General features: G+C 60.6%; 48 protein-coding genes and 1 other RNA gene (2 of these 49 cut by a window edge). 21 read left to right on the top strand and 28 right to left on the bottom strand.

Annotation, left to right across the window (positions count from 1 at the left end):
* Positions 1 to 1,359: the 3' portion of a bifunctional 23S rRNA (guanine(2069)-N(7))-methyltransferase RlmK/23S rRNA (guanine(2445)-N(2))-methyltransferase RlmL gene (rlmKL, locus tag ACYZTK_RS06645; RefSeq protein WP_462013711.1), read on the top strand. Its footprint begins 912 nt before the window's first position; 1,359 of the gene's 2,271 nt are visible here — the last part of the coding sequence; its start codon lies beyond the left edge, outside the window; its stop codon occupies positions 1,357 to 1,359.
* Positions 1,360 to 1,509: 150 nt separating this feature from the next.
* Positions 1,510 to 3,900 carry a sensor domain-containing diguanylate cyclase gene (locus tag ACYZTK_RS06640; RefSeq protein WP_462013710.1) on the top strand — a complete coding sequence of 797 codons (2,391 nt, stop codon included), beginning with the start codon at positions 1,510 to 1,512 and terminating at the stop codon, positions 3,898 to 3,900.
* Positions 3,901 to 4,016: 116 nt separating this feature from the next.
* Here the strand turns inward: ACYZTK_RS06640 and dacB are convergent, their stop codons facing one another.
* Positions 4,017 to 5,477, bottom strand: coding sequence for a D-alanyl-D-alanine carboxypeptidase/D-alanyl-D-alanine endopeptidase (gene dacB / locus ACYZTK_RS06635; protein ID WP_462013709.1), 1,461 nt, complete (start codon positions 5,475 to 5,477; stop codon positions 4,017 to 4,019).
* Positions 5,478 to 5,711: 234 nt separating this feature from the next.
* Here dacB and ACYZTK_RS06630 point away from each other — a divergent pair, with 234 nt between their 5' ends.
* On the top strand, positions 5,712 to 6,056 hold the full coding sequence (locus ACYZTK_RS06630) for a YggL family protein (protein ID WP_095165457.1): 345 nt from the start codon (positions 5,712 to 5,714) through the stop codon (positions 6,054 to 6,056).
* A gap of 131 nt (positions 6,057 to 6,187) precedes the next feature.
* On the opposite strand, the gene ACYZTK_RS06625 is transcribed toward ACYZTK_RS06630, so the two are convergent.
* Positions 6,188 to 7,378: a benzoate/H(+) symporter BenE family transporter gene (locus ACYZTK_RS06625; protein ID WP_462013708.1), complete on the bottom strand. Its 1,191-nt coding sequence runs from the start codon at positions 7,376 to 7,378 to the stop codon at positions 6,188 to 6,190.
* Positions 7,379 to 7,729: 351 nt separating this feature from the next.
* Between ACYZTK_RS06625 and ACYZTK_RS06620 the strand changes: the two genes are divergently transcribed.
* Complete coding sequence (locus tag ACYZTK_RS06620) at positions 7,730 to 8,494, top strand: GntR family transcriptional regulator (RefSeq protein ID WP_266016110.1); 765 nt, start codon at positions 7,730 to 7,732, stop codon at positions 8,492 to 8,494.
* Between the two features lie 176 nt (positions 8,495 to 8,670).
* Here the strand turns inward: ACYZTK_RS06620 and guaD are convergent, their stop codons facing one another.
* The 4 genes from guaD to xdhA all read right to left on the bottom strand — a co-directional run bounded on the left by guaD (position 8,671) and on the right by xdhA (position 14,817).
* Positions 8,671 to 9,975 (bottom strand): guanine deaminase, encoded by a 1,305-nt coding sequence (guaD, locus tag ACYZTK_RS06615; RefSeq protein WP_462013707.1) that lies wholly within the window; start codon positions 9,973 to 9,975, stop codon positions 8,671 to 8,673.
* Between the two features lie 9 nt (positions 9,976 to 9,984).
* Positions 9,985 to 10,830, bottom strand: coding sequence for a xanthine dehydrogenase accessory protein XdhC (gene xdhC / locus ACYZTK_RS06610; RefSeq protein ID WP_462013706.1), 846 nt, complete (start codon positions 10,828 to 10,830; stop codon positions 9,985 to 9,987).
* A gap of 140 nt (positions 10,831 to 10,970) precedes the next feature.
* Complete coding sequence (gene xdhB, locus ACYZTK_RS06605) at positions 10,971 to 13,370, bottom strand: xanthine dehydrogenase molybdopterin binding subunit (RefSeq protein WP_462013705.1); 2,400 nt, start codon at positions 13,368 to 13,370, stop codon at positions 10,971 to 10,973.
* Entirely contained in the window at positions 13,363 to 14,817 is a 1,455-nt protein-coding gene (gene xdhA, locus ACYZTK_RS06600) for a xanthine dehydrogenase small subunit (protein ID WP_462013704.1), read from the bottom strand. The genes xdhB and xdhA overlap by 8 nt, the downstream gene beginning before the upstream one ends.
* Positions 14,818 to 15,118: 301 nt before the next feature.
* Between xdhA and ACYZTK_RS06595 the strand changes: the two genes are divergently transcribed.
* The 11 genes from ACYZTK_RS06595 to ACYZTK_RS06545 all read left to right on the top strand — a co-directional run bounded on the left by ACYZTK_RS06595 (position 15,119) and on the right by ACYZTK_RS06545 (position 30,655).
* Positions 15,119 to 15,778, top strand: a complete 660-nt coding sequence (locus ACYZTK_RS06595) for a GntR family transcriptional regulator (protein WP_462013703.1) — start codon at positions 15,119 to 15,121, stop codon at positions 15,776 to 15,778.
* 2 nt (positions 15,779 to 15,780) lie between these two features.
* Positions 15,781 to 19,269 (top strand): chromosome segregation protein SMC, encoded by a 3,489-nt coding sequence (gene smc / locus ACYZTK_RS06590; RefSeq protein WP_462013702.1) that lies wholly within the window; start codon positions 15,781 to 15,783, stop codon positions 19,267 to 19,269.
* 268 nt (positions 19,270 to 19,537) lie between these two features.
* The gene (gene zipA, locus ACYZTK_RS06585; RefSeq protein ID WP_462013701.1) at positions 19,538 to 20,392 is read left to right on the top strand and encodes a cell division protein ZipA; all 855 of its coding nucleotides are present in this window, start codon (positions 19,538 to 19,540) and stop codon (positions 20,390 to 20,392) included.
* Between the two features lie 152 nt (positions 20,393 to 20,544).
* Entirely contained in the window at positions 20,545 to 22,896 is a 2,352-nt protein-coding gene (ligA, locus tag ACYZTK_RS06580; protein ID WP_462013700.1) for an NAD-dependent DNA ligase LigA, read from the top strand.
* A 185-nt stretch (positions 22,897 to 23,081) separates the two neighbouring features.
* Positions 23,082 to 24,248 (top strand): zinc-binding metallopeptidase family protein, encoded by a 1,167-nt coding sequence (locus ACYZTK_RS06575; protein ID WP_462013699.1) that lies wholly within the window; start codon positions 23,082 to 23,084, stop codon positions 24,246 to 24,248.
* A 204-nt stretch (positions 24,249 to 24,452) separates the two neighbouring features.
* Positions 24,453 to 24,549, top strand: an RNA gene (ffs, locus tag ACYZTK_RS06570) — signal recognition particle sRNA small type.
* A 246-nt stretch (positions 24,550 to 24,795) separates the two neighbouring features.
* Positions 24,796 to 26,937 (top strand): DNA polymerase III subunit gamma/tau, encoded by a 2,142-nt coding sequence (dnaX, locus tag ACYZTK_RS06565; RefSeq protein ID WP_462013698.1) that lies wholly within the window; start codon positions 24,796 to 24,798, stop codon positions 26,935 to 26,937.
* Positions 26,938 to 27,004: 67 nt separating this feature from the next.
* A complete protein-coding gene (locus tag ACYZTK_RS06560) occupies positions 27,005 to 27,343 on the top strand; it encodes a YbaB/EbfC family nucleoid-associated protein (protein ID WP_028621409.1) in 339 nt (112 codons plus the stop codon).
* 269 nt (positions 27,344 to 27,612) lie between these two features.
* Positions 27,613 to 28,647 carry an NADP-dependent oxidoreductase gene (locus tag ACYZTK_RS06555; protein WP_462013697.1) on the top strand — a complete coding sequence of 345 codons (1,035 nt, stop codon included), beginning with the start codon at positions 27,613 to 27,615 and terminating at the stop codon, positions 28,645 to 28,647.
* A 65-nt stretch (positions 28,648 to 28,712) separates the two neighbouring features.
* Positions 28,713 to 29,315 carry a recombination mediator RecR gene (gene recR, locus ACYZTK_RS06550; protein WP_462013696.1) on the top strand — a complete coding sequence of 201 codons (603 nt, stop codon included), beginning with the start codon at positions 28,713 to 28,715 and terminating at the stop codon, positions 29,313 to 29,315.
* 191 nt (positions 29,316 to 29,506) lie between these two features.
* A complete protein-coding gene (locus ACYZTK_RS06545; RefSeq protein WP_462013695.1) occupies positions 29,507 to 30,655 on the top strand; it encodes an acyl-CoA dehydrogenase family protein in 1,149 nt (382 codons plus the stop codon).
* 138 nt (positions 30,656 to 30,793) lie between these two features.
* Here ACYZTK_RS06545 and ACYZTK_RS06540 read toward each other — a convergent pair whose 3' ends face one another.
* The 17 genes from ACYZTK_RS06540 to ccoN (ACYZTK_RS06460) form a co-directional block, all read right to left on the bottom strand.
* Positions 30,794 to 31,342, bottom strand: coding sequence for an adenine phosphoribosyltransferase (locus ACYZTK_RS06540; RefSeq protein WP_045060280.1), 549 nt, complete (start codon positions 31,340 to 31,342; stop codon positions 30,794 to 30,796).
* A 79-nt stretch (positions 31,343 to 31,421) separates the two neighbouring features.
* Complete coding sequence (gene fnr, locus ACYZTK_RS06535) at positions 31,422 to 32,156, bottom strand: fumarate/nitrate reduction transcriptional regulator Fnr (RefSeq protein ID WP_462013694.1); 735 nt, start codon at positions 32,154 to 32,156, stop codon at positions 31,422 to 31,424.
* Positions 32,157 to 32,249: 93 nt separating this feature from the next.
* The gene (hemN, locus tag ACYZTK_RS06530) at positions 32,250 to 33,632 is read right to left on the bottom strand and encodes an oxygen-independent coproporphyrinogen III oxidase (RefSeq protein WP_462014865.1); all 1,383 of its coding nucleotides are present in this window, start codon (positions 33,630 to 33,632) and stop codon (positions 32,250 to 32,252) included.
* Positions 33,633 to 33,816: 184 nt separating this feature from the next.
* Complete coding sequence (locus tag ACYZTK_RS06525) at positions 33,817 to 34,500, bottom strand: sulfite exporter TauE/SafE family protein (protein ID WP_462013693.1); 684 nt, start codon at positions 34,498 to 34,500, stop codon at positions 33,817 to 33,819.
* Positions 34,493 to 34,711 carry a cbb3-type cytochrome oxidase assembly protein CcoS gene (gene ccoS, locus ACYZTK_RS06520; RefSeq protein WP_462013692.1) on the bottom strand — a complete coding sequence of 73 codons (219 nt, stop codon included), beginning with the start codon at positions 34,709 to 34,711 and terminating at the stop codon, positions 34,493 to 34,495. The genes ACYZTK_RS06525 and ccoS overlap by 8 nt, the downstream gene beginning before the upstream one ends.
* A 23-nt stretch (positions 34,712 to 34,734) precedes the next feature.
* The gene (locus ACYZTK_RS06515) at positions 34,735 to 37,185 is read right to left on the bottom strand and encodes a heavy metal translocating P-type ATPase (protein ID WP_462013691.1); all 2,451 of its coding nucleotides are present in this window, start codon (positions 37,183 to 37,185) and stop codon (positions 34,735 to 34,737) included.
* Between the two features lie 206 nt (positions 37,186 to 37,391).
* Positions 37,392 to 37,931, bottom strand: a complete 540-nt coding sequence (locus ACYZTK_RS06510; protein ID WP_462013690.1) for a FixH family protein — start codon at positions 37,929 to 37,931, stop codon at positions 37,392 to 37,394.
* A gap of 11 nt (positions 37,932 to 37,942) precedes the next feature.
* The gene (ccoG, locus tag ACYZTK_RS06505) at positions 37,943 to 39,358 is read right to left on the bottom strand and encodes a cytochrome c oxidase accessory protein CcoG (protein ID WP_462013689.1); all 1,416 of its coding nucleotides are present in this window, start codon (positions 39,356 to 39,358) and stop codon (positions 37,943 to 37,945) included.
* 280 nt (positions 39,359 to 39,638) lie between these two features.
* The gene (locus ACYZTK_RS06500) at positions 39,639 to 39,842 is read right to left on the bottom strand and encodes a hypothetical protein (protein ID WP_462013688.1); all 204 of its coding nucleotides are present in this window, start codon (positions 39,840 to 39,842) and stop codon (positions 39,639 to 39,641) included.
* Between the two features lie 199 nt (positions 39,843 to 40,041).
* Positions 40,042 to 41,025, bottom strand: coding sequence for a cytochrome-c oxidase, cbb3-type subunit III (ccoP, locus tag ACYZTK_RS06495; RefSeq protein WP_462013687.1), 984 nt, complete (start codon positions 41,023 to 41,025; stop codon positions 40,042 to 40,044).
* Complete coding sequence (locus ACYZTK_RS06490) at positions 41,022 to 41,207, bottom strand: CcoQ/FixQ family Cbb3-type cytochrome c oxidase assembly chaperone (RefSeq protein WP_003175465.1); 186 nt, start codon at positions 41,205 to 41,207, stop codon at positions 41,022 to 41,024. The genes ccoP (ACYZTK_RS06495) and ACYZTK_RS06490 overlap by 4 nt, the downstream gene beginning before the upstream one ends.
* 5 nt (positions 41,208 to 41,212) lie before the next feature.
* The gene (ccoO, locus tag ACYZTK_RS06485; RefSeq protein WP_462013686.1) at positions 41,213 to 41,821 is read right to left on the bottom strand and encodes a cytochrome-c oxidase, cbb3-type subunit II; all 609 of its coding nucleotides are present in this window, start codon (positions 41,819 to 41,821) and stop codon (positions 41,213 to 41,215) included.
* The gene (ccoN, locus tag ACYZTK_RS06480) at positions 41,821 to 43,263 is read right to left on the bottom strand and encodes a cytochrome-c oxidase, cbb3-type subunit I (RefSeq protein WP_462013685.1); all 1,443 of its coding nucleotides are present in this window, start codon (positions 43,261 to 43,263) and stop codon (positions 41,821 to 41,823) included. The genes ccoO (ACYZTK_RS06485) and ccoN (ACYZTK_RS06480) overlap by 1 nt, the downstream gene beginning before the upstream one ends.
* Positions 43,264 to 43,745: 482 nt before the next feature.
* Complete coding sequence (gene ccoP, locus ACYZTK_RS06475) at positions 43,746 to 44,699, bottom strand: cytochrome-c oxidase, cbb3-type subunit III (RefSeq protein WP_462013684.1); 954 nt, start codon at positions 44,697 to 44,699, stop codon at positions 43,746 to 43,748.
* Complete coding sequence (locus ACYZTK_RS06470) at positions 44,696 to 44,896, bottom strand: cbb3-type cytochrome oxidase subunit 3 (protein WP_462013683.1); 201 nt, start codon at positions 44,894 to 44,896, stop codon at positions 44,696 to 44,698. The genes ccoP (ACYZTK_RS06475) and ACYZTK_RS06470 overlap by 4 nt, the downstream gene beginning before the upstream one ends.
* A 3-nt stretch (positions 44,897 to 44,899) precedes the next feature.
* Positions 44,900 to 45,508 carry a cytochrome-c oxidase, cbb3-type subunit II gene (ccoO, locus tag ACYZTK_RS06465; RefSeq protein WP_462013682.1) on the bottom strand — a complete coding sequence of 203 codons (609 nt, stop codon included), beginning with the start codon at positions 45,506 to 45,508 and terminating at the stop codon, positions 44,900 to 44,902.
* A gap of 10 nt (positions 45,509 to 45,518) precedes the next feature.
* A complete protein-coding gene (gene ccoN, locus ACYZTK_RS06460; RefSeq protein ID WP_462013681.1) occupies positions 45,519 to 46,943 on the bottom strand; it encodes a cytochrome-c oxidase, cbb3-type subunit I in 1,425 nt (474 codons plus the stop codon).
* Positions 46,944 to 47,039: 96 nt separating this feature from the next.
* On the opposite strand from ccoN (ACYZTK_RS06460), the gene ACYZTK_RS06455 reads away from it, so the two are divergent.
* Entirely contained in the window at positions 47,040 to 47,738 is a 699-nt protein-coding gene (locus ACYZTK_RS06455; RefSeq protein WP_462013680.1) for an alpha/beta family hydrolase, read from the top strand.
* A gap of 181 nt (positions 47,739 to 47,919) precedes the next feature.
* Here the strand turns inward: ACYZTK_RS06455 and ACYZTK_RS06450 are convergent, their stop codons facing one another.
* The 3 genes from ACYZTK_RS06450 to ACYZTK_RS06440 form a co-directional block, all read right to left on the bottom strand.
* A complete protein-coding gene (locus ACYZTK_RS06450) occupies positions 47,920 to 48,384 on the bottom strand; it encodes a hypothetical protein (protein ID WP_462013679.1) in 465 nt (154 codons plus the stop codon).
* A 217-nt stretch (positions 48,385 to 48,601) separates the two neighbouring features.
* Complete coding sequence (locus ACYZTK_RS06445) at positions 48,602 to 50,167, bottom strand: methyl-accepting chemotaxis protein (RefSeq protein ID WP_462013678.1); 1,566 nt, start codon at positions 50,165 to 50,167, stop codon at positions 48,602 to 48,604.
* 282 nt (positions 50,168 to 50,449) lie between these two features.
* A complete protein-coding gene (locus ACYZTK_RS06440) occupies positions 50,450 to 50,776 on the bottom strand; it encodes a hypothetical protein (RefSeq protein ID WP_462014864.1) in 327 nt (108 codons plus the stop codon).
* A 734-nt stretch (positions 50,777 to 51,510) separates the two neighbouring features.
* Here ACYZTK_RS06440 and ACYZTK_RS06435 point away from each other — a divergent pair.
* From ACYZTK_RS06435 to ACYZTK_RS06415, 5 genes are read left to right on the top strand one after another with little or no spacing between them, the layout of a single operon-like run.
* A complete protein-coding gene (locus ACYZTK_RS06435) occupies positions 51,511 to 52,011 on the top strand; it encodes a DUF3304 domain-containing protein (RefSeq protein ID WP_462014863.1) in 501 nt (166 codons plus the stop codon).
* On the top strand, positions 51,999 to 53,009 hold the full coding sequence (locus ACYZTK_RS06430; RefSeq protein WP_462013677.1) for a DUF2235 domain-containing protein: 1,011 nt from the start codon (positions 51,999 to 52,001) through the stop codon (positions 53,007 to 53,009). The genes ACYZTK_RS06435 and ACYZTK_RS06430 overlap by 13 nt, the downstream gene beginning before the upstream one ends.
* A 9-nt stretch (positions 53,010 to 53,018) precedes the next feature.
* Complete coding sequence (locus ACYZTK_RS06425; RefSeq protein ID WP_462013676.1) at positions 53,019 to 54,308, top strand: T6SS phospholipase effector Tle1-like catalytic domain-containing protein; 1,290 nt, start codon at positions 53,019 to 53,021, stop codon at positions 54,306 to 54,308.
* A gap of 28 nt (positions 54,309 to 54,336) precedes the next feature.
* Positions 54,337 to 54,858: a DUF3304 domain-containing protein gene (locus tag ACYZTK_RS06420; protein WP_462014862.1), complete on the top strand. Its 522-nt coding sequence runs from the start codon at positions 54,337 to 54,339 to the stop codon at positions 54,856 to 54,858.
* Positions 54,846 to 55,403, top strand: coding sequence for a DUF3304 domain-containing protein (locus ACYZTK_RS06415; RefSeq protein WP_462013675.1), 558 nt, complete (start codon positions 54,846 to 54,848; stop codon positions 55,401 to 55,403). The genes ACYZTK_RS06420 and ACYZTK_RS06415 overlap by 13 nt, the downstream gene beginning before the upstream one ends.
* A gap of 157 nt (positions 55,404 to 55,560) precedes the next feature.
* On the opposite strand, the gene ACYZTK_RS06410 is transcribed toward ACYZTK_RS06415, so the two are convergent.
* On the bottom strand, positions 55,561 to 55,944 hold the full coding sequence (locus tag ACYZTK_RS06410) for a VanZ family protein (protein ID WP_462013674.1): 384 nt from the start codon (positions 55,942 to 55,944) through the stop codon (positions 55,561 to 55,563).
* A protein-coding gene (locus ACYZTK_RS06405; protein ID WP_462013673.1) for a YjbH domain-containing protein crosses the window boundary here: on the bottom strand, positions 55,941 to 57,671 show its 3' portion. The gene runs 369 nt beyond the window's last position; the window shows 1,731 of its 2,100 coding nt (coding positions 370–2,100); its start codon lies off the right edge, out of view; the stop codon is at positions 55,941 to 55,943. The genes ACYZTK_RS06410 and ACYZTK_RS06405 overlap by 4 nt, the downstream gene beginning before the upstream one ends.

Raw genomic sequence — 57,671 nt, 5'->3', positions numbered from 1 at the left:
CCGGATCAGAACCAGAAAGGCCTGGTCATCTGCAACCCGCCGTACGGCGAGCGCCTGGGCGACGAGGCGAGCCTGCTCTACCTCTACCAGAACCTCGGCGAACGCCTGCGCCAGGCCTGCCTGAACTGGGAAGCGGCGGTCTTCACCGGCGCTCCGGACCTGGGCAAGCGCATGGGCATCCGCAGCCACAAGCAGTATTCGTTCTGGAACGGCGCCCTGCCGTGCAAACTGCTGCTGATCAAAGTCACCCCGGACCAGTTCGTCACCGGCGAACGTCGCACCCCGGAACAGCGCCAGGCCGAGCGCGAGCAGGCGCAAGTGCAGGTCGAAGACAACGACGTGGCGCCGGGCAAGTACGAGAAGTACAACAAGAACGGCAACCCGATCAAACCGGCTCCAGTGGTGATCGAGCAACCGCGCTTGAGCGAGGGTGGGCAGATGTTTGCCAACCGCCTGCAGAAAAACCTCAAGGCCCTGGGCAAGTGGGTCAAGCGTGAAGGGATCGACTGCTATCGCGTCTACGATGCCGACATGCCGGAATATTCCATGGCCATCGATCTGTATCAGGATTGGGTGCACGTCCAGGAATACGCCGCGCCGAAGTCCATCGACCCGGAAAAAGCCTCGGCGCGCATGTTCGATGCCCTAGCCGCGATTCCCCAGGCGTTGAACGTCGACAAGAGCCGCGTGGTGGTCAAGCGTCGCGAGCGCCAGAGCGGCACCAAGCAGTACGAGCGCCAGGCTGCGCAAGGCAAGTTCGTCGAGGTCAACGAAGGCGGGGTCAAGCTGCTGGTGAACCTCACCGATTACCTCGACACTGGTCTGTTCCTCGACCACCGGCCGATGCGCATGCGCATTCAGAAAGAGGCAGCCGGCAAGCGCTTCCTCAATCTGTACAGCTATACCGCGACGGCCAGTGTGCATGCGGCCAAGGGCGGCGCGCGCAGCACCACCAGCGTCGACCTGTCGAAAACCTACCTGGACTGGGCGCGACGCAACCTGTCGCTGAACGGTTTCTCCGACAAGAACCGCCTGGAGCAGGGCGATGTGATGGTCTGGCTGGACGCCTGCCGTGACGAGTTCGACCTGATCTTCATCGACCCGCCGACGTTCTCCAACTCCAAGCGCATGGAAGGGATCTTCGACGTGCAGCGCGACCAGGTGCAGTTGATCGACCTGGCCATGGCGCGCCTCGCACCGGGCGGTGTGTTGTACTTCTCCAACAACTTCCGCAAGTTCGAGCTCGAGCCCAACCTGAGCGAGCGCTACGCGGTCGAGGAAATCACCGCCAAGACCATCGACCCGGATTTCGCCCGCAACGGCAAAATCCACCGCGCCTGGAAGATCATGGCGAGTTGATGAGGTAGGGTCCGACAGGTCGGCGCTGGCGAGGGTGAATGTTCCGTCGCCATCGCCAGCAGTCGCGCTAGCTAAGTTAGTGGCTAATAGCTATAACTCAACCCAGGGCCAGTGGGTTTTCCCGGCACTTGGCGTTTTGAGTCTGCCTCTATGTCGCTGCTCGTCGTGCGCCCAAAGATCCTGGGGTTTATCAGTGAACACGTTTCGGCCTGGCTGGTCGCGCTGCTGGTATTGCTCGTCGGCGGCCTTCTGACCGGATTGCTCGCCTGGTCGACCCTGAATCTGCATCACCATCAATTACGGCAACGTTTCCAACTGCTCGCCAGTGAACGTTACAGCCGTATCGAAGAACGTTTCGAAGACCAGGAGCAGCGCCTCGACGGGCTGCGCCGGTTCTTTGCCAATTCCGACGCGGTCTCCCGTGAGGAATTCAACGGTTACGCCAAACCCCTGTTACATCGCACCCAGGCTTACTCGTGGGCACCGCGGATCGTGCGCGCTGCTCGGCCTGCCCTTGAGCAAGCGGCACGCGAAGAGGGGCTGGGCGAATTCGGCGTGCGCGAACTGGATGCCGCCGGGCACCTGCAAGTTGCCGGTGAGCGCGACGAGTATGCCCCGGTTCTGTACACCCAGACCCAAAGCCGGCAGCCCGCGCCGCTGGGTTTTGACCTGCTTGGGCAGCCCCAGCGCCGCGCGACCCTGGAAAGGGCCGATGCCCTCGGCGGCATGGCAGTTTCCCAACCCCTGTACCTGGTCGGCATCGAACCCGCCTATGCGCGCGGGATCCTCCTGGTCGCCCCCGTCAATCGCCAAGCAAACCCTGGGGCGGCGTCCGAAGGCTACGTCATGGCGGTGATCAGCATGCGTCAGCTGTTGGCGGATGGACTGCCGGAGGAGGCCCATGATTTCCTCTCGGTGCGCATTCTCGACCTGTCCACCACCGACGAGCATGAAGTGCTGTACGAGTCGAGCAATACGCCAGCGTCCAGCGAGCTGTTTTCGACTCAACTGATTCGCCTAGCCGACCATGAGTATCAGGTCGAGATGCGACCCAGCGTGGCGTTCTCCCAAGCCAACCACTCTTCCCTGAACAGCCTGGTGGTGCTCGGCGGCATGCTCAGCCTGCTGCTCAGCGCCTTGCTCTACGTGCTGGTCAGCCAGCGCCAACGGGCATTGAAACTGGTGGAACAACGTACCCAGGAGCTGCGCGCCCGCGAGCAGGAACTGCGCGGCACCCACGGCCAGTTGCGCGGAGTGCTGGATGCCGCGACGCAGGTGGCGATCATCGCCATGGACTTGCGCGGGGTCATCACCACCTTCAATGCCGGTGCCGAGTACATGCTCGGTTATGCCAGCGCCGAGGTGGTGGGCTGCATGACCCTGGAAAATCTGCACCTGCCCCGGGAACTGCTGGCCCGCTCGACGGAACTGAGCGCGCGCTATGGCAAGCCGATTCCGACTTGCCAGGCGATGCTGGTCGAGGGCGGCGAGGAGGGTGGCCACGAGGCGCGGGAATGGACGCTGGTGCGCAGCGATGGCAGTCACCTGACGGTGAACATGCTGGCCACTCCGGTGCTCGACGAGCAGGGCCTGTGGGTCGGTCACCTGGCGATCTGCATCGACATCACCGAGCGCAAGCGCGTGCACGAGGCGCTGGCGGCACGTGACCTGCTGTTGAAGAAACTCAGTGCCCATGTGCCTGGTGGCATTTATCAGTTCAAGATGGAATTCGACGGTCGGTTCAGCGTGATCTACGCCAGTGACGGCATCCGCGAGATCTATGAGCTTGAACCCGACGTATTGTTGCTCAACGCCGAGGCGATCTTCACGCGGATTCATCCCCAGGACACCACGCGAGTCCGCGCCTCGATCCGCGCATCGGCCGACACCCTCAGCCCGTGGCGCGAGGAATACCGGGTGCAGCTACCGATTCGCGGGTTGCGCTGGGTACGTGGCGAGGCCACGCCGGAGGAACTGCCGGGTGGTGGAGTGCTGTGGCACGGTTACATTTCCGATATCTCGGACCTCAAGCGCGTGGAAGAAGAGCTGCGGGCGCTGTCGGTGACGGATTCGTTGACGGGGATTCACAACCGTCGCTACTTCCAGGAGCGCCTGACCACCGAGATGGCCCGGGTCGAAAGGGGTGGCGGCGAGCTGGCGGTGATCATGCTCGATGTCGACCACTTCAAACGCATCAATGACCAGCATGGCCACGCGGTGGGAGACCGGGTGCTGCAGGCGGTGTGCGAGCGCATCGGCCATCGGCTGCGGCGCACTGACGTGTTCTGCCGGCTGGGTGGAGAGGAGTTCATGGTGCTGTGCCCGGACATCAGTGGCGAACACGCGCATGTACTGGCGCTGCAGCTATGGCAGGCGCTGCGCAGCTCGGCGATCGACGGGGTGGGGGTAGTCACTGCGAGTTTCGGGATAGCCAGCTGGCGAGTCGGAGAGGGCGCGGATGCGCTGCTGCTGCGGGCGGATTCGGGGGTGTATGCGGCGAAGCTGGCGGGACGGGATCGGGTTGAGGCAGAGATGAATTAGGGTGGATTGGAGAAAAGATCGCAGCCTCGTTTCACTCGACAGCTCCTACAGTTGAAAGCGTTGCCCTGTAGGAGCTGTCGAGTGAAACGAGGCTGCGATCTGTTGATCTTAGAAGATCACAAAACCGAAGCAGTCTCAGGCAATTTCGGCTGGCGATACAGGTCCAGCAGCACCTGGTCCAGCACCGACGATGCCCCAAACGGCGCCTTGTCGTTGAGGATCGCCACCACCGCCCAGGTATTGCCATTGACGTCACGGCTGAAGCCGGAAATCGCCCGCACGGTGTTCAGGGTGCCGGTCTTGACGTGGGCTTCGCCGCGCATCGCAGTGGTCTTCAGGCGTTTGCGCATGGTGCCATCGGTGCCGGCAATCGGCATCGAGCTGATGAACTCGGCAGCGTACGGGCTGCGCCACGCGGCCTGCAGCATTGCCGCCATTTCCCGGGCGCTGACGCGCTCGGCACGGGACAGGCCGGAGCCGTTCTCCATGATCAGGTGCGGCGCGGTGATGCCTTTCTTCGCCAGCCATTGGCGAACCACGCGCTGGGCGGCCTTGGCGTCATCGCCGTCGGCGTCGGTGCGGAACCGCTGGCCGAGGCTCAGGAACAGCTGCTGGGCCATGGTGTTGTTACTGTATTTGTTGATGTCGCGGATGATTTCCGCCAAGTCCGGCGAGTAAGCCCGGGCCAGCAATTTGGCTCCTTTTGGTGTCGGCGCCAGCAGGTCCTTGCCCTGGATGCTGCCACCCAGTTCTTTCCAGATCGCCCGCACGGCGCCGGCGGTGTAGGTTGCGTGGTCAAGCAGCGACAGATACGTCTGAGAGCTGCAACCCTCGCCCAGCTGGCCGCCAACGGTCACGGTCACAGTGCCATCAGCCTGTGGCACAGGGTTGTAGCGCACACCGCCAGTGCATTGCTTGGAATTGATTGCCTTGACCTGATTTTCGATGCGGATCGACGCGATGGGCGGCTCGACCGAGACCAGGACCCGACCACCATCGTTACGGGCAACAAAACGCAGTGCCTTGAGGTTGACCAGCAGCGAATCCGGTTTCACCAGGAACGGCTTGTTCTCGTCATTGCCGTCGTCGTTGAACTCGGGCAGCTGCGGTTGGGTGAAGAAGTTGCGGTCCAGCACCAGGTTGCCGGTGATTTGCGTCACGCCGTTGGCGCGCAGATCGCGCATCAGCAACCAGAGTTTCTCCATGTTGAGCTTCGGATCACCGCCACCCTTGAGGTACAGGTTGCCGTTGAGAATGCCGCCACTGAGGGTGCCATCGGTATAGAACTCGGTTTTCCACTGGTGGTTCGGGCCGAGCATTTCCAGGGCCGCGTAGGTGGTCACCAGTTTCATGGTCGACGCCGGGTTGACCGAGACGTCAGCGTTGAAGATGGTCGCGGTGCCTGGGCCAGTCAGCGGAATCAGCACCAGGGACAGGGCGTTGTCCTGCAACTTGCTGGCCTTCAGGGCTTTTTCGACGTTGGGGGTCAGGGCAGTGTTGATTTGAGCGGCGTTGACAGGAAGGGCCAAGGGCAGAAGGAAGGTGGCCAGCAACAATGGACGCAAAGATTTGATCATGTGAAATAGAACCCTGCAGTCGAGGGGGAAAAAGACGAGGGCATGAAGATAAATTCCCTCAGTGGTCATGAAAGTGACGGCATTATGCCCCAAGGTGTATCAGCTTGTGCCGTGCCTCGGGCACCTAATCCGCTATTTTTTTACCAGCGGTAGGCCGCACTTCCCATAGAGGCGGGCAATCGGCGGCTTAAACTGCTAAAGTGCCGCCCGTTATTACTTATGAGGATTGTTCCAATGGCGACTAACCGTTCCCAGCGTCTGCGCAAAAAACTGTGCGTCGATGAATTTCAAGAGCTGGGTTTCGAACTGAACCTGGATTTCAAAGAAGATTTGGCTGATGAAGCCATTGATGCTTTCCTCGACGCGTTCCTCAAAGAAGCCATGGAAGCCAACGGCCTGGGTTATGTTGGCGGCGACGACTACGGTCTGGTATGCCTGCAGAAGCGTGGCTCGGTGTCCGAAGAGCAACGTGCAGCTGTTGAAGCCTGGCTCAAAGGCCGCAGCGAACTGACCGAAGTGACGGTCAGCCCGCTGCTCGACGTCTGGTACCCGGAAAAGCCGATCAATCCGGTAGCTTGATGTTGTAAAAGAACGGCGACCCTAGGGTCGCCGTTTTTTTATGCGTTTTTTGTGGAATTGTTGTGTGCCTGCTCCCACAGGGCAAGTCGACCGCCGAACCGCTTGCTCCCACAATTGCGATCTTTTGATCTTCAGGCCCTGCGCCAATTCAGAATCACCAGCGTCAACACCCCCGCCACAATCCCCCAAAACGCCGAGCCAATGGAAAACAGCGTCAGCCCCGACGCCGTGACCATGAAGGTGATCAACGCCGCTTCACGTTCCTTGACCTCGCTCATGGCTATGCTCAAGCCATTGATGATCGAGCCGAACAACGCCAGCGCGGCAATCGACAGCACCAACTCCTTGGGCAATGCCGCAAACAGCGCCGCCAGCGTGGCGCCGAACACCCCGGCGATGCCGTAGAAAATCCCGCACCACACCGCCGCCGTATACCGCTTGTTGCGGTCTTCGTGGGCATGCGGCCCGGTGCAGATGGCCGCGCTGATCGCCGCCAGGTTGATGCCGTGGGAGCCGAACGGTGCCAGCAATAGTGAGGCGATGCCGGTGGTGGTGATCAGCGGCGAAGCCGGGACGTTGTAGCCGTCGGCGCGCAATACCGCGATGCCCGGCATGTTCTGCGAAGTCATCGCCACCACAAACAGCGGAATGCCGATGCTGATGGTCGCCGCCAGCGAGAAGTGCGGGGTGGTCCAGACCGGTGTCGCGAGTTCCAGGTGAAAGCCGCTGAAATCCAGCAGGCCCATGAAGCCCGACAGGGCGGTGCCGATCAGCAGCGCGGCTAACACCGCATAACGCGGGGACAGGCGCTTGATCACCAGGTAAGTGAAGAACATCCCCAGGACCAGCGCAGTGCGATGCTGCGCAGCGACGAAGATCTCACTGCCGATCTTGAACAGGATGCCCGCGAGCAATGCCGCGGCCAGGGATGCCGGGATCTTTTTCAGCAGGCGTTCGAAGCTGCCGGTCAGCCCGCAAATGGTCACCAGCACCGCGCAGGTGATGTAGGCGCCGATGGCTTCGCCGTAGGTCACGCCGCCCAGGCTGGTGATCAGCAATGCGGCGCCGGGGGTCGACCAGGCAATGGTGATCGGCGTGCGATAGCGCAGCGACAGGCCGATGGAACACACCGCCATGCCGATCGAGATCGCCCAGATCCACGACGAAATCTGCCCGCTGCTCAGGCCGGCAGCTTGCCCGGCCTGGAACATCAGCACCAGGGAGCTGGTGTAGCCGGTCATCATCGCGATGAAGCCGGCGACGATGGCCGAGGGTGACGTGTCGGCCAGGGGGCGGAGTTGGGTGTGGGTGGCGTCGTTCATGACGGGGGTGTTCCTTGATAAGTACACAGTTATCCGAAGCACCGCAGTCCCCTGTAGGAGCTGCCGAAGGCTGCGATCTTTTGATCTTGCTTGTAAAAACAGGATCAAAAGATCGCAGCCTTCGGCAGCTCCTACGCGGATCACATTCCAGCTGCGGATTCTGTGATCAAGCCTAAACTCAAAAGTAACCATTCGTTGCAATACAGCCGAGGCAACAAACAGCCATACAGTCGTGTTGCCACCATCCATTGTGTACAATCGTGGTGTTTTTTACGCGATACTTGCCAGCGACCCACTGTGCCGTATTACAGTCACGGTCTATTCGCCGCAGTTCTCCCGACTCGAGTGCCCATGAACGAACAGTTGCAGCCCCTAAAGAAACAACCGCGAGCAGGCAAAGCCGGTCGCAGCGGTACCCAGGACGATATTGTCTACGCACATATCTTCGAGGCCATCCTCGAACAGCGCCTGGCGCCCGGTACCAAGTTGAGCGAAGAAGCGCTGGGGGAAATTTTCGGGGTCAGCCGTACCATCATTCGCCGCGCGCTGTCGCGCCTGGCCCATGAAGGCGTTGTGCTGCTGCGGCCTAATCGTGGCGCAGTGGTCGCCAGTCCAAGTGTCGAGGAAGCTCGCCAGGTATTCCTGGCGCGGCGTCTGGTCGAGCGCGCGATCACCGAGCTGGCCGTGCAACATGCCACCGCCGAGCAGATCGCCGAGTTGCGCCAGATGGTCAACGACGAGCGTGACAGCTTCTCCCGTGGCGATCGCGGCGCCGGTATCCGTCTGTCGGGCGAGTTCCACCTGAAGCTCGCCGAAGCGGCGAAGAACGCCCCGCTGATCAGCTTCCAGCGCAGCCTGGTGTCGCAGACTTCGCTGATCATCGCCCAGTACGAAAGTGGCAACCGTTCCCATTGCTCGTATGACGAGCACACCCAGCTGATCGACGCCATCGAAGCGCGCAATGGCGAGTTGGCGGTGGACTTGATGATGCATCACATGGATCACATCGACAGCAAGCTCAACCTCGACGAGGAAAGTGCGTCGGATGATTTGCATGCGGTGTTCTCGCATTTGTTGCAGACCAAGAAGCCTGGGCGGCCGAGCGCCAAACTTTAAAGATCGCAGCCTCGCTCCACTCGACAGCTCCTACAGGGGAATACGGTCCATGTAGGAGCTGCCGAAGGCTGCGATCTTTACAGATCGTCCCCACGCTCTGCGTGGGAACGCCTCCAGTGACGCGGAGCGTCACGGGCAACATTCCCACGCAGAGCGTGGGAACGATCGGCGCGGATTTAGCGCTGATGCACCTGATTCCCCGCCGCATACGTCTGCAACACCGTCCGGTCATCCCCCAGCGTCATCAGCACGAATAGCGTCTCGGCAATGTTATTGGCCTGCTTCAGGCGATAACTCAGCAGCGGCGTAGCGTTGTAATCCAGCACCAGGAAGTCGGCATCGGTGCCCGGCAGCAGGGTGCCGATCTTGTCTTCCAGGCGCAACGCACGGGCGCCGCCCAGGGTTGCCAGGTACAGCGATTTGAACGGGCTCAGCCGCGCGCCTTGCAGCTGCATGACTTTGTACGCCTCATTCAACGTCTGCAGCAGCGAGAAGCTGGTACCGCCGCCGACATCCGTGCCCAGGCCGACGTTCAGCTTGTGCTTTTCCGCCATCGGCAGGTTGAACAGGCCGCTGCCGAGGAAGAAGTTCGAGGTCGGGCAGAAGGCGATGGCCGAGCCGGTTTCGGCCAGGCGTGCGCACTCGTCGTCGCACAGGTGTACGCCGTGGGCGAACACCGAGCGTTCGCCCAGCAACTGGTAGTGATCGTAGACGTCCAGGTAGCCCTTGCGCTCCGGGAACAACTCCTTGACCCACTCGACTTCCTTGAGGTTTTCGCTGATGTGGGTCTGCATGTACAGGTCAGGGTATTCGCCGAGCAACTGGCCTGCCAGGGTCAGCTGTTCCGGAGTGCTGGTAGGCGCGAAGCGCGGCGTCACCGCGTAGTGCAGGCGACCCTTGCCGTGCCACCGCTCGATCAGCGCCTTGCTTTCGACGTAGCTGGATTCGGCGGTGTCGGTCAGGTAGTCCGGCGCATTGCGGTCCATCATCACCTTGCCGGCGATCATCCGCAGGTCCAGCTGCTGGGCGGCCTCGAAGAACGAATTCACCGATTGCGGGTGCACGCTGCCAAACACCAGGGCGGTGGTGGTGCCGTTGCGCAGCAGTTCCTTGATGAAAATGTCCGCGACTTCGTCGGCGTGGGTCTTGTCGGCGAACTGGCTTTCGCACGGGAAGGTGTAGGTGTTGAGCCAGTCCAGCAATTGCTCGCCATAGGCGCCGACCATGCCGGTTTGCGGCAAGTGGATGTGGGTGTCGATAAAGCCCGGGGTGATCAGCGCGTCCTGATAATGGGTGACCGCGATATCGGCCGGCAGCGTCGGCAGCAGGTCGCTGGCGTGGCCGAGGGCGCTGATCTGGCCGTTATCCACCACCAGCAGGCCGTCCTCGAAATACTCATAGGAGGCTTCGATGCCGACTTCGGCTGGGTCGGCGATGCTGTGCAGAATGGCGGCGCGGTAGGCTTTGCGAGTCAGGGGCATGTGTATTTCTCAACTTGTGGCTTGGCTGCGACGTGAAGCCGGCAGCAGTTTGGCAATCGATGATCCGGCGCTGGCAGTCTGCTGGCCGAAACTTGCGTTGTAAGTGGCGATGATTTCGCCGGCGATGGAGATCGCGATTTCTACCGGCAACTTGCCTTTGACTTCGCCGATGCCCATCGGGCAGCGCATGCGCTGCAGCACGGCGCTGTCGAAGCCCCGGTCGCGCAGGCGGTGTTCGAACTTCACCCGTTTGGTCTTCGAGCCGATCAGGCCGAAGTAGGTGAAATCGTTGCGCTTGAGCAGTGCGGCGGTGAGTTCGAGGTCGAGTTGATGGTTGTGGGTCATGACGATGCAGTAGCTGCCGGCGGGCAGGTTATCAATTTCATCCACCGGTTCTTCGCTGACAATCTTGCGCACGCCGTGGGGGATGTGTTCGGGGAATTCCGTTTCCCGCGAGTCGATCCAGCGCACCCGGCAGGGCAGGCTGGCGAGCAGCGGCACCAGCGCACGGCCAACATGCCCGGCGCCGAACACGGCGATCTGTGCCTGCACCTGGCCCATCGGTTCGAACAGCAACACGGTCACGCCGCCGCAGCACTGGCCGAGGCTGGCGCCGAGGCTGAAGCGCTCCAGGTGGGTGTCCTGCTTGCCACTGGCGAGCATTTCGCGAGCGATCTGCATGGCCTTGTATTCCAGATGCCCGCCACCGATGGTGTCGAAGGACTGGTGGGCGCTGATGACCATTTTCGAGCCGGCATTGCGCGGCGTCGAGCCGAGCTCTTCGATGATGGTCACCAGTACGCAGGGTTCACCCTGGTGTTGGAGGTCGGCGAGGGCGTCGATCCAGTTGTACATATTTCACCTCAACATTGCTGTTGTCTGTCAGTCCGTCATCGCGAGCAAGCTTTGCTCCCACAGGTTCGCGTCGATCTGTGGAGCCAGTGTCTGCCTTGATCTGTGGGAGCAAGGCTTGCCCGCGATGGGTGCGCCGCGGTCTAGAGCGAAGCCAACTCAGCTTCTGCCTCAACAACCTTCGCCGCCTTCAACTGCCGCATCTGCTCACACCCCCACAACACCCGCTCCGGGGTCGCCGGTGCGTCGATCTTCGGTTGATGCCGGTAATCACCCAGGCTCGCCACCGCATCCTTGATCGCACACCAGGCCGCAATGCCGAGCATGAATGGCGGCTCGCCCACCGCCTTGGAATGGAACACCGTGTCTTCCGGGTTCTTGCGGTTTTCCACCAGCTTCACCCGCAGGTCCAGCGGCATGTCCGCCACGGCCGGGATCTTGTAGCTGGCCGGGCCGTTGGTCATCAACTTGCCCTTGTTGTTCCACACCAGCTCTTCCATGGTCAGCCAACCCATGCCCTGGATGAAACCACCCTCGACCTGGCCGATGTCGATCGCCGGGTTCAACGACGCACCCACGTCGTGCAGGATGTCAGTGCGCAGCATCTTGTACTCGCCGGTCAGGGTGTCGATGATCACCTCGCAGCAGGCGGCACCGAAGGCGAAGTAGTAGAACGGCCGACCGCGCGCCTGGCTGCGGTCGTAGAAGATTTTCGGGGTCTTGTAGAACCCGGTGCTCGACAGCGAAACCTGGGCGAAATAGGCCTGCTGGATCAGCGCTTCAAACGTCAGGATATGATCGCGAACCCGCACATGGCCGTTGTGGAATTCCACATCTTCTTCGCTGACCTTGTACTGGCGCGCAGCAAATTCCACCAGGCGTTGCTTGATGATTTCTGCAGCGTTCTGCGCGGCTTTACCATTCAGGTCGGCACCGCTGGAAGCGGCGGTCGGCGAGGTGTTCGGCACCTTGTCGGTGTTGGTCGCGGTGATCTGCACGCGGTCCATTTCCACCTGGAACACTTCGGCCACCACTTGCGCGACCTTGGTGTTCAAACCTTGGCCCATTTCGGTGCCGCCGTGGTTCAAGTGGATACTGCCGTCGGTGTAGACGTGGATCAGCGCACCGGCCTGGTTGAGGAAGCTCGCGGTAAAGGAAATACCAAATTTCACCGGGGTCAGCGCCAGGCCTTTTTTCAGGATCGGGCTGTTGGCGTTGTAGCGACGAATCGCTTCGCGGCGCTCGGCGTACTGGCTGCTTTCTTCCAGTTCGGCGGTCATTTCCTCGAGCATGTTGTGCTCGACGGTCTGGTAGTAATGGGTGACGTTGCGTTCGGTCTTGCCGTAGTAGTTGGCCTTGCGCACCGCCAGTGGATCGAGGGCCAGGTGACGGGCGATCGCGTCCATCACTTCCTCGATCGCGACCATGCCTTGCGGACCGCCAAAACCCCGGTACGCGGTGTTCGACGCAGTGTTGGTCTTGCAGCGATGACCGTTGATGGTCGCGTCACCGAGGTAGTAAGAGTTGTCGGAGTGGAACATCGCACGGTCGACAATCGACGCCGACAGGTCCGGCGAGCAACCGCAGTTGCCAGCCAGTTCCAGGGCGATACCGTGCAGGCGACCGGTGCTGTCGAAGCCAACGTCGTATTCGACATAGAACGGATGGCGCTTGCCGGTCATCAGCATGTCTTCGACCCGCGGCAGGCGCATCTTGGTCGGCTGGCCGGTGAGGTGCGCGATCACGGCGCACAGGCACGCGGGGCTCGCAGCCTGGGTTTCCTTGCCACCAAAACCGCCGCCCATGCGGCGCATGTCGACCACGATCTTGTTCATCGACACGTCCAGCACTTCGGCCACCAGCTTCTGTACTTCGGTGGGGTTTTGCGTGGAGCAGTAGACGATCATCCCGCCGTCTTCGGTCGGCATCACCGAGGAGATCTGGGTTTCCAGGTAGAAATGTTCCTGGCCGCCAATGTGCAGCGTGCCCTGGATGCGGTGCTCGGCAGTGGCCAGGGCTCCCGCCGAATCGCCACGCTGATGGGTGTGACTGTCGAGCACAAAGTGGCGTTTGCGCAGGGCTTCCACCACATCCAGCACCGGTTCGAGGTCTTCGTATTCGATGATCGCCGCCATCGCCGCCTTGCGTGCGGTTTCCAGATCCTTGGCCGCCACGGCGAGCACCGGTTGCCCGACAAATTGCACGTCATCGATGGCCAGCAATGGATCGCCCGGCATCAATGGGCCGATGTCTTTCAGGCCCGGCACGTCGGCGTGAGTGATGGCGATGCGCACGCCGTCGAAGGCGTAGCAGGGCGTGGTGTCGATGCTGATGATTTTTGCATGGGCACGGTCCGACAGCCGTGCGTAGACGTGCAGCTGATTGGGGAATTCCAGGCGGTCGTCGATGTACTGCGCTTCACCGGACACATGCTTGGCGGCGCTGTCGTGCTTGACGCTGCGGCCGACTCCGGTGGTCAGGTCCTTGGCGAACAGTTCAGCCAGTTCGGCTTGGGTCTTCTCTACAGCGTGATGATTAGACATAAGCGGTCACCCGAGTCTCGATGTGCGGCGATTGCAGTTCGATGAAGTATTTACGCAGCAGGTTCTGCGCGCTGAGCAGGCGATATTCCTTGCTGGCGCGGAAGTCCGAGAGCGGCGTGAAATCTTCGGCCAGGGCGGCGCAGGCGCGCTCCACGGTGGCGTGATTGAACTGCGCGCCGATTAATACGGTTTCGCAATTATTCGCCCGTTTCGGGATGGCCGCCATGCCCCCGAACGCCACGCGAGCATCGGCGATCACACCGTTGTCGATACGCAGGTTGAACGCCGCGCACACGGCGGAAATATCATCGTCCAGGCGCTTGGAAACTTTGTAGGCACGGAACGTTTGCTCGAGGCTGGCCCGCGGCACGATGATCTTCTCGATGAACTCACTTTCCTGACGCGCCGTGACGCGGTAGTCGATGAAGTAGTCTTCCAATGCCATCGTGCGGCGGGTCTCGCCTTTGCACAAAACAATCTGAGCGCCCAGGGCAATCAACAACGGCGGCGAGTCACCAATTGGCGAGGCATTGCCGATGTTGCCGCCCAGGGTGCCCTGGTTGCGGATCTGCAGGGAAGCGAAGCGTTGCAGCAGTTCGCCGAAGTCCGGGTACTCGGCTTTCAACGCTTCGTAGCAATCGGAAAGGGCGGTGGCGGCGCCGATTTCCAGGCGATCGTCAAAGCGCTCGATGCGCTTCATCTCGGCGACGTTGCCTACATAGATCATCACCGGCAGGGTGCGGTGGAACTGCGTGACTTCCAGCGCCAGGTCGGTGCCGCCGGCCAGCAGGCGGGCTTGCGGGTAAGCGTCGTAGAGGTCGGCCAGGTCGGCCACAGTCAGCGGCACCAGGCAGCGTTTGTCGCCGCTGTTGAGTTCACCGATATCGGTCGGTGCGATGGCTTTCAGGCGGGTGATGGTCTCGGCTTCGCGGGCATCGAACTGATCCGGCTGCTTGCCACAGCAGGACTGCTCGGCCGCTTCCAGGATCGGCCGATAGCCGGTGCAACGGCAGAGGTTGCCGGCCAGTGCTTCGTGGGCTTTGTGCGAGTCTGCTTTATCGCTGTTTTTTTGCAGGGCGAACAATGACATGACGAAGCCCGGGGTGCAGAAACCGCACTGTGAACCGTGGCATTCGACCATGGCTTTCTGCACGCTGTGCAGTTCGCCCTGATGCTTGAGGTCTTCGACGCTGATCAGTTGTTTGCCATGCAACGACGACACGAACGTCAGGCACGAGTTGAGGCTGCGATAACGAATGTGCTCGCGGCCATCGTCAGTCGTTTGCAGTTCGCCGACCACCACGGTGCACGCACCACAGTCACCGCTGGCGCAGCCTTCTTTGGTGCCGGATTTGCCCACATGGTCGCGCAGATAATTGAGCACGGTCAGGTTCGGGTCCAGGGCGTGCTCACTACGGAGTTCCTGGTTTAGTAAAAACTGGATCACGGAAGGCCTCGCAGACTCATTATTGTTGTTAACCGCTTTGTACCGAATTTATCAGGTCTGACTTTTCGGTCAATGGTTTTCTGACTTAAAGGTCAGGAAATCATGGTTTGGCGATCAGCAACGCGTTCTATCAGTATTGACCCACGCGGGGGTGCCTGTTTTTTTTCGGGTTTTTTATGGGGTTTTTTATGGTGGGCCTGCGTGATTCGTGCCAAAAACCACCGGTTGGGCACTCCGCCATGCCCCCTCAGTGCGCTACACTGCGCCGCCTGTGCAGATCGAAAGAGTTCGAAGGACAATCATGACGTTCAAGGCGCCGGACAGCCTCGCCGAGCAAATTGCTCACCACCTCGCCGAACGCATCATTCGCGGCGAAATGAAGCCCGGAGAGCGGATCCAGGAACAGAAGGTCACGCTCGCCCTCAATGTCAGTCGCGGCTCGGTCCGCGAGGCCTTGCTGATTCTCGAACGCCGCCACCTGGTCGCGATCCTGCCGCGGCGGGGCGCGCACGTCACCGAATTGACCGCGCACAAGGTACAAAGCCTGTGCACGCTGATGAGCGAGCTGTATATCCTGCTCGGCAACGCGGTGGCCCACGGCTGGCAAGTCCAGGCCGACATGGCGCCCTTCGTGCAGATTCAGCAGCGCCTGACCGACAGCTATGAGCGCCAGGACATCCGCACCTTCGTCGATGACAGCTTCAACGTGATGCGTGCAGCCTATCCGTTCGCCAACAACCCGTACCTGCAGGAAACCGTCGAGAATTTGCAGCCGGCCATGAGCCGCGCGTATTTCCTCGCTCTGGACCAGCGCAAGGCGTCGATGAGCGAGTTCCTTGAGCTGTTCGAACGGCTGCTCGCCGCCGTACTGGCCCGTGACTTCCCGCAGATCCGTGAAGTGCTGACGGCCTACGCCCAGCGCAGTTGCGATCTGGTGGTCTCCGCCCTGACGGACGCTTAAGCGTGCGGCTCAAGTGCATCAAGCTGGCGGGGTTCAAATCCTTCGTCGACCCGACCACGGTGAACTTCCCCAGCAACATGGCGGCAGTGGTGGGGCCCAATGGTTGCGGCAAGTCGAACATCATCGACGCCGTGCGCTGGGTGATGGGCGAGAGCTCGGCGAAGAACCTGCGTGGCGAGTCGATGACCGACGTCATCTTCAACGGCTCGACCAGCCGCAAGCCGGTGAGCCAGGCCAGCATCGAACTGGTGTTCGACAACTCCGACGGCACCCTGCTGGGCGAGTACGCGGCCTATGCGGAGATTTCCATTCGCCGTAAAGTGACCCGCGACAGCCAGACCACCTATTACCTCAACGGCACCAAATGCCGTCGTCGCGACATCACCGATATCTTCCTCGGCACCGGCCTGGGCCCGCGCAGCTACTCGATCATCGAGCAGGGGATGATATCCAAGCTGATCGAATCTAAGCCCGAAGACCTGCGCAACTTCATCGAAGAAGCGGCGGGCATCTCCAAGTACAAGGAGCGTCGGCGCGAGACCGAGAACCGCATCCGCCGCACCCACGAAAACCTCGAGCGCCTGACCGACCTGCGTGAAGAACTCACGCGCCAGCTTGAACGCCTGCACCGCCAGGCCGAGTCGGCGAAGAAGTATCAGGAACTCAAGGGCGAGGAGCGCCAGCTCAAGGCGCAGTTGTCGGCGTTGCGCTGGCAGGCGTTGAACGATCAGGTCGGGCAGCGCGAAGCCATTATCGGCACCCAGGAAATCACCTTCGAGGCGCTGGTCGCCGAGCAGCGCAATGCCGATGCGAGCATCGAGCGCCTGCGCGATGGGCACCATGATCTGTCCGAGCGCTTCAACCTGGTGCAAGGTCGCTTCTATTCGGTCGGCGGCGACATCGCCCGGGTCGAGCAGAGCATCCAGCACGGCCAGCAGCGCCTGCGCCAGCTGCAGGACGATCTGAAGGAAGCCGAACGCGCGCGCCTGGAAACCGAATCGCACCTGGGCCACGACCGCACGCTGTTGCTGACCCTCGGCGAAGAGCTGGACATGCTCACGCCGGAACAGGAAATCACCAGCGCCGCCGCCGAAGAGGCCGCCGCCGCCCTGGAAGAATCCGAAACCACCATGCACGGCTGGCAGGAGCAGTGGGACACCTTCAACCTGACCGCCGCCGAGCCCCGGCGCCAGGCTGAAGTGCAGCAGTCGCGTATCCAGCAGCTGGAAACCAGCATGGAGCGCCTGGCCGATCGGCAGAAGCGCCTCGGTGAAGAGCGCGCGTTGCTCTCGGCCGATCCCGAAGACGCGGCGATCCTGGAGCTCACCGAGCAACTGGCCGCCAGCGAAGCGACGCTCGAAGACTTGCAGGCCAGCGAAGAAGCCCAGGTCGAACGCCTGGAACAGTTGCGTCAGGAACTCCAGCAAGCGCTGACAGCGCAGCAGCAGGCCCAGGGTGATTTGCAGCGGCTTAACGGCCGGCTGGCGTCTTTGGAAGCCTTGCAACAAGCCGCGCTGGATCCGGGCACCGGTACCGCCGAATGGTTGCGCGACCAGCATCTGGCTGATCGCCCGCGCCTGGCCGAAGGGCTCAAGGTCGAGGCCGGCTGGGAACTGGCGGTGGAAACCGTGCTGGGTGCCGATCTGCAGGCGGTGCTGGTAGACGATTTCAGTGATTACGACCTGGCCGGTTTTGCCCAGGGCGACCTGCGCCTGCTCAGCCCGGCCAGTGATGACCTGCGGGTGCCCGGCAGTTTGCTCGACAAGGTCGAGGCGCAGATCGACCTGGCGCCGTGGCTGGGCCAGGTCAAACCGGTCGACAGCCTTGAACAGGCCCTGGCGCTGCGCGGTCAGTTGCGCCCCGGCGAGAGCCTGATCAGTCGCGACGGTTATTGGGTCGGCCGGCATTTCCTGCGGGTGCGCCGGGCCAGCGAAGCCGAAAGCGGCGTACTCGCGCGCGGCCAGGAAATCCAGACCCTCGGCCTCGAGCGCGAGGAGCGCGAGGCCACGGTCGAAACCCTGGAAACCCAGCTGCAAACTCTGCGGGCGCAACAGCGTCAGCATGAGAACGGCCGCGAACATTTGCGTCGTCTGCTGCAGGACGAGGCGCGTCAACAAGGCGAATTAAAAGCCCAGCTGTCCGCCGGCAAAGCCAAGGCCGAACAGCTGTCATTGCGCCGCAGCCGTCTCGATGAAGAACTCACCGAGCTGGCCGAGCAGCGCGCCCTGGAACACGAAAACACCGGCGAGGCGCGCTTGCAATTGCAGGAAGCCCTCGACAGCATGGCGCTCGATACCGAGCAACGCGAATTGCTCCTGGCGCAACGGGACAGCCTGCGCGAACGCCTTGATCGGGTGCGTCAGGAAGCCCGCCAGCACAAGGATCACGCCCATCAGCTGGCCGTGCGCCTCGGCTCACTCAAGGCGCAACACGATTCGACTCGCCAGGCCCTGGAACGCCTGGAGATGCAGTCCGAGCGCCTGACCGAGAAGCGCGAGCAACTGAGCCTGAATCTGGAGGAGGGCGAGGCGCCGCTGGAAGAGCTGCGCCTCAAGCTCGAAGAGTTGCTCGACAAGCGCATGACCGTCGACGAAGAACTCAAGACTGCGCAAATCGCCCTGGAAGATGCCGACCGCGAATTGCGCGACGCGGAAAAGCGCCGCAACCAGGCCGAGCAACAGTCGCAGCTGATCCGCAGCCAGCTGGAAACCCAGCGCATGGAATGGCAGGCCCTGACCGTGCGCCGTGCCGCTTTGCAGGATCAGCTGCTCGAAGACGGCTACGACCTGCATGGCGTGCTCGCCACCCTGACGACCGAGGCCAACGAGAAGGAGGCCGAGGAAGAGCTCGAGCGCATTGCCGCGCGGATTCAACGCCTGGGCGCGATCAACCTCGCGGCCATCGACGAGTACACGCAACAATCCGAGCGGAAACGTTATCTGGACGCGCAGAACGACGACCTGGTGGAAGCGCTGGACACCCTCGAGAACGTCATTCGCAAGATCGACAAGGAAACTCGCAACCGCTTCAAAGATACCTTTGATCAGATCAATGGCGGATTACAGGCGCTTTTCCCAAAAGTTTTCGGTGGTGGGCGCGCGTATTTGGAACTGACGGGCGAAGATCTACTCGATACAGGGGTGACAATCATGGCGCAGCCGCCCGGGAAGAAGAACAGCACCATCCACTTGCTCTCCGGCGGAGAAAAAGCCCTGACTGCACTGGCGCTGGTTTTTGCGATCTTCAAGTTGAATCCGGCGCCGTTCTGCATGCTCGACGAGGTTGATGCTCCACTGGATGACGCCAACGTTGGCCGCTACGCACGACTGGTCAAGGAAATGTCGCAGACGGTGCAGTTCATCTACATCACCCACAACAAGATCGCCATGGAAATGGCCGATCAACTGATGGGGGTGACCATGCACGAACCGGGTTGCTCGAGGCTGGTGGCCGTGGACGTCGAAGAAGCGATGGCGATGGTGGATGCCTGAGGCGAATTTTTGCCGATTTTGTAGGAGGGGTCCTACAGGCGCGAGAGAGGTGTCTGAAGGCCTTGTCTGACAGCTAATTCGACATATTCGCACTGGACGGGATGACAGACGGTGTAAAGTTGCCTTTGGTCGTGCTAGTTTAATATCAATTTTTCGTATACGTGGGCAAAACGCCTGTCAGAACATAGAGTTGGCGCCACGTTTTAAAGCGGTTTGCGAGTTGTAAACCCCTTATTTTTCAGCATTTTTTATAGAGGCACGGGATTAAATGGAAATCGGTCTGCGCGAGTGGCTGATCGTCATCGGCATCATTGTCATTGCCGGTATTCTTTTCGATGGCTGGCGTCGCATGCGCGGCGGCAAGGGAAAACTGAAATTCCGTCTTGACCGAAATTTGTCCAATCTGCCGGACGAGGACACCAGCGCCGAGCTTTTGGGCCCGCCTCGCGTATTGGATAACCACAAGGAACCGCAGCTGGACGAGCATGATCTGCCGTCGGTGAGCATGCCTGCACGGGAAGCCCGCGACTCGGGTTCCAAGCGCGGCAAGCGTGGCCATGGCGAGCCATCCCAGGGCGACCTGAACCTTAATCTCGACCTGGACGGCGGCCCGAGCTTCAGCAGCCGAGACGACGATTTCCCGGACGACACCAAGCCTGCGCATGCCGCCACCGAGCGCGAACAGCCGCAAGCCGAGGAAGTGCTGGTGATCAGCGTGATCTGCCGCGACGCTGCCGGCTTCAAAGGCCCGGCGCTGTTGCAGAACATCCTGGAAAGCGGTTTGCGTTTTGGCGAGATGGATATCTTCCACCGTCACGAAAGCATGGCCGGCAACGGTGAAGTCCTGTTCTCCATGGCCAACGCCGTGAAGCCAGGGGTGTTTGACCTGGACGACATCGACCACTTCAGCACCCCGGCAGTGAGCTTCTTCCTCGGCCTGCCAGGCCCGCGTCATCCGAAGCAGGCCTTCGACGTGATGGTGGCGGCAGCGCGCAAGCTGTCCCAGGAACTGAACGGCGAATTGAAGGATGACCAGCGCAGCGTGCTGACCGCCCAGACGATCGAGCATTACCGTCAGCGCATCGTTGAATTCGAACGTCGTGCGTTGACCCAGAAACGCTAAAGGCAAAAGATCGCAGCCTCGTTTCACTCGACAGCTCCTACAGGGGATGCATTTTTTCTGTAGGAGCTGTCGAGTGAAACGAGGCTGCGATCTCTTGATCCAGACAAGATTGAGCAGCCTAGGCTGCTCTTTTGCTTTATGAGAGAACACCCATGATCGCCGCCAAAAACCGCATTCTAGAGCTGCGCACCGAGCTGGATCAGCATAACTATCGCTACCACGTGCTGGACGAGCCAAGCATCCCGGACGCCGAGTACGACCGCCTGTTCCACGAACTCAAGGCCCTCGAAGCCGCGCATCCCGAGCTGGTCACCAGCGACTCGCCGACCCAGCGCGTCGGCAGTGCGGCGTTGTCGGCGTTCACCCAGGTGCGTCACGAAGTGCCGATGCTCAGCCTCGGCAACGCCTTCGAAGAAACCGACATGCGCGAATTCGATCGGCGGGTCACCGAAGGCCTCGATTTGCCGGTAGGCGACCTGCTGGGTGGGGGGGCGGCAGTCGAGTACAGCTGCGAACCAAAACTCGACGGCCTGGCGGTCAGCCTGCTGTATCAGGACGGGGTGCTGGTGCGCGGCGCGACTCGCGGCGATGGCACCACCGGTGAAGACATCAGCGTCAACGTACGCACCGTGCGCAACATCCCGCTCAAACTGCAGGGCAGCGGCTGGCCGGCGACCCTGGAAGTGCGTGGCGAAGTGTTCATGTCCAAGGCCGGTTTCGAACGGCTCAACGCCACGCAACTCGAAGTCGGCGGCAAGACCTTCGCCAACCCGCGCAACGCCGCTGCCGGCAGCTTGCGCCAACTGGATTCGAAGATCACCGCCAACCGTCCGCTGGAATTCTGCTGCTACGGCATCGGCCAGGTCTCGGCCGACATCGCCGACACGCATATTGGCAACCTCAAGCAGCTGCAGCAGTGGGGCATGCCGATCAGTCGCGAGCTGAAACTGGCGCACGGCATCGATGAATGCCTGGATTACTACCGCGACATCGGTTTACGCCGCAACAGCCTGGCGTACGAAATCGATGGCGTGGTGTTCAAGGTCAACAGCATTGCCTCCCAGCGCGAACTGGGCTTCCGCGCCCGCGAGCCGCGTTGGGCGATTGCCCACAAATTCCCGGCGATGGAAGAACTCACCGAGCTGCTCGACGTCGAGTTCCAGGTCGGACGTACCGGCGCGGTAACCCCTGTGGCGCGCTTGAAGCCGGTCAAGGTGGCGGGCGTCACCGTGGCCAACGCGACCTTGCACAACATGGATGAAGTCGCGCGCCTGGGCCTGATGATCGGCGACACCGTGATCATCCGCCGCGCCGGCGATGTGATTCCGCAAGTGGTGCAGGTGGTGCTTGAGCGCCGTCCGGAAAATGCCCGGGCCGTGCAGATTCCCGAGAAATGCCCGGTGTGTGGTTCGCACGTCGAGCGCACTCAGCTGGTCAAGCGCAGCAAAGGTCGCGAGACCGTCAGCGAGGGCGCGGTGTATCGCTGCGTCGGCCGCCTGGCCTGTGGTGCGCAGCTCAAGCAGGCGATCATTCACTTCGTCTCCCGTCGCGCCATGGACATCGAAGGCCTGGGCGACAAGAGCGTCGAGCAGTTGGTGGACGAAGGTCTGGTGAGTTCGCCGGCTGACCTGTACGCGCTGAAGTTCGAGGACATCGTAGACCTGGAAGGCTTCGCCAAACTGTCGAGCGAGAAGCTGCTCAGCGCCATCGAGGACAGTAAAAAGCCGAGCCTGGCGCGCTTTATCTACGCCCTCGGAATTCCCGATGTCGGCGAAGAGACGGCCAAGGTCCTGGCGCGCTCCCTTGGCTCGCTGGAGCGGGTGCAGCGGGCTTTGCCGCAAGTGCTCACGTACTTGCCGGATGTCGGCCTGGAAGTGGCCTATGAGATCCACAGCTTCTTCGAGGATGCGCACAACCAGCAGGTCATTGCCGAGCTGCTCAAGCATGGCCTGGAAATCCAGGACCAGGGCGAGCTGGGCGCCGAGTTTTCCGCCAGCACCACCTTGGGCGGGTTCCTCGACAAGCTGCACATTCCCTCGGTAGGGCCGGGCGGTGCGCAAAAGCTCGCGGACAAGTTCGGCTCGCTGCAGGCGGTGATGGATGCCGACTGGCTGGACATGCGCCAGGCATTGCCGGAGAAGCAGGCCAATGCAGTTCGCGAGTTTTTCGCCAATGAAGAAAATCGTCAGCGCTCGATGGCTGCCGAGGCGCAATTGGCCGAATTCGGCATGCACTGGCAGAGCGAGAAGAAAGTCGTCGAAGGCTTGCCGCTGGCTGGGCAAACCTGGGTCCTGACTGGTTCGCTGGAATTGATGAGCCGCGACGTGGCCAAGGACAAGCTGGAAAGCCTGGGTGCCAAGGTTGCCGGTTCAGTGTCGGCCAAGACCCACTGCGTGGTAGCGGGCCCGGGTGCCGGTTCGAAGCTGACCAAGGCCAATGAGCTGGGGTTGAAGGTGCTGGATGAAGAGGCGTTTGTCGACTTTCTGAAGCAGTACGGCATTTAAGATCAAAAGATCGCAGCCTGCGGCAGCTCCTACAGGGCGGAGCTGCCACCTCGCATTTCGGGATGTATACCGCACCCCGTAGGAGCTGCCGAAGGCTGCGATCTTTTGATCCATCCCCACAAATTCCGGGAACGATATTCCAGCCGCAATGATCTAGTCTTGGCCAGCCCCAGGGAGAGATCGCCATGTACCGCTTCTTCGAACAGCTCAGCTCACGCATCGCCGCGCCCTTCATCGGCGAAAGCTCGCGCAACAGCAAAGTCTGGCAATGCCGCTGTGGCCAGTCGCTGTTCTTTCGCAACAGCCTGTGCCTGGCCTGTTCGGCGGTTCTCGGTTACCAGCCGGAAAAAAGCCGCCTGTCCTCCCTGCAGCCCGGCCCACAAGCCGACACCTGGCTGCTCGACGCCGATACCGACGCCGGGCTGTTCCGCCGCTGCGCCAACCTCGATTCCCCGGCTGCATGCAACTGGCTGCTGCCCTCCGACGACCAAAACACCCTGTGCATGGCCTGCAGTCTCAACCACACCATTCCCGACCTGAGCATCCCTGAAAACCACGAGCGCTGGCGCAAGGTCGAGACCGCCAAGCGGCGCCTGGTGGCGCAACTGGTCAGCCTGGGTCTGCAGGTCATCCCCAAGACCGTCGACGAAGAAACCGGCCTGGCCTTCGATTTCATCGGAGTCGATCTCGACGGTCAGGCACCCACGACCGGACACGCCAATGGCCTGATCACCCTGGACATCAAGGAAGCCGACGATGCCCATCGGGAAAAGGTTCGAGTGCAGATGCACGAACCCTACCGCACGCTGCTCGGACATTTTCGCCACGAAGTCGGCCATTACTACTGGGACCGCCTGATCGCCAACAGCCACTGGCTGGAACCGTTCCGCAAGCTGTTCGGCGACGATCGCGCCAGCTACGCCGAGGCGCTCGATCGCCATTACCAGCAAGGCGCGCCGCTGGACTGGCAGCAACAGTGCGTCAGTGCGTATGCCACCATGCACCCCTGGGAAGACTGGGCCGAAACCTGGGCGCACTACCTGCACATGATGGACGCCGTGGACACCGCCCTCGGTTTTGGCATGAGCGCGCGGGAAATGGACCTGGACTACCAGCCATTTCCCCACGACACCCTCTACGATCCGCAGCATCCTGGCGGCGCCGCGTTCCTGTCCTTCGTCAACGCCTGGATCGAATTGGCCGGTATGCTCAACGAACTGTCACGCAGCATGGGCCAGCCGGACTTCTATCCGTTCGTCCTGCCACCGGCGGTGATCGCCAAGTTGCATTTCATCCACCTGGTGATCCAGGAGGAGGGCGGTAAGGCGGATGAGGTGCTGGCGCAACCCTAAGATCAAAAGATCGCAGCCTGCGGCAGCTCCTTCGGGTGTTCGGCGTTCCCCCTGTAGGAGCTGCCGCAGGCTGCGATCTTTTAGGGCCACCCGCATGTCCTTGACCAGACTCATATTTTTTTATCCAACCGAACGGTTGTAACTTCGTCTCAGATAGGTACAATGGCGCGGCTCGCCGACAGGTGAGCGTCGTTATGGTGACTCCATCGGTCCCCCCGCAACGATTACCCGTGAACCTGGTCAGAGCCGGAAGGCAGCAGCCACAGCGGGAACATTGTGTGCCGGGGTGTGGCTGGTGGGGTCGCCACCTTAACGAACTCCGGGAATTCTCTCGGACTATCTGAAAAAACAATTCGATATCTGGTCTGCCATGGAAACCCTCCAGGCGGCATTTTCCTGCGTGCGCATTTTATGTGCTGGCCAAAAGAGCCCCTCTGCGCATTTTGGCGAGATTAGACGAGGCATGATAATACGAGGCATCGGATGCAATTTTGGCCTTGCTCCGCTAGCATTAGCCGCTTCTGTTCCTTGGTTGCGACGGTTTTCGATGAGTTATCAGGTTCTTGCACGTAAATGGCGTCCGCGCTCGTTCCGCGAAATGGTCGGCCAGACCCATGTGCTCAAGGCTCTGATCAATGCCTTGGACAGCCAGCGGCTGCACCATGCCTACCTGTTCACGGGCACGCGAGGGGTCGGCAAGACCACCATCGCGCGGATCATCGCCAAATGCCTGAACTGTGAAACAGGCATTACCTCGACGCCCTGCGGCGAGTGTTCGGTGTGCCGCGAAATTGATGAAGGGCGCTTCGTCGACCTGATCGAGATCGATGCCGCCAGCCGGACCAAGGTCGAGGACACCCGCGAGTTGCTCGACAACGTTCAGTACGCCCCGAGCCGCGGGCGCTTCAAGGTCTACCTGATCGACGAAGTGCACATGCTCTCCAGCCATTCCTTCAATGCGCTGCTCAAAACCCTTGAAGAACCGCCGCCCTACGTCAAGTTCATCCTGGCGACGACCGACCCGCAGAAACTTCCTGCAACTATTCTTTCGCGGTGCCTGCAGTTCTCCCTGAAGAACATGACCCCCGAGCGCGTGGTCGAGCATCTGACCCACGTGCTGGGCGTCGAAAACGTGCCGTTTGAAGACGATGCCCTGTGGTTGCTGGGGCGTGCCGCTGACGGTTCGATGCGCGACGCCATGAGCCTCACCGACCAGGCCATTGCCTTCGGCGAAGGCAAGGTCATGGCCGCCGACGTGCGGGCGATGCTCGGCACCCTCGATCACGGCCAGGTCTACGACGTGCTGCACGCGCTGATCGAAGGCGATGCCAGGGCGCTGCTCGAAGGCGTGCGCCACCTGGCCGAACAGGGCCCGGACTGGAATGGCGTGCTATCGGAAATTCTCAACGTGCTGCACCGGGTCGCCATCGCCCAGGCGCTGCCTGAAGGCGTCGACAACGGTCACGGCGATCGCGATCGGGTGCTGGCACTGGCCCAGGCCTTGCCGGCCGAAGACGTGCAGTTCTATTACCAGATGGGCCTGATCGGGCGGCGCGACTTGCCGCTGGCGCCGGACCCGCGTGGCGGCTTCGAAATGGTCCTGCTGCGCATGCTGGCGTTCAGGCCCGCCGACACGGCGGACGCCCCGAGGCAACCGCTAAAGCCAGTGGGGATCAGCCAGGCCACAGTTGATTCCGCAAACTCAGTGGCTGCCGCGCCGGTTGTTGCGCCGGTAGTCGCTACGGCAGTTGCACCGGTTGTTGCTGCGCCTGTGGTTGCTCCGGTTGCTCCGGTTGCGGCGGCTCCGGTTTCTGTCCCAGCCTCAGCCCCAGCCCCAGCCCCAGCCCCAGCCCCAGTTCCTGAGCCGGTTGCCGCGGTTGTGGCGCCAGAGCCAGTGGTTGAGGCGGTCGCCATTGAAGAGGTGGTCGACCTGCCGTGGAACGACCCGATCGAGCCTGAGCCTGAAGCCGTGCTGCAGCCCGCCGTCGAGCCGATGCTGGAAACTGCCGGCGAGCAACCCGAGTTGCCACCGATGCCGCTGCCCACGCCTGACAGCGTGGTGCCGGATGCGCCGGAGTGGGCCGCCGCGCCGATTCCGGAGCCGTCCGTGGCCGAAGTCGATGCTGCCACCCCGGGCACCGACCTGGACGACGAGCCGCCGCTGGATGAGGATTACATCGAGCCGGACAGTGACTCGGCCTACAGCTATCTCGACGAGTTGGCCAGTGAACACGCCGCCGAGCCCGCGCCGGAACCCGAACCCGAGCCTGCGGCCATGCCTGCTACCGGCCTGGCCCTGCAATGGCTGGAGCTGTTCCCGAAACTGCCGATCTCCGGCATGACCGGGAGCATCGCCGCCAACTGCACGCTGATTTCCGTCGAAGGCGACAACTGGTTGATGCACCTGGACCCGGCCCACAGTGCCCTGTTCAACGCCACCCAGCAGCGCCGCCTCAACGACGCGTTGAACCAGTATCACGGGCGCACCCTGGCCCTGCGCATGGAGTTGATCAAGCCCGAGCAGGAAACCCCGGCCCAGGCCGCATCCCGGCGTCGGGTCAACCGTCAGCGAGAGGCGGAAGAATCGATCCATGGTGATCCGTTCATCCAGCAAATGATGCAGCAGTTCGGTGCGGTGATCCGTAACGATACTATTGAACCTGTCGAAGCCCTGGCCAGTCAGGGCTAATAACTGAAGGCATTCGGCCACAAGTGCCGGGCGCCGTTTTAATCCAAGTACTTTTGAGGTGATTCCCATGATGAAAGGTGGCATGGCCGGCCTGATGAAGCAGGCACAGCAGATGCAGGAAAAAATGGCCAAGATGCAGGAAGAACTGGCCAACGCCGAAGTCACCGGTAAAGCCGGCGGCGATATGGTCACCGTGGTGATGACCGGTCGTCACGACGTCAAGCGCGTGAGCATCGATCCGAGCATGGTCGAAGGCCTGAGCGAAGACGACCGTGAAATGCTCGAGGCGGTGTTCGCCGCCGCCGTCAACGACGCCGTGCGCAAGATCGAAGCCAACAGCCAGGACAAAATGTCCGGCATGACCGCTGGCATGCAACTGCCGCCGGGAATGAAACTGCCATTCTGATTCGCCAAAGCGCGTCGGATGAGCTACAAAAAAATGCCAGGCGTTGAGCCTGGCATTTTTGTTTCTGTCTGTAGTGCCGCCATCGCGGGCAAGCCTTGCTCCCACAGGATCACCTCAATCCTTTGGGATCCCATCACCTCAATCCTGTGGGAGCAAGGCTTGCCCGCGATGAACTCACCCCCATCCACCTGACGAAACATCGAACCCCCCACCCCCAAAAAGGTCTGCTCCCTATACCGCCCAATTCACCGATCAAAGGAGAAGCTCAAATGCCAGACGCATTGACCCTCAACCAACGTATCGTCCTGGCCTCCCGCCCGGTCGGCGCGCCGACGCCGGAGAATTTTCGCCTGGAGCGCGAGGCATTGCCCGACCTGGCCGACGGTCAGATCCTGCTCCAGACCCTCTACCTGTCGCTGGACCCCTACATGCGCGGGCGCATGAGTGACGCGCCTTCCTACGCAGCTCCGGTAGAAATCGACGAAGTCATGACCGGCGGCGCTGTCAGCCGGGTCCAGCGCTCGCGTAATCCAAAATTCCAGGAAGGCGATCTGGTGGTCGGCGCCACAGGCTGGCAAAGCCACAGCATCAGTGACGGCCGCAACGTCATTCCCGTGCCGTCCGGGCTGGCCAGTCCGTCAATGGCCCTGGGCGTCCTTGGCATGCCCGGCATGACCGCCTACATGGGCTTGATGGACATCGGCCAGCCGCAGTCGGGCGAAACCCTGGTGGTCGCGGCAGCATCTGGCGCGGTAGGTTCGGTGGTCGGTCAGGTGGCCAGAATCAAGGGCTTGCGCGTAGTCGGTGTGGCGGGTGGGGCAGAGAAGTGCCGCTATGTGGTCGAGGAACTGGGTTTTGATGCCTGCATCGACCACAAGAGCCCGACGTTTGCCGAAGACCTGGCCCTGGCCTGCCCGAACGGCGTCGACATCTACTACGAGAACGTCGGCGGCAAAGTCTTCGACGCGGTGCTGCCGTTGCTTAATGCCAAGGCGCGCATTCCGCTGTGCGGCCTGATCGCCGGCTACAACGCTCACGAAGCGCCGACAGGTCCGGATCGCCTACCGCAACTGCAACGCACCCTGCTGACCAAGCGCGTGCGTATCCAGGGCTTTATCGTGTTCGATGACTACGGCGATCGCCAACCGGAATTCATCAGCGCCATGGCGCCATGGGTGCGCGATGGCAAGGTCAAGTTCCGCGAGGACGTGGTCGATGGCCTGGAGAACGCACCCGAGGCCTTCATCGGTCTACTGGAAGGGCGCAACTTCGGCAAACTGGTGGTGCGGGTTGCTCAGGACTGAGTAATTGACGCTAAAGAGAGGCGCGGGTATAAACCGCGTCTCGTTGATTTGTCGGACGTTTCCCCATGAGCTTCAGCCCTTTGATTCGCCAACTGATCGATGCCCTGCGAACCTTGCCGGGTGTTGGTCAGAAAACCGCCCAGCGCATGGCGTTGCAGCTGCTCGAGCGCGACCGTAGCGGCGGCTCGCGCCTGGCTTCGGCGCTGAGCCGGGCCATGGAGGGCGTTGGTCACTGCCGACTGTGCCGCACGCTGACCGAAGAAGACCTGTGCCCGCAGTGCGCCGATACCCGCCGCGATGACACCTTGCTGTGTGTGGTGGAAGGGCCGATGGATGTTTATGCCGTGGAGCAGACCGGGTTCCGCGGGCGCTACTTTGTGCTCAAGGGACATCTGTCGCCCCTGGATGGCTTGGGTCCCGAGGCCATCGGTATTCCGCAATTGCTGGCGCGGATCGAAGAGGCGGGTACCTTTGCCGAGGTGATCCTGGCCACAAACCCGACAGTGGAAGGCGAGGCCACGGCGCATTACATCGCGCAGCTGCTCAACAACAAAGGCCTGATCGCCTCGCGCATCGCCCACGGCGTGCCTCTGGGGGGTGAGCTGGAGCTGGTAGACGGCGGGACGCTGGCGCATTCGTTTGCCGGGCGTAAGCCGATCGCTTTGTAATTTGAGTCGATCCGGCTGACGCCATCGCGAGCAGGCTCACTCCTACAGGGGTTAGTGTGCGCAGCATATCCAACTGTAGGAGCGAGCCTGCTCGCGATGAACGCACCTCGGTTCACCTGTTTCACCACATTCCTATTGAAAACCAAGCAAGCGCTCGGTTAACTTCCCTGAACCTTCAGTGGAGTTCGCCGATGCCTGCCTTCCAGGAATACTTCGATCCCAGCCACCAACTGGTCCGCGACAGCGTCAGACGTTTCGTCGAGCGCGAGATCCTTCCGGACATCGACCAGTGGGAAGAAGCGGAAAGCTTCCCCCGCGAGCTCTATCTGAAAGCCGGCGCTGCAGGAATCCTCGGCATCGGCTACCCCGAAGCCTTCGGCGGCTCCCATGAAGGTGACCTGTTCGCCAAGATCGCCGCCAGCGAAGAGCTGATGCGCTGCGGGTCCGGCGGCCTGGTGGCGGGGCTCGGTTCCCTGGACATCGGCCTGCCACCCATCATCAAATGGGCCAAACCTGAAGTGCGCGACCGGGTAGTGCCGCAAGTACTCAGCGGCGAAAAAATCAGCGCCCTGGCCATCACCGAGCCCAGCGGTGGGTCCGACGTGGCCAACCTGCAAACCCGCGCCGTGCGCGATGGCGATGTGTACCGCGTCAACGGCAGCAAGACCTTTATCACCAGCGGCATCCGCGCGGACTTCTACACCGTCGCGGTGCGCACCGGCGACCGTGGTTTTGGCGGCATCAGCCTGCTGCTCATCGAGAAAGGCACCCCCGGATTCACCGTTGGCCGGCAACTGAAGAAAATGGGCTGGTGGGCGTCGGACACCGCCGAGTTGTTCTTCGACGATTGCCGTGTGCCCGTAGGAAATCTGATCGGCGCCGAGAACATGGGCTTCGCCTGCATCATGGGCAATTTCCAGAGCGAGCGCCTGGCCCTGGCGTTGATGGCCAACATGACCGCACAGCTGGCGCTGGAGGAAAGCCTGAAATGGGCCAGGCAGCGCGAGGCATTCGGCAAACCCATCGGCAAATTCCAGGTGCTCAAGCACCGCCTCGCCGAAATGGCCACGGCGCTGGAAGTGTCCCGGGAATTCACTTACCGCCAGGCGGCGAAGATGGCGGCGGGGCAAAGTGTGATCAAGGAGATTTCCATGGCGAAGAATTTTGCCACGGATACGGCGGATCGCATTACCAGCGATGCGGTGCAAATGCTTGGTGGGCTGGGGTATATGCGCGAGAGCCTGGTGGAGCGGCTTTACCGGGATAACCGGATCTTGTCGATCGGCGGGGGGACGCGGGAGGTGATGAATGAGATTATCAGTAAACAGATGGGGCTTTGAGATTTGCGGTGTGGCTGATGGCGCTATCGCGAGCAGGCTCACTCCTACAGTGGTTCTGCGCCAAGCACAAATCCAGCGTCCACTGTAGATCCCTGTAGGAGTGAGCCTGCTCGCGATTGCGTCCGAACAGGCGCCGACTTATTTATCAGTCAACGCAAACTGCGTCAGACAAAAAGTCGGTATCCCCATATCTTCCAGCTTCTGCGACCCACCCAACTCCGGCAAATCAATAATCGCCGCCGCCTCATGCACCCGCGCGCCCATGCGGCGGATCAGGTTGGCCGCGGCAATCAACGTCCCGCCCGTAGCAATCAGGTCGTCAAACATCACCACCGAGTCACCCTCGCACAGGCTGTCGGCGTGCACTTCCAGGAACGCCTCGCCGTATTCGGTCGCGTAACCCTCGGCCAACACATCTGCTGGCAATTTGCCCTGCTTGCGGAACAACACCAACGGCTTGTTTAACTGGTAGGCCAACACTGAACCGATCAGGAAGCCACGAGCGTCCATCGCACCGATGTGCGTGAAGTCGGCCTCGACGTAACGGTGGGCGAAGCTGTCCATCACCAGGCGCAGGGCCGTGGGCGACTGGAACAGCGGCGTGATGTCGCGAAAGATTACGCCCGGCTTTGGAAAGTCGATCACGGGGCGGATCAGGGATTTGATGTCGAAGGAGTCGAAGACCATCGTCGAGGTGTCCTGGCAGGCTGCAAACGTCACAGTATAACGGCGGCTGAACTGTTTCGCTCAACCGCCGTCGCCAGGATCAGCCTTCGATCGAACCGCCAGCCAGGGCGCACAGCTGAATCGGGTCGAGGATGTGGATTTCCTTGCCCTCAGCGGCAATCAGCTCGTTCTGCTGGAACCGCGTGAACACCCGGGACACGGTTTCCACCGCCAGGCCCAGGTAGTTGCCGATCTCGTTGCGCGACATGCTCAGGCGGAACTGGTTGGCCGAGAACCCGCGGGCGCGGAAACGGGCCGAGAGGTTGACCAGGAACGTGGCGATGCGCTCGTCGGCGGTTTTTTTCGACAGCAGCAACATCATCTGTTGATCGTCGCGGATCTCGCGGCTCATCACCCGCATCAGCTGGCGGCGCAGCTGCGGCAACTGCAGGGCCAGTTCGTCGAGGCGCTCGAATGGAATCTCGCACACCGAGGTGGTTTCCATGGCTTGGGCGGAAACCGGGTGCTTTTCAGTGTCCATGCCCGACAGGCCGACCAGTTCGCTCGGCAGGTGGAAGCCGGTGAGTTGCTCTTCGCCGCCATCACTGAGGCTGAAGGTCTTCAGGGCGCCGGAGCGTACTGCATAGACGGCATCAAACGTGTCGCCCTGACGGAACAGGAACTCGCCCTTTTTCAACGGGCGGCCACGTTTGACGATCTCGTCCAGCGCATCCATGTCTTCCAGGTTCAGCGACAGGGGAAGGCACAGCGGGGCCAGGCTGCAATCCTTGCAGTGGGCCTGGTTATGAGCGCGCAGCTTAACTGGCTCGGACATTTCTTCAATCCTTGTGGGAAAACACACATAAGACGTAAGGGTAACCCACCGGAGGACTATCAGGCCAGCCTGCGGCAATTATGCCGCAGGCCTCTAGATCACTTTGGAGAAACGCTGGCGGTTCTGTTGGTCAAGATAACGGTCGAACACCATGCACACCGAGCGCACCAGCAAGCGCCCGGCGGGCGTTACAGTGAGCCGGTCGCTGTCGAGCTCGATCAAGCCGTCCTTGGCCATGCCCTGCAACTGCGGCCAGAGCTCGCCGAAGTAACCGCGAAAATCGATGTTGAAGGTCTGTTCTATCTCGACAAACTCCAGGTTGAACGAGCAGATCAGCTGCTGGATCACCGCGCGCCGCAGCCGGTCGTCGGCGTTGCACACCAGGCCGCGATTGGTTGGCAACTGCGCCGAGGCCAGGGCGTTCTGATAGTTGTTCAGGTCGCTGCTGTTCTGGCAGTAGAGGTCGCCGATCTGGCTGATGGCCGACACGCCCAGGCCAATCAGATCGCAATGGCCATGGGTGGTGTAGCCCTGGAAATTGCGCTGCAGGGTCGACTCTTCCTGGGCAATCGCCAGCTCGTCGTCGGGCAGGGCGAAGTGGTCCATGCCAATGTAGCGATAACCGGCGGCGGTCAGTTGCTCGATGGTGCGCTGCAGCATCTCGAGTTTTTGCGCCGGAGTAGGCAGCTCGTTGGTATTGATCCTTCGCTGGGGCATGAAGCGTTCGGGCAGGTGGGCGTAGTTGAACACCGACAGCCGATCCGGTTGCAGCGCAATGACTTCTTCGACCGTGCGGGCAAAGTTCTCCGGGGTCTGTTTTGGGAGGCCGTAGATCAGGTCGATATTGATCGAGCGAAACTGCAGGGTGCGCGCGGCGTCGATCACTGCGCGGGTTTCTTCCAGACTCTGCAGGCGATTGACCGCTCGTTGTACCGCAGGATCGAGGTCTTGCAGCCCGATGCTGACCCGGTTGAACCCCAGTTCCCGCAACAGGCCCATGGTCGACCAGTCGGCTTCGCGCGGATCGATTTCGATGCCGTAGTCGCCGGAGTCATCGTCGAGCAGGTTGAAATGTTTGCGCAGGTGCGCCATCAGCTGGCGCAGCTCGTCGTGACTGAGGAAAGTCGGGGTGCCGCCGCCAAAGTGCAATTGCTCGACCTTCTGCGCCGGGTCGAGGTGACAGGCAATCAGCTGGATTTCCTGCTCCAGGCGCTGCAGATAGGGCTGGGCCCGGCCACGGTCCTTGGTGATGACCTTGTTGCAGGCGCAGTAGTAGCAAATGTTCGCGCAAAACGGCACGTGCACGTACAGCGACAGCGGGCGCATGGCCTTGCGGCTGTCGCGCAGCGCGTGGAACAGGTCGAAGGTGCCGACGTTTGCGTCAAATTGCACAGCGGTCGGATAGGAGGTGTAGCGCGGTCCCGCCAGGTCGTAACGGCGGATCAGATCGGTGTCCCAACGAATGGCGTCGAGCATCATGCGGGCGTTCCCCCGGAAAGGCTGGCAGTGTGGGCGAGTCTAGGGGGTGGGGTGGTGGGGCATGTTGATTTGCATCAAAAGGTTTTAAGATCAAAAGATCGCAGCCTTCGGCAGCTCCTACAGGGGTGTACGCACATTCCATGTAGGAGCTGCCGAAGGCTGCGATCTTTTGATCTTGGCTTTAATGCCCCATCAACCAATGCTGATGCGGCCCCGGCAACGTCCAAATACCAAACAACACAACCAGCAACCCGCCCGCCATCCGCACACTGCGCTTGCGCAACAACGCCGTCACCCGCTCCGCCGCCAGCCCCGTGGCTAGCAGCACTGGCCAGGTGCCCAGCCCGAAGGCGAGCATCAGCAAGGCACTGTCCAGCGCATTGCCCTGGCTCGCCGCCCATAACAACGTGCTGTAAACCAGGCCGCACGGCAGCCAGCCCCACAGCGCGCCCAGCAGCAGGGCGCGGGGCAGGCTTGATACCGGCAGGAGTTTGTTGGCAACCGGCTGGATATGCCGCCACAGGCCGCGACCGAGGCTTTCGATGCGGGTCAGGCCGCTCCACCAGCCGGCCAGGTACAAACCCATGGCGATCAGCAGCAACCCGGCAATCACCCGCATGAACATCGCCGCCGGGCTGTTGGCCACCGCCCAGCCGGCCAACCCGATTAACAATCCTGCGGTGGCGTAGCTGAGAATTCGCCCCAGGTTATACGCCAGCAACAAGCGAAAGCGCCGGCTGCGCTGCTCCTTGGGAATCGCCAGGGTCAGGGCGCCCATCAAGCCGCCGCACATGCCCAGGCAATGGCCGCCACCGAGCAGGCCGAGGATCAGCGCGGACACCAGCAGGGGTGCCAACTCAAGCATGGGGCGGGGCCTTGTCGTCGGGTTTGGCCGGCTGGCCACTGGCTTCGTCGACCGCTGCGGTGTGCTTTGGGTCCTGGTCGTCGAACAGGATGCTGTGGGCCGGGCCGTCGAGGTCGTCGTACTGGCCGCTGTCGACAGCCCAGAAGAAGATATAGATCGCAATGCCCACGATCAGCAGCGCGGCCGGGATCATCACGTATAAGGCTGGCATGGGTTACTCCATGCCCGCGCGGCTCAGGCCGGCAGCGGGCGGGTTTCTGGCGTGGCGCTGAGGGCGGGCGTGCTCGGCAGGCGAGTCAGGCGCAGGGCGTTCAGCACCACGGTCAACGAACTGATGGACATGCCCACCGCAGCCCACACTGGAGTGATCCAGCCGAGGGCAGCGAAGGGCAACATGAGGCCATTGTACAACCCGGCCCACAATAGATTCTCGACGATCACCCGACGGGTCCGGCGCGCCAGGCTGAAGGCCTGTACCAGGGCGTCCAGGCGGTTCGACAGCAGCACGGCATCGGCGCTGGTCTTCGCCAGGTCAGTGGCCGAGCCCATGGCGACGCTGATATCGGCAGCCGCAAGCACCGGCACGTCATTGACCCCGTCACCGAGCATCAACACCTTGCGACCTTCCCGGTGCAGCTGTTGCAGCACCTGCAATTTGTCGTCAGGGCGCAAGCCACCACGGGCTTCGTCGATACCCAGCTCGGCGGCAACACCGGCGACCATCGGCGAACTGTCACCGGACAGCAGCAGCGTGCGCCAGCCCCGCGCTTTGCAGGCAGCCAGCAGCGCCGGCGCATCCGCACGCAAACGGTCGTCGAGGACGAACCACGCCAGGGGCCCGTGGCTGTCGCCGAGCAGCAGCCATTGCCCGGCTTCATCGGGCATGACCGGCACCGCTGCGCCACTGAGCTCGCAGACAAAACCCGGCTGGCCGATGCGCAGGCGTTGCTCGCCGACCAGCCCTTCAAGTCCCAACCCCGGTGTGCTGTGCACTTCTTCGGCGGCCAGCGGTGCCCGGCCAAATGCCCGGGCGATCGGGTGTTCGGAGCGGTTTTCCAGGGCGGCGGCCAGGCCCAGGCACTGGTCGCTGTCGAGGGCGCCAAGCGGGCGGATCGAACGCAGCGCCAGACGCCCTTCGGTGAGCGTGCCGGTCTTGTCGAAAATCACCGTGTCGATCTGGTTCAGGCCCTCGAGAACGTGGCCGCGAGTCAGCAGCAGGCCCAGCTTGTGCAAGGTTCCGGTGGCGGCCGTGAGCGCAGTCGGCGTGGCCAGGGACAAGGCGCACGGGCAGGTCGCCACGAGCATCGCCAACACAATCCAGAACGCCCGCGAACTGTCCAGCTCCCACCACACCAGGCCGATGACGGCGGCTGCAATCAGCGACAGCAGTAGAAACCACTGCGCGGCACGGTCGGCGATCTCCGCCAGGCGCGGTTTTTCCGCCTGGGCGCGATCGAGCAAACGCACGATCGCCGACAACCGAGTGTCCTGGCCCAGCGCCAACACCTCCACCGTCAGCGCGCCTTCGACGTTCAGCGTGCCGGCGGTGACCGCATCGCCCAGGGTGCGCGGCTGCGGTAAATATTCGCCAGTTAGCAGGGACTCGTCGACGCTCGACTGCCCATCAAGAATCTTGCCGTCAGCCGGCAGGATCGCACCGGGATGCACCAGCACCTGATCACCCACCCGCAGTTCACTGAGCAGGATGCGCTCGCTCTGGCCATCGGCACCGAGCCGCAGGCATGAAGCAGGCAACAGGTTGACCAACTGCGCGGTGGCGGCGGCCGTGCGTTCCCGGGCGCGGCGCTCCAGGTAACGACCCGCCAGCAGGAACAGCGCAAACATGCCCACTGCATCGAAATACAGCTCGCCTGTGCCTGTGATCGCGGTCCAGATCCCGGCAATGTAGGCACCGCCAATCGCCAGCGACACCGAGACGTCCATGGTCAGGTGGCGGGTGCGCAGGTCGCGCATGGCGCCCTTGAAGAATGGCGCACAGCTGTAGAACACAATCGGCGTGGTGAGGAACAGCGCGACCCAGCGCAGGATGGTGTGCAGCTCGGGGCTGAGGTCGATGTTGAATTCCGGCCAGGTGGCCATGGTCGCCATCATCGCCTGGAACCACAGCAGGCCGGCGACGCCAAGCTGGCGCAGGGCCAGGCGATTTTCGCTGGCCAGTTGTTCGCTGGCGCGGTCGGCCTGATAGGGGTGGGCGGCGTAGCCGATGTGGCGCAACTCGCTGAGCACCTGGCTCAGCGGCAACTGCGCATCGGCCCAGCGCACATGCAGGCGGTGATTCGACAGATTGAGCCGGGCTTCGGCGACGCCGGGCAAGGTGCGCAGGTGTTTTTCGATCAACCAGCCGCAGGCCGCGCAACTGATGCCTTCCATCAGCAGGGTGGTCTCGGCCAGTTCGCCCTCATGACGCACGAACGGAGCCTGGACGTCAGGCCGGTCGTACAGCGCCAGTTCGTCCACCAGTTGCACGGGCAAGGTTTCGGGGTTGGCCGATGCCTCGCTGCGATGCTGGTAATAACTGTCCAGGCCCCCGGCGACGATAGCTTCGGCCACGGCCTGACACCCCGGGCAGCAGAACTCGCGGGTTTCCCCGAGGACGGCGGCGGTAAAGCGGCTGCCAGTTGGGACGGGCAGGGCGCAGTGGTAGCAGGGGGTTGGTGTGGTCATGAGGAAAATCTATGTCGTCCGGGGAGAGCTGATGCCTGTCGAACTTGTCGGATGCGCCGGGTCTGTAGGAGCTGTCGAGTGAAACGAGGCTGCGATCTTTTGATGTTGTTTTTTCAAGAGCAAGATCAAAAGATCGCAGCCTCGTTTCACTCGACAGCTCCTACAGGGCTCCTACAGGGCTCCTGTGAGCAGCCTGCGCAGGGTGTTTATTTCTTCAGGTCTTCCGCACCCTGTAGCGGCTCGTCGCCCAGCAGCAGGTCCTTGTCATGGCTGACCTGTTCTTCCTCGAACATGCGCCAGGTCTGGTCATTCTCCACCCCCAGCAGCTCGACAAACCGACGCCCTTCAACCTTGTCGTTTACCTGGCCAATGTAGCGACCCGCCTCGGTATCACTGTGAGCCAGGATGATCTTGCGATCCTTCTCCGGCTGGGTCGGCGAGATCAGGTTCAGTTCCAGGGTTTTCGGCTGGCTGTCGCCGCTCAGGTGCAGGTCGACTTCGCCGGTCACACCGTCCAGGTGCACGCTGGCCCGCAGCTTCAGGGTTTGCGCCAGCAGTTCACGGTCGAGGGAGCGGTTGATGCCCTTGCCGGCCTCGTAATAGTTGTCGTTAACCAGGTTGTCCGGGTTTTTCACCGCGATGGTCACCATCGACAGGGTCAGGGTCACCGAGCAGGCCAGGATGCCGATGATGATCCACGGCCATAGGTGCTTGTACCAGGGGCTCGTAGTGTTTGCTGCAGGCATGTTCACTTCTCTCAACGAATTTGTGGGCCGATGAACCGGCTCTTGGCTTCAACGTGGACGCTGTCGTCATCGGCATCCTTGAGGATAAATTTCACCTCGTTGGTGCTCGATGGCAATTGCTCCGGTGCACTGGACAGCTCCACCGGCTGGCTGAATATCTCTCCAGCGGCGACCTTGATCTCCCGCCGGCCCTGCAACCTCAAGTCCGGCAGGCCGGTGGCTTCGAGCAGGTAGGTATGGTCGCGCTGGTCCTTGTTCATGATCTTCAGGCTGTAGACGTTCTCGATCCGGCCTTCGGCGTTCTCGCGGTACAGCACGCGGTCCTTGCTGACGTCGAAACCCACCAGCGAGCGCATGAAAAAGGCCGCCATCAGCAAGCCGATCATCGCCAGCAACACCACGGCATAACCGATCAGGCGTGGGCGCAGCTTGTTGGTTTTCTGCCCGGACAGGTTGTGCTCGGTGGTGTAGCTGATCAGCCCGCGCGGATATTCCATCTTGTCCATGATGCTGTCGCAGGCATCAATACAGGCCGCGCAGCCGATGCACTCGATCTGCAGGCCGTCACGAATGTCGATGCCGGTCGGGCACACCTGGACGCACATGGTGCAGTCGATGCAGTCGCCCAGGCCCTGGGCCTTGTAGTCGATGCCTTTCTTGCGTGGGCCGCGAGCTTCACCACGGCGCGGGTCGTAGGAGACGATCAGCGTGTCCTTGTCGAACATCACGCTCTGGAACCGCGCATACGGGCACATGTAGATGCACACCTGCTCGCGCAACCAGCCGGCGTTGCCGTAGGTGGCGAGGGTGAAAAAACCCACCCAGAAATACGACCAGCCATCTGCCTGGCCGGTGAAGAAATCGATGGTCAACTCGCGGATCGGCGAGAAATACCCGACAAAGGTCATGCCGGTGACAAAGCCGATCAACAGCCACATCGAGTGTTTGCCGAGTTTGCGCACGAACTTGTTGGCGCTCATCGGCGCCTTGTCCAGCTTGATGCGCTGGTTGCGATCACCCTCGGTGACCTTCTCGCACCACATGAAGATCCAGGTCCAGACGCTCTGCGGGCAGGTATAACCGCACCAGACTCGCCCGGCATATACGGTAATGAAAAACAGGCCGAAGGCGCTGACGATCAGGATGCCGGACAGCAGAATGAAATCCTGGGGCCAGAAGGTCGCGCCAAAGATGAAGAACTTACGCTCCGGCAGGTTCCACCAGACCGCCTGGTGCCCACCCCAGTTCAGCCAGACCGTGCCGAAATACAGCAGGAACAGCAATGCGCCGCCCATCATCCGCAGGTTGCGGAAGATGCCGGTGAAAGCACGGGTGTAGATCTTTTCTCGAGAGGCGTAGAGGTCGACGCTGTTGTTCGCGTTCTTTGAGGGTGGCGTGACGTCGTGTACCGGAATCTGGTTGCTCATCATTGCATCCCACGGCAGTGGAAAAATGCCTCGGTCAGTACATGCCGACCGCGGTCATAAAGGGTGTTGCAGTGGCGCAATGATACGCCTGTCGCTCTAGGTCAAGGGTGCGACCTTTGGTCGCGTTGGGGAAAAAAGCCGAATGGTGTAGCGAATGTAACAAAACATGATGCAGGTCAATTGACTATAGCTCAACGGCATTGCCCGACCGAGCTGTCGGGGCCTGGCTTCGGAGCGCGGCGGATGTCCGCCGCGCTCACGGGTCACAGCTTAAGGCAAGTTATCTCCACGAGCTGTCGTGCTCGTTGCCCTCGCCTTCGGTGGGAGCGGCAAAGTTGGAACGACGCTGCCTGGTGTCTGCAGGCAAAGCCTCCTCGGGTATTTCGCAGTCGGTGATGACGAACTCAACTGTTGGAACTTCCACAGTTGGCTCCGGCAGTACCGGACCCTGGCAGTCGTCAACGATATGTTCTTGATCAGACATGATATGCATTCCTTGTTTAATGACGTTTAACTTCCTTGTCCTGGCAGACCCGCTTCATGCCGGTTACCAGGTCAGTCGACGTTACCCCTGACCGCCCCGCAAGCCTATCGAATATAGGTTTCAGATTATGAAACCGGCGCCCCAAACAAAACGGCCCCGCCAATTCTCATTGGCGGGGCCGTTTTTATTACATCAAACGTTACTGAGCATCTGCCACCGGAGCTTTCTCACCGTGAGACAAGCTGTAGACGTAAGCGGCCAGCAAGTGAACCTTGTCGTTGCCTTGCAGCTGTTCCTGAGCAGGCATCTGGCCCTGGCGGCCGTAACGGATGGTCTGCTGCAGTTGCGCGAAGCTCGAACCGTAGATGAACGCGCCCGGGTGGGTCAGGTCAGGTGCACCCATGGCCGGGGTACCTTTGCCTGCCGGACCGTGGCACGCCACGCAGTTGGCCGCGAACAGCTTGCCGCCGGCAGCCGGGTCAGCCTTGGCGCCTTCCGGCAACTTGCGGCCATCGAGGTTGGTCAGAACGAATGCAGACACGTCCGCCACGCCTTGCTCGCCGATCACTTCAGCCCACGCCGGCATGACCGCGTGACGGCCGCCCATGATGGTGGTCTTGATGGTTTCCGGCTCGCCGCCCCAGCGCCAATCGGCATCGGTCAGGTTAGGGAAGCCATAAGCGCCCTTAGCGTCGGAACCGTGGCATACCGAGCAGTTGGAGGCGAACAGGCGGCCACCCATCTTCAGGGCTTGCGGGTCCTTGGCGACTTCTTCAATCGGCATGGAAGCGAACTTGGCGAAGATCGGGCCGAAACGCGCGTCCGACTTGGCCATTTCCTTTTCCCACTCGTGCACGCCGGTCCAGCCGGTCTGGCCGTTGGCGAACGCGGTCTGCTTCTCGTTATCCAGGTAGTTGTAACCTGGCAGCAGGCCTTTCCAGTTACCCAGGCCCGGGTACAGCACCAGGTAGCCCAGGGCGAAGATTATGGTGCCCACGAACAGCATGAACCACCATTTCGGCAGCGGGTTGTCGTACTCCTCGATCCCGTCGAACGAGTGGCCAACCGTTTCTTCCGTCTGCTCGGCGCGCTGGCCCTTGCGGGTAGACAGCAGCAGCCAGGTCAGGGCGAAGATAGTGCCCAGACTGAGGACTGTGACGTACAGACTCCAGAACGTAGTCATTCTTTGTTACTCCTAGAAGCTTGCTCGACGTGCTTGATGGCTTCGGGATCATCCGCGAAAGGCAGCAAGGTAGCGTCTTCAAACTCCGACTTGCGCTTGGGACTGAACACCCACAACGCCAGACCGATGAAGGCCACCATCACGACAACGGTGCCCAGGCCACGAATCATCCCGATATCCATCTAAATCACCGTTTGCTTTTGATGATGGTGCCCAGGCCTTGCAGATAGGCCACCAGCGCGTCCATTTCGGTTTTGCCCTTCACAGCAGCCGATGCACCGGCGATATCTTCGTCGGTGTAAGGGACGCCGAGCGTGCGCAAGACTTCCATTTTCTTGGCGGTGTCTTTGCCGTCGAGCTTGTTTTCCACGAGGAACGGGTAGGCCGGCATTTTCGACTCCGGCACTACGTTGCGCGGGTTGTACAAATGCGCACGCTGCCAGTCATCGGAGTAACGACCGCCGACGCGGGCCAGGTCCGGACCGGTACGCTTGGAACCCCACAGGAACGGGTGGTCCCAGACGCTTTCACCGGCGACCGAGTAGTGGCCGTAGCGTTCGGTTTCAGCACGGAACGGGCGGATCATCTGCGAGTGGCAGCCGACACAACCGTTGGCGATGTACACGTCGCGTCCTTCCAGCTCAAGGGCGGTGCGAGGCTTCATGCCTTCGACCGGCTTGTTGGTGACGTCCTGGAAAAACAGTGGAACGATTTGCGTCAGGCCGCCGATGCTGACGGCGATAACCATGAAGAAGGCCAGCAGGCCAATATTCTTCTCGACTGCTTCATGCTTCATCAGTGAGCTCCAACTACAGCAATCTGTTCAGCAGCTTTGGCTTCAGCCGGGTTCGAGGCACGTACGGTACGCCATACGTTGTAGGCCATGAACAGCATGCCGCTGGCGAAGAACGCACCGCCCAGGGCGCGAACGATGAAGCCCGGGTGACTGGCTTGCAGCGCTTCGACGAACGAATAGGTGAGGGTGCCGTCATCGTTGATTGCACGCCACATCAGGCCCTGGGTGATGCCGTTGACCCACATCGAAGCGATATACAGCACGGTACCGATGGTCGCGAGCCAGAAGTGCGCGTTGATCAGGCCGATGCTGTGCATCTGCACGCGACCGAACAGTTTCGGGATCATGTGGTAGATCGCGCCGATCGAGATCATCGCTACCCAGCCCAAGGCACCGGCGTGTACGTGGCCGATGGTCCAGTCGGTGTAGTGCGACAGCGAGTTGACGGTCTTGATGGCCATCATCGGGCCTTCGAAGGTCGACATGCCGTAGAACGCCAGCGATACCACCAAAAAGCGCAGGATCGGGTCGGTGCGCAGCTTATGCCAGGCGCCCGACAGGGTCATCATGCCGTTGATCATGCCGCCCCAGCTTGGAGCCAGCAGGATAATCGACATCGCCATGCCCAGGGACTGAGCCCAGTCCGGCAGTGCGGTGTAGTGCAGGTGGTGCGGACCGGCCCAAATGTACAGGGTGATCAGCGCCCAGAAGTGCACGATCGACAGGCGATAGGAGTAGATCGGACGCTCGGCCTGTTTCGGCACGAAGTAGTACATCATCCCCAGGAAACCGGTGGTCAGGAAGAAGCCCACCGCGTTGTGACCGTACCACCACTGGATCATCGCATCCGTCGCACCGGCGTAGGCCGAGTAGGACTTAAAGAAGCTGACCGGCAGGGAAGCGTGGTTGACGATGTGCAGCATCGCCGTCACGACGATGAAGGCACCGTAGAACCAGTTGCCCACATAGATGTGCTTGGTCTTGCGTTTGGTGATGGTGCCGAAGAACACCAGACCGTAGGTGACCCAGACGATGGCCAGCAAAATAGCCAAAGGCCATTCCAGCTCAGCGTATTCCTTGGTGGTGGTGTAACCCAGCGGCAAGGTAACGATGGCGCCGACGATCACCGCTTGCCAACCCCAGAAGGTGAAGGCCGCGAGGCTGTCGGAAATCAGTCGCGTTTGGCAGGTTCGCTGCACGACGTAATAAGAAGTGGCAAACAGTGCACATCCACCGAAGGCGAAAATCACCAGGTTGGTGTGCAACGGGCGAAGGCGTCCAAAGCTCGTCCATGGCAGACCGAAGTTCAATTCCGGCCATACCAGTTGCGAGGCGATGAAAACACCAAGCCCCATGCCAAGGATCCCCCAGACCACCGTCATGATGGCGAACTGGCGGACTACCTTATAGTTATAAGCAGTCGGACTGATTGCTGTGCTCATTCTAAGGTTCCACGGTTTGGGTGTTTTATTAGGAGTAAAAATCGGCCGCAAGTATGTAGAAAGCGGGGGGTCATTGCAACGCGCCATGACCTGGGTCAATGCTTTCTAAAGCTGATTCTGCGGCCTTTCCATGCGCCGCGTAAGGACAAAATTGCCCATGGACAAAATGTCGCAGCAGACGAAAAAGGCGAGGGGGTCAGGTCGGATGTAACAGGGTGTGTTCAAACACAACGATCAGGTGACAGGAGGCAAATTCCACGACAGCCGGTATCTACCAGCCTTTGCGGCCTGTCATCGAGCAAATTCGTCGAACGCATCGCCTCGGGTCGACCTGGAACCGGCTCATGCCAGTCCGCATCGCAGAAAGCTTAGACCCGAATTCGGGGAACCGAAAGGCGTACTTTGGGAGGGTGCGACACTTGGTCGCAAAGGGGCAGGGAACTGCCGCATCCGGGTGAATGCGGCAGCAGAGCGGTCGAGAGTTATTCGCGTTTGCCTTCAGCTTGCAAATTTTCGGTACTCAATCCTTGAGACAGGCTGTACACATAGGCGGCCAGCAGTTGCACCTTATCGTTGCCCAGCAGCTCGTGCTGCGCCGGCATGTGCCCCTGGCGACCATGACGGATGGTCTGCTGCAGCTGCGCCAGGCTGGTGCCGTAGATGAAACCGACCGGGTGCGTCAGGTTCGGCGCGCCCATCGCCGGCGTGCCTTGGCCATTCGCGCCGTGGCAGGCCACACATGTAGTGCTGTAGGCCTCTTGTCCGGCCTGCAGGTCCGCCGTGTCGTCGGCAGGCAATGGCAGGCCGGCCAATTCGTGACGCACATAGGCGGCAACGTTCTTCACTCCGGTTTCACCGAGGATTTCGCCCCAGGCCGGCATCGCCGCCACACGGCCGCCCATGATCGTGGTCTTGATCATCTCGGCGTCGCCGCCCCAACGCCAGTCGCTGTCCGCCAGGTTAGGGAAACCAAACGCGCCCTTGGCATCCGAGCCGTGGCACACCGAGCAGTTGGAGGCGAACAAGCGACCACCCATCTTCAATGCCTGTGGGTCCTTGGCGACATCTTCCACGGGCATCGACGCGAATTTGGCGTAGATCGGCCCAAACTTCGCATCAGCCTTGGCCATCTCCTTTTCCCACTCGTGCACACCGGTCCAGCCGTCTTCATAGCCGGGCAGGATGCCTTTCCAGTTGCCCAGGCCCGGGTACAGCACCAGATAACCGACGGCGAACACCAGGGTGCCGGCGAACAGCATGAACCACCACTGCGGCAACGGATTGTCGTACTCCTCGATGCCGTCGAAGCTGTGGCCCATGGTCTGGTCGACGCTGCCCTTGGTCTCGCCCTTGCGGGTGCCGATCAGCAGCCAGGTCAGGCCGATCAGGCTGCCGATGGTCAGTACGCAAATCCACGTACTCCAGAAAGTGGTCATGACCGGGTACTCCTTGTTGTTGCAGGTTCTGGGGGGCTGTCGGGTTGCGGGTCATCGGCGAACGGCAGCAGGCGCGCTTCGGCGAATTCCGCATTGCGCTTGTTGTTGAATACCCACAGCGTCAGGCCGACGAAGGCCACGAACACCACGACGGTGCCCAGGCCGCGGATCATTCCAGTGCTCATTTCAAAGATCACGGCTCACCTCTTGCTCTTGATGGCAGTGCCGAGCACTTGCAGGTAAGAAACCAGGGCGTCCATCTCGGTCTTGCCCTTGAGGCTGGCCACCGCGCCGCTGATGTCGTCGTCGGTGTACGGCACGCCAAGGGTGCGCAACACCTTGAGCTTGGTCTCGGTGCTGCCGCTGTCGACCGCCTGGGTGACCAGCCACGGGTAGGCCGGCATCTTCGATTCCGGAACCACGTTGCGCGGGTTGTACAAGTGCGCACGGTGCCAGTCATCCGAGTAGCGCCCGCCGACCCGCGCCAGGTCCGGCCCGGTGCGCTTGGAGCCCCAGAGGAACGGGTGATCCCAGACGCTTTCGCCGGCCACCGAGTAGTGCCCGTAACGTTCGGTTTCGGCGCGAAACGGGCGGATCATCTGCGAATGACACTGCACGCAGCCTTCGCGGATGTAGATGTCACGACCTTCCAGCTGCAGCGCGGTGTAGGGTTTCATGCCTTCCACCGGCTTATTGGTCACGTCCTGGAAGAACAGCGGGACGATCTGGGTCAGGCCGCCGATGCTCACTGCCAGCACCATCAGCAACATCAACAGGCCGACGTTTTTCTCGATTGTTTCGTGTTTCATGGCGGACTCCTTAAGCCATCTGCGCGGCAGCGGCGACGTCGGCAGGCTGCGAGGCCCGTACGGTGCGCCAGGTGTTGTAAGCCATCAGGAACATGCCACTCAGGAAGATCGCGCCGCCCACCAGTCGCACGACGAAGCCTGGATGGCTGGCGACCAGGGTTTCGACGAAGGAGTAGGTCAGCGTGCCGTCTTCGTTGATCGCGCGCCACATCAGGCCCTGGGCGATGCCGTTGACCCACATCGACGCGATGTACAGCACGGTGCCGATGGTCGCGAGCCAGAAGTGCGCGTTGATCAGGCCGATACTGTGCATTTGCGGCCGACCGAAGATTTTCGGGATCATGTGATACAGCGCGCCGATGGAAATCATCGCCACCCAGCCGAGCGCACCGGCGTGCACGTGGCCGATGGTCCAGTCGGTGTAGTGGGAGAGGGCGTTGACCGTCTTGATCGCCATCATCGGCCCTTCGAAGGTCGACATGCCGTAGAACGCCAGCGACACCACCAGGAAGCGCAGGATCGGATCGCTGCGCAACTTATGCCAGGCCCCTGACAGCGTCATCATCCCGTTGATCATCCCGCCCCAGCTTGGCGCCAGCAGCACCAGCGACATCACCATGCCCAGCGACTGCGCCCAATCCGGCAGCGCGGTGTAGTGCAAATGGTGCGGACCGGCCCAGATGTACAGGGTGATCAGCGCCCAGAAGTGCACGATCGACAGGCGATAGGAATACACCGGACGCTCGGCCTGCTTCGGTACGAAGTAATACATCATCCCGAGGAAACCGGCGGTGAGGAAAAAGCCCACGGCGTTGTGCCCGTACCACCACTGCACCATCGCATCGGTCGCCCCGGCGTACACCGAGTAGGACTTGGTGAAACTCACCGGCAGCTCAAGGTTGTTGACGATATGCAGAATCGCCACGGTGATGATGAACGCACCGAAGAACCAGTTGCCGACATAGATGTGTTTGGTCTTGCGCTGCATGATCGTGCCGAAGAACACGACGGCGTAGGCGACCCAGACAATCGTGATCAAAATGTCGATCGGCCATTCCAGCTCGGCGTATTCCTTGGAACTGGTGTAACCCAGCGGCAGGCTTATCGCCGCCAGCAAAATCACCACCTGCCAGCCCCAGAAACAGAACGCGGCAATTTTCGGTGCAAACAGCTGGGTCTGGCAGGTGCGTTGCACCGCGTAGAACGAACTGGCGAACAGGGCGCAACCGCCGAAAGCGAAGATCACCGCATTGGTGTGCAACGGACGCAGGCGCCCGAAGCTGGTCCACGGTAAATCGAAATTAAGTTCGGGCCAGACCAATTGAGCCGCGAGAAAAACCCCGAGCCCCATGCCGACGATGCCCCACACCACCGTCATAATGGCGAATTGGCGGACCACCTTGTAGTTGTAGGCGGTACTGATAGAAGTGTTCATGGTTCCCCATCCACGGTTCAGCCGAAGTGAGCGCGCGTGCGACAAGGCAGCGCGTCCTTCGCCTGGAGTTATAGGCAGACTAAAAGCGAGGCAAGCATGGACAAAGAGCACAAGGCCAGTATTGACGGGGATCAATGGGCGCAGTGTGTGGGGGAACATGGATGGCTGTGGAATGCAGCTGTTGAACCGGCAGCTGCGACCCTGATCCTCGCCCACGGCGCTGGCGCTCCGATGGACAGTGCGTGGATGAACGACATGGCTGCACGCCTTGCTGGCGCTGGCGTTAACGTCCTGCGCTTCGAGTTTCCCTACATGGCCCAGAGGCGTGTGGATGGCGGTAAACGCCCCCCGAATCCTGCCCCGAAACTGCTGGAATGCTGGCGCGAGGTGTATGCCCTGGTGCGACGCCATGTCGCTGGGCCCTTGGCCATCGGTGGCAAGTCCATGGGCGGGCGGATGGCGAGTCTGCTGGCGGATGAATTGGGCGCGGATGCGCTGGTGTGCCTGGGTTATCCGTTTTATGCGGTGGGCAAGCCGGAGAAACCACGGGTGGAGCATCTGGCAGGGTTAAAGACACCGACGCTGATTGTCCAGGGCGAACGGGATGCGCTGGGGAATCGCGCGGCGGTCGAGGGCTACACGCTGTCACCGAGCATCGAGGTGTTCTGGCTGGTGGCGGGGAATCATGATCTGAAACCGCTGAAGGCTTCCGGGTTTAACCATGAACAACACCTCACAGCAACAGCAAACAAAGTGGCGGCGTTCCTGGAGTGCCACCAACACAAAACCCTGTAGGAGTGAGCCTGCTCGCGATGGCGGCCGACCAACCACCACCACTCCCAACCTGACAATAAAAAACCCGGAAGCTCGAAGCCCCGGGTTCCCTGTCACCACACAACTCCATTAGGAGCCGCCGAAGGCTCGGGCCGCAACCTTGCCCTATCGCGTTAACGTTCCCCCAGGGAAACGCCAGACTTCACGCATCACCAACCCCTCGCTTCAAGGAAAACTTACCCTTAGGCGATCGATGAATCCCCAAAAACTCTGCCTCGAATGCCCCAACACTGACTCCAGTTTCAGGGTCAAACTTGATATGGACAATCGCCGATTGCGCGCTTACCGCACCCAACTGATCGTTCGGCAACCAAAAAACGTGTGCGAAAGTAAGTCCATCCTTGCCCATTTCAAATTGGCGGTCGATCGGCTCGTCGTTGATGTAAGGTATGGTGAAGTCGTAAAAAAAAATGTCGTCAGTGTCGAATGACCCCGTCCAGCCTTCCCATACCCAAACGCGTTTTCCGGAAGGGTACTCATCCAGATACACCGCAGCATGAGTTGCATCGATGAAAGAGTCTTCTGAATTAAAACGCCACTTGAAAACCTGACTGGCGTCATACGGGCGTTTTTTATTGATGCTGTTCAGTCTGCGTTCGTTATCCATTTCTCAATCTCCATTGCGTGGGCTAAGCAAACTTTCTGTTTGCCCTGGAGACAGTAGGGTTTGCTAAACAAATGCGTAACTGTCACTAGTGACAGTTGGATAACGCGCCGATCTGTGCTGTTCAAACTCTGATCGTTCCCACTTACGGGAACGCCCAGATTCACGCGCTCCCGTAGGAGCTGCCCAAGGCTGCGATTTTTTGATCTTGCCTCTAACCCTACCGATTAAACCGCTCAACCAACGAATACTGCGTACTCGCCGTCTTCGTCAGCTCTTCACTCAACAACGCAGAATGCTGCGCCTGCTCCGAAGTCTGATCCGCCAGCTGCGAAATATTACTGATGTTCCGGCTAATCTCCTCAGCCACAGCGCTCTGCTCTTCCGTAGCCGCCGCAATCTGCGTAGTCATATCAGTAATATTCGCCACCGCCTCACTGATCCCCACCAGCGCCTGATCCGCCTCGAGCACCCGCGCCACACCTTCCTCAGCCTGACGATGCCCGGCCTCCATGGTCTGCACCGCTGTACTCGCGGTCTGCTGCAACTTGGCGATCAACGCATGAATCTGCCCGGTAGACTCACTGGTACGCTGCGCCAACTGCCGCACTTCATCCGCCACCACCGCAAACCCGCGCCCCATCTCACCCGCACGCGCCGCTTCGATCGCAGCGTTCAGCGCCAGCAAGTTGGTCTGGTCAGCGATGCCCTTGATCACATCCACCACACCACCGATCTCATCACTGTCCTTGGCCAGCTGAGTCACCGTCATCCCGGTTTCCCCCACCACCACCGACAGCCGCTGAATCGCATCACGGGTTTCCCCGGCAATATCACGCCCACGACCGGTCAAGCGATTAGCTTCCTGAGTCGCATCCGCCGTGCGCTGCACATGGCTCGCCACTTCCTGCGTGGTCGCCGCCATCTGATTCACCGCAGTCGCCACCTGCTCAGTCTCAACCCGCTGACGCTCCAGCCCGGTCGAACTCTTATGCGCCAGGGTATCGGACTGCTTCGCCTGCTCAGTCAGATGCTCGGCCGTATCCTGCAACCGGGTCAGGCAAGTTTTCAGACGCGCTTCCTGACTTAAAATCGACATCTCCAACCGCGCCTGAGCGCCACGACTGTCGGTGTACATCTGCGCAATCAACGGATCGGACGTGCTCTGCTCAGCCAGGCGCAACAAGCGCTTCAACCCGCGCTGCTGCCAGCTCAAACCCATCAACCCCAACGGCACCGAAAGTCCGGCGGCCAGCGCAAACCCCCACTGCGAAGTCAGCGTGGCGCCAATCATGAAACTCAACTGGCTCACCAGAATAAACGGCACCCAATCCTGCAAAACCGGCAGCCACTTATCGCTGGCAGGCACCGCCGACTTGCCCTGATTGATCCGCTGATACAGCGCCTCGGCCCGACGGATCTGCTCGGCAGTCGGCTTGACCCGCACCGACTCATAACCGACCACCTGATTGCCTTCAAACACCGGCGTCACATAGGCGTTAACCCAGTAATGATCGCCGTTCTGGCAGCGATTCTTGACGATGCCCATCCATGGCTGCCCCTGCTTCAGCGTCCCCCACATATGCGCAAACACCGCCGCTGGCACGTCCGGATGACGAACCAGATTGTGCGGCGCCCGAATCAGTTCCTCGCGAGAAAACCCGCTGATCTCGACAAAGGCGTCGTTACAGTAGGAAATCACGCCCTTGGCATCGGTCGTGGAAATCAACCGCTGCTGAGCCGGAAAAGTCCGTTCGCGTTGGGTAATGGGCTGGTTATTACGCATGGCATATTCAATCCGTGAGGCTTTCACAGGGTTTCGGCGGGGCAGGGGAAATGTTGAGTTTATTTTTCAAAGCTGGGATTGGCTTCACAAAAAAACTGCACCAAAACTCTGGCAGAGGGAACACTAAAGTGAACAGCTGTGGGAGCAAGTCTTTCCTGTGGAGCAATGCCTGCCTACAGAGCAATCCTTGCCAGTGGGTGCAGTGCTTGCCTGTGGGAGCAAGGCTTGCCCGCGATGACTCCAGCCCTGCCACCAAACCTGTCTGATCCCTGCAGCAGTTTCTCACCCACCAGCAGCCCCAGGCCGCAACCGCCGCCGAACCACATCCAACACATCACACCCATCCCTCAACGGAATGGCACAAAGCAGCGCAAAATCACTAAGAATAAAAGACTGACACTCCACCGACCCACGCATGGACAGATTCTCCAGCACCTGGGTAACGGCATGAATTCGGTAATTGGCAGCATCGACCAGGACATCGAGCGGCGCCTGGGCATCGATGAAAAAAGTGGGCATGTCATCACAGTTACTGGTGAGCGCCTTGAAGCGATTTTCGGGGTAGGGCGTTGGTTTTGAATAGGGCTGTTCGGGTTGAAGTATCGTCATTTTTTCATAGGCCTTCGGTGGATGATTAAGAACTACCAACGGCCTTTCCTACGGGCTTGGGTGGCAGCCGTACGCGGGAGTAGGAAACTGAGAATCCACCAACTCAGCCACGCCGAAGCGTGTCCCGCGCACGACCGCCGCTAACGATTACGCCGACACGATTGAAGTGCCGAAATCAAGCGACAAAGGTGATGCGCGGTGAATTATGAAGGGTTCCTACACCCAGCCACTGCCTTCGCAGCGACATCGAAAGACTACCCATCCAACCCACCGCGCACCAGTTCATGCAAGCCGCCAAAACTTGAAGGAAATCTCCGAAGACGGCGTCTCAAAACTCGCCCGTTTGTAGGACCAACTTCGTAAACGGACCCTCTGCGCCATCAGAAAACGGCGCGGGAGACTGTGCGGGATATCCCAAAAGAAAGAAGTAAGAAATGGATGCATTGCGAGTAGGAAATTTCGGTTCGAGCAAATACCGAAACTTCCTACGCATCCATCAGAAGCGTCCTATTCCCACCTAGGTGTGCCTTAGCGAAAGCTTCTAAACCCTAGGACCAGGGTGGAAGCACAGCCCTTCCTGACCGTCCCGATCCAGACCAGGAAGGCCTGACCATGTCTCAGTTTTTGCCCATCGACCACCGTCTAGACAGTTCACTTACAACATGAGTGCCTTTCAGCCAGGAAGACTGGGCAGGAGGCGCAAGCTCCAATCTTCGATCCTCAGTTATTCCTTCATGCTGCTCTTTCAACTGGCCGGGCTTCTCTTTGCTCCGAATGCGCAGGCCAGCACCATCGAAGGCATAAACCACACGCACTGGGCCATCAATCATTTCAAGGTCGATGGCCGCTCAGGCCTGGACATCATCGGTCCCTACCAGGGCGGCGGGGGAGGCTGCTGCTACATCGCGCCTTCGCGCTGGCAGCCTGGGATGACTGTGCGGGTTGATTGGGAGACTGGGGCCAGCGGCGTGAGTGCGCTCGCTGACGAGTTTCCCGGATTCGCCGACTGGCCTAAATATCTGGCCTGGGTCGGCAAAGTCGAGGCGCAGAAACGTCAACACAGCCGAGCAGTTCCAGTCCCCGACTACACGGGCCAAAAAGTCTGCGGCATCACCGTGCACTTCCTGCCCTGTGACGAAATTCAGGTTAGCACCTCCTGCTACGCCTATGGCAGCCCCGAATACCCGATCAAGACCCCTCTGCAATTGCCGGAGCCTCAGTCATGTCCGAAGTAAAACACGCCGCTGTTTGCTACCCGCCCCAGTTCCCCATCCAGGGCCGCTTACCCAGCCGTCCCGCGCAGATTTACCAGAACCACCGGCTCCAGCGCAGCCAGGAGAGTGACTACCACGATGCCCTGTCGGTGGCCGCCGGACGCCGAGTAATGGCGCCCTGCTGCAAGACTGTACACGTCAGTCTGTTCTTCGATGGCACCGGCAATAACCTCAACAATGATCTCTATCTGTCAGACCCCAAGCATCCGACCAATATCGCCCGTTTATTCCGCGCGAGCATTGGCGCCGGAGTAGGCGGCACTGCCCACGCCAGCAGTAGCGCCAGAGGTTTGACCGATGAAGCGGGCACCGGCAACGGTCAATTTTTCAAGTACTACATGCCGGGTGTGGGCACGCCCTTTACCGAAGTCGGCGATCTTGACTACGGCACCCTTGGCCTGGCCTTTGCCACCTATGGCGAAGAGCGTATCAACTGGGCGTTGATGATGATCATCGACGCCCTGCGTCGCACGCTGGGGCAGCCTCGACTGGACAACGCGAGTCTGCGCGCTGCGGTGAAGGCCATGGGCTCCCTGCCGGGGCTGGAGTGGCCGACTGGTTTCGCCAACCGGAGTCGCGAAGTTAACAAGCAACTGGCTGCCTTGGCCAAACCGTTGCGTATTGCCCTGACCCAGCCGCAACCCGGCCAGATGAAGTTGCTGGGGCTCAAGTTGTATGTGTACGGATTTTCCCGGGGGGCAGCGGCAGCCAGGGCCTTTGTCAGCTGGCTGAATCAGATGCTCTCAGGCTCGACGCCGAGCCTGACGCTGCTCGACCTGAAATTACCCATTAGCGTGGAGTATCTGGGGCTGCTGGATACCGTGGCCTCGGTGGGCATCGCCGACATCATCCCGGGGGCGCAGGGCCATATGAGCTGGGCGGATGGTAATCAGCAATTGCCTGGCGGCAGCCTGGTCAAAAGATGCCTGCATCTGGTGGCCAGTCATGAGCAGCGGTAGTGTTTTCCGTTGGAATCCATTCGAGGGGAGGGTGGCGGCTATCCCGGGAACAGTGTCGAGGTGATCTATCCGGGGGTGCATTCAGATATAGGTGGGGGGTATCCGCCTGGGGATCAGGGGAAGGCTGTCAGCGAGAACAACATCGTAGGAGATGCTTTATTGTTATCACAAATCTCTCTGAATGATCTTTATTCGGATGCGTATGCGCATGGTGCACCGTTAAAGGTGCCTATCAACTCTCTGCCTGCTGAGTTACGCCAAGATTCGTGGCGCGCATTTGTAGATGATATCGCGCAGGAATTTGAAGCTTCACCAGTGCTGGTTCAGCGCTTCAATGCCTGGCGTGAAACAACTCTAGGCTTGGAGCCTGCGCTGCTTACTCTCTCTATCGAGCAAGCGGAAAGATACCTGCCCATACCAGCGTCGGGCAGTCTGGAAGCCGTGTTAAGCACACAAATGGGATGGATCACCGCTTGGCGCATCGATCGCTATGCCTTCGCCACTCTCAAACAGCAGAACTTCTATCTCCAAGCAACCGATACCCAAGCAGACAAGCTAGTACGCAAAAACGCTGAGCACGCCCGTGACACGGCGCAGATGAGCGTCGAAGCAAATCGTAGAGCGCAACTCGCCGTTGAATATATTAAGAAAGAAACAAAAAAACCGCTGGAACCCGGAGTGAAGGACTTCGATGCAGACATGACCCAAACCCAGTTGCGCGAAGCAGCCGAGGAATTTGCGTCAGTCTATCGTGGTTCCGGATGGCTCGATTCCATCGCGTTGCGCGTGGCGCTGCTGGCGCTATTTCCCCAGCATCCGTATCAGGTCAGTGATATGGCGCGAGCTGAACGCCTGCGGATGAAAACTGCGGGACGAGCCAAGGTCAGCCTGTTGTTCCCGCCGCCCAGCGACTGGGGCAACCATAAAGACGAAGAGACCCGAGGGCTTGTGGACGAAAGCCTGAACGCCAACAAGCCCGAGGGTTTGTTGCGCGCGCTGTTCGACGATCAGGTGCACGACTCGCGGGCCTGGTTTCTTTACTCAATGGGACGTGAATTAGGCGGTCACTACTTCAGCGAACGCATGGTGTTCTTCGGAAATGCCGGGCGACGGGATCTAGCGTTGTATGGAGAGGATGGCGCAGCCAAGCTGGCCGTTCGTCCTGCCGCTGATCCAGCCCTCTCAGCACAGCCGCCAGCGATGGACGCCGAACGCCTGGCTCAAGCGCATAAAGCCATCGATGAGATATGGGAGGCTTATTACGCCAAGCATCTGGGGGTGAATGATGCGCAGGCCTAAGTCTGCTGAGCGCTGCGCCTCACAGGCAATGAATGCCGCGCGTTTGTCGCGTTTACTCCCCGGCGTCTTGCTCGGTTTAGTTGCGACACTTCACGTGCACAGCGCGCAGGCCAGCACCATCGAGGCCATCAACCACACGCACTGGGCCATCAACCATTTCAGTGTTGACGGTCGCTCAGGCCTTGATGCGATTGGTCCCTACCAGGGCGGTGGGGGAGGCTGCTGTTACGTAGCGCCGTCGCGCTGGAAGCCCGGGATAAAAGTGCGTGTGGATTGGGAGACGGGTGTGGCTTATTCCGATGACTTTCCCGGTTTTGCAGATTGGCCCAATTATCTAGCTTGGAAAACAAAGGTCAATAGCCAGAAAACTCAACACAGCAAGCTAGTCACTGTGCCCGACTACACCGGCCAAAAAGTCTGCGGCATCACGGTGCACTTCCTGCCCTGCGACGAAATTGAGCTCAGCACTTCCTGCTACGCCTACGGCAGCCCCGAGTACCCGATCAAGACACCGCTGCAGTTGCCGGAGCCTCAATCATGTCCGAAATAAAGCGCGCTGTTCTTTCGTGTCTCAACAAAGTGGGAGGAGCCTTGCCCGTGCGTACGGGTCTTCTCTGTAGCCTCGCTTTGACTTCATTTGTGCAGAACGTACAAGCGGGAATCATCGAAGGCATTAACCACACGCACTGGGCCATCAATCATTTTAGTGTTGACGGTCGCTCAGGCTTGGACATCATTGGTCCCTACCAAGGGGGTGGCGGAGGTTGCTGTTATATCGCCCCGCAGCGCTGGCGACCGGGGATGACGGTGCGGGTCATTTGGGAAACGGGCGTCGCTTATGCCTATGACTCACCTGGATATACAGACTGGCCGAAGTACTTGGCATGGGAGAAAAAGATCGATTCGCTGACGCGCCAACACAGTAAGGAAGTGCCAATACCTGATTTCACCGGCCAAAAAGTCTGCGGCATTACGGTCCACTTCCTCCCTTGTGAGGAACTCCAGGTCAGCACTTCCTGCTACGCCTACGGCAGCCCTCAATACCCGATCAAGACGCCGCTGCAATTGCCAGAGCCTCAGTCATGCCCGAGGTAAAGCCCGACTCCAAATCAGACGCCATAGCCCAAAACCAAAAATGGGAGCTAGCCTGCTACGAATGCAATTGCCAACCAAAAAATCGACTGACACATCACAATTCGCAGCAACCCAGCTCCCATTTCACAGGCACCTAAAATGCCCAATCAACAAACGCCTACGACTCCACCACCAACGCCTTCCTCTGCCGGGCACCCTGCACTCCCCGCAGAACCAGCACAACCACCATCCCACACAACACCCCAGTAGCATTAGCCACCATATCCCCCCAGGATGCCGTCCGCATCGGCATCAAGCTCTGCTCCAGCTCAATCAACATCGAACCCACCAACGGCCAGAACAACAACCAACCCAACCTGGTGCCGGGAAACGCCAGATAGGCACTCACCGTCAAGCACGCGAAGCCGGCCCAGTGATGCAGCTTGTCCTGATTCTCGAACACCTGCGGCACCGGCTCGCCGCGCATGCCGGCGACGCACAGCACCAGCAGGATCACGAAAAACGCCAGCTTGGGCAGGACACGCAGAATCTGCTGCTTCATTCGGTGACCTTGTAGAAGTTGTTGTGAAACAGGTCGATGTTGCGACGCTCGGTCAGGGAGTACAGCGAGTAGCTGCGACCCAGGGATGCGCCACCGTCTCGAGTCAGTGGAGTCCACGCAAGGTTAGCCCGGCGGGTGGTCGAGCTGGACATCAATTCGTCGAATGGAATCGAGAAATAAATACCCTTGCCGAAACTACCTTCACCATATTCCTCTTTCGTGGCGTTGGTGATCGTGACCCAACCACCAAACCGCACGCCGTTGCTGAACTCGCGAGACAAGTCCAGGGTCGCGCCGTAGTCTTTGGCCAAATAACGCCCGACGCTGAGTGCGCCCAGAATGTCCTGGAACGAACTCCGATAGTAAAGCGTAGCGTTACCGGTGATGGTGCTGTAGTCACGCAGGCCGAAGCCCTGATCGAAATCACGCTGCTTGACCCAGTTCATGTCCACACCAACCGCCCAGCGCTCGCCCATCGGACGGTACAACGCTTCACCGCCGACGCCGGCAAACATCGATTCCAGATAGCCGCCGTACACCATGCCGTAGAGGTCCTGGTCCAGCTGCTTGACCTTGTTCAACTGGAAGGTCGGCATCGTCACTTCCGACGTCGTCATGTACTGACGCAAGTCGGTACGCACTCGCGGCAGGCCGCTGGGTGCGTCGTACTTGAACTTGTCGAAGTTGTTGATCAGGTTCGCGCTCAGGGTACTGTTCCACCACAGGTCCGGCTTGAACCGGTATTCGGCAGTCAGGTCCGCACTGAACTGATACAACAGGAACCCGTCAGGGCCACCGACGTTCTGTTTGTACCCGAGGCCCAGGCCATAGGTGAACTTGTCCGGCGTCTTCGCGTACAGGGTTTTTTCCTGATGCGGCACGGGAACGTTCTGCTCGGTCACCCGGCGCAGGTCTTCCAGTGGGCGATCTTCTTGCACCACTTCGCGGAAAGTATCCCGCGGCAGGCTGACTTCCTGGACCGGCAAGCTGTAACGGGTGTCGACCATGGTGAACCAGTCGATCTGATCGTTGACGCTGTTGTCGAGGATGCGCGAAGCACGGCCGACGGCTTTCGGGGTGTGGAAGTAGCGACCCTGCTCGCCGTAGACGATCAGCTCGGAATCACGCTGGGTGATTTTCGAAACGGTGTAGCCCGCGTTGTTCTGCAAACGCTTGGCGACGCCGGCCCATTGCACGTCCGTTGGCGCGGTTGTCGGTTTGACGTCCGGTACGGGTTCGGGTTTTGGGTCGAAGCTCTTGGTCGGCGCCTTGCGGGTGGCGAAGTTGGTGTGCAGGGTGATGCCGAACATGGCGGTGTTGCCGCGTTCCCAGGCTGCGTGGAGGTCTACTGTGTCGTTGGCTTTGAAGACGAAGCCCAGGTTGATTGGGGAGTCCTGGATTTGGTTGTTGTTCTGCGGCTCGTGCTGGTAGTCGTTGCCTTCGTATTCGAGCTTTATGGACAGTGGGTCCCATGGAGTTTGGTAAGTTAGTCCGCCGAAGAGAGAGGGCGAGCCGCGGAAGTAGCTGTTTGAGTTAAAACCACCTGAGTTAGCTACATCATTGTCTGGTGTAGGTCGGTTGTTGAATTTATCATCCACGAGGCCCAATGGGTTGCTGAAATCACCCCTGTTGCCGATGTAGCCCCAAGCCAGACCAAGACTAAGATCGAAATTGCCAAATCTTTTGTTGCCAACGAAATATTCGCTCGAGAAAAGGCCTGTACCACC

The organism is Pseudomonas sp. LB3P31 (assembly GCF_054897945.1).
The sequence above is the reverse complement of the archived record's forward strand: the minus strand, read 5'-3'. Positions and strand labels throughout refer to the sequence as shown.

Bases quoted from the DNA above. Each gene is read 5' to 3' on its own strand.
- ACYZTK_RS06640 (WP_462013710.1), top strand. From the start codon at position 1,510: ATGTCGCTGCTCGTCGTGCGCCCAAAGATCCTGGGGTTTATCAGTGAA.
- dacB (WP_462013709.1), bottom strand. From the start codon at position 5,477: ATGATCAAATCTTTGCGTCCATTGTTGCTGGCCACCTTCCTTCTGCCC.
- ACYZTK_RS06630 (WP_095165457.1), top strand. From the start codon at position 5,712: ATGGCGACTAACCGTTCCCAGCGTCTGCGCAAAAAACTGTGCGTCGAT.
- ACYZTK_RS06625 (WP_462013708.1), bottom strand. From the start codon at position 7,378: ATGAACGACGCCACCCACACCCAACTCCGCCCCCTGGCCGACACGTCA.
- ACYZTK_RS06620 (WP_266016110.1), top strand. From the start codon at position 7,730: ATGAACGAACAGTTGCAGCCCCTAAAGAAACAACCGCGAGCAGGCAAA.
- guaD (WP_462013707.1), bottom strand. From the start codon at position 9,975: ATGCCCCTGACTCGCAAAGCCTACCGCGCCGCCATTCTGCACAGCATC.
- xdhC (WP_462013706.1), bottom strand. From the start codon at position 10,830: ATGTACAACTGGATCGACGCCCTCGCCGACCTCCAACACCAGGGTGAA.
- xdhB (WP_462013705.1), bottom strand. From the start codon at position 13,370: ATGTCTAATCATCACGCTGTAGAGAAGACCCAAGCCGAACTGGCTGAA.
- ACYZTK_RS06595 (WP_462013703.1), top strand. From the start codon at position 15,119: ATGACGTTCAAGGCGCCGGACAGCCTCGCCGAGCAAATTGCTCACCAC.
- zipA (WP_462013701.1), top strand. From the start codon at position 19,538: ATGGAAATCGGTCTGCGCGAGTGGCTGATCGTCATCGGCATCATTGTC.
- ligA (WP_462013700.1), top strand. From the start codon at position 20,545: ATGATCGCCGCCAAAAACCGCATTCTAGAGCTGCGCACCGAGCTGGAT.
- ACYZTK_RS06575 (WP_462013699.1), top strand. From the start codon at position 23,082: ATGTACCGCTTCTTCGAACAGCTCAGCTCACGCATCGCCGCGCCCTTC.
- dnaX (WP_462013698.1), top strand. From the start codon at position 24,796: ATGAGTTATCAGGTTCTTGCACGTAAATGGCGTCCGCGCTCGTTCCGC.
- ACYZTK_RS06560 (WP_028621409.1), top strand. From the start codon at position 27,005: ATGATGAAAGGTGGCATGGCCGGCCTGATGAAGCAGGCACAGCAGATG.
- ACYZTK_RS06555 (WP_462013697.1), top strand. From the start codon at position 27,613: ATGCCAGACGCATTGACCCTCAACCAACGTATCGTCCTGGCCTCCCGC.
- recR (WP_462013696.1), top strand. From the start codon at position 28,713: ATGAGCTTCAGCCCTTTGATTCGCCAACTGATCGATGCCCTGCGAACC.
- ACYZTK_RS06545 (WP_462013695.1), top strand. From the start codon at position 29,507: ATGCCTGCCTTCCAGGAATACTTCGATCCCAGCCACCAACTGGTCCGC.
- ACYZTK_RS06540 (WP_045060280.1), bottom strand. From the start codon at position 31,342: ATGGTCTTCGACTCCTTCGACATCAAATCCCTGATCCGCCCCGTGATC.
- fnr (WP_462013694.1), bottom strand. From the start codon at position 32,156: ATGTCCGAGCCAGTTAAGCTGCGCGCTCATAACCAGGCCCACTGCAAG.
- hemN (WP_462014865.1), bottom strand. From the start codon at position 33,632: ATGCTCGACGCCATTCGTTGGGACACCGATCTGATCCGCCGTTACGAC.
- ACYZTK_RS06525 (WP_462013693.1), bottom strand. From the start codon at position 34,500: ATGCTTGAGTTGGCACCCCTGCTGGTGTCCGCGCTGATCCTCGGCCTG.
- ccoS (WP_462013692.1), bottom strand. From the start codon at position 34,711: ATGCCAGCCTTATACGTGATGATCCCGGCCGCGCTGCTGATCGTGGGC.
- ACYZTK_RS06515 (WP_462013691.1), bottom strand. From the start codon at position 37,185: ATGACCACACCAACCCCCTGCTACCACTGCGCCCTGCCCGTCCCAACT.
- ACYZTK_RS06510 (WP_462013690.1), bottom strand. From the start codon at position 37,931: ATGCCTGCAGCAAACACTACGAGCCCCTGGTACAAGCACCTATGGCCG.
- ccoG (WP_462013689.1), bottom strand. From the start codon at position 39,358: ATGAGCAACCAGATTCCGGTACACGACGTCACGCCACCCTCAAAGAAC.
- ACYZTK_RS06500 (WP_462013688.1), bottom strand. From the start codon at position 39,842: ATGTCTGATCAAGAACATATCGTTGACGACTGCCAGGGTCCGGTACTG.
- ccoP (WP_462013687.1), bottom strand. From the start codon at position 41,025: ATGACTACGTTCTGGAGTCTGTACGTCACAGTCCTCAGTCTGGGCACT.
- ACYZTK_RS06490 (WP_003175465.1), bottom strand. From the start codon at position 41,207: ATGGATATCGGGATGATTCGTGGCCTGGGCACCGTTGTCGTGATGGTG.
- ccoO (WP_462013686.1), bottom strand. From the start codon at position 41,821: ATGAAGCATGAAGCAGTCGAGAAGAATATTGGCCTGCTGGCCTTCTTC.
- ccoN (WP_462013685.1), bottom strand. From the start codon at position 43,263: ATGAGCACAGCAATCAGTCCGACTGCTTATAACTATAAGGTAGTCCGC.
- ccoP (WP_462013684.1), bottom strand. From the start codon at position 44,699: ATGACCACTTTCTGGAGTACGTGGATTTGCGTACTGACCATCGGCAGC.
- ccoO (WP_462013682.1), bottom strand. From the start codon at position 45,508: ATGAAACACGAAACAATCGAGAAAAACGTCGGCCTGTTGATGTTGCTG.
- ccoN (WP_462013681.1), bottom strand. From the start codon at position 46,943: ATGAACACTTCTATCAGTACCGCCTACAACTACAAGGTGGTCCGCCAA.
- ACYZTK_RS06455 (WP_462013680.1), top strand. From the start codon at position 47,040: ATGGACAAAGAGCACAAGGCCAGTATTGACGGGGATCAATGGGCGCAG.
- ACYZTK_RS06450 (WP_462013679.1), bottom strand. From the start codon at position 48,384: ATGGATAACGAACGCAGACTGAACAGCATCAATAAAAAACGCCCGTAT.
- ACYZTK_RS06445 (WP_462013678.1), bottom strand. From the start codon at position 50,167: ATGCGTAATAACCAGCCCATTACCCAACGCGAACGGACTTTTCCGGCT.
- ACYZTK_RS06440 (WP_462014864.1), bottom strand. From the start codon at position 50,776: ATGACGATACTTCAACCCGAACAGCCCTATTCAAAACCAACGCCCTAC.
- ACYZTK_RS06435 (WP_462014863.1), top strand. From the start codon at position 51,511: ATGCTGCTCTTTCAACTGGCCGGGCTTCTCTTTGCTCCGAATGCGCAG.
- ACYZTK_RS06430 (WP_462013677.1), top strand. From the start codon at position 51,999: ATGTCCGAAGTAAAACACGCCGCTGTTTGCTACCCGCCCCAGTTCCCC.
- ACYZTK_RS06420 (WP_462014862.1), top strand. From the start codon at position 54,337: ATGAATGCCGCGCGTTTGTCGCGTTTACTCCCCGGCGTCTTGCTCGGT.
- ACYZTK_RS06415 (WP_462013675.1), top strand. From the start codon at position 54,846: ATGTCCGAAATAAAGCGCGCTGTTCTTTCGTGTCTCAACAAAGTGGGA.
- ACYZTK_RS06410 (WP_462013674.1), bottom strand. From the start codon at position 55,944: ATGAAGCAGCAGATTCTGCGTGTCCTGCCCAAGCTGGCGTTTTTCGTG.